This is a genomic window from Bradyrhizobium sediminis (assembly GCF_018736085.1).
Lineage (GTDB): Bacteria > Pseudomonadota > Alphaproteobacteria > Rhizobiales > Xanthobacteraceae > Bradyrhizobium > Bradyrhizobium sediminis.
Genome location: NZ_CP076134.1, coordinates 1 through 57,271 on the forward strand (window position 1 = coordinate 1; position 57,271 = coordinate 57,271).

The 57,271-nt window shown below is 64.9% G+C and carries 51 protein-coding genes and 2 pseudogenes (1 of these 53 cut by a window edge); 43 read left to right on the forward strand and 10 right to left on the reverse strand.

The features are described from left to right. The 10 genes and pseudogenes from dnaA (at window position 1) to KMZ29_RS00050 (ending at window position 12,103) form a co-directional block, all read left to right on the forward strand. On the forward strand, window positions 1-1,434 hold the full coding sequence (dnaA, locus tag KMZ29_RS00005; RefSeq protein WP_215621929.1) for a chromosomal replication initiator protein DnaA: 1,434 nt from the start codon (window positions 1-3) through the stop codon (window positions 1,432-1,434). 324 nt (window positions 1,435-1,758) lie between these two features. Continuing rightward, window positions 1,759-2,877 (forward strand): DNA polymerase III subunit beta, encoded by a 1,119-nt coding sequence (gene dnaN / locus KMZ29_RS00010; protein ID WP_215621930.1) that lies wholly within the window; start codon window positions 1,759-1,761, stop codon window positions 2,875-2,877. 59 nt (window positions 2,878-2,936) lie between these two features. Further along, on the forward strand, window positions 2,937-3,224 hold the full coding sequence (locus KMZ29_RS00015) for a GIY-YIG nuclease family protein (protein ID WP_215621931.1): 288 nt from the start codon (window positions 2,937-2,939) through the stop codon (window positions 3,222-3,224). Between the two features lie 46 nt (window positions 3,225-3,270). After that, a complete protein-coding gene (gene recF, locus KMZ29_RS00020) occupies window positions 3,271-4,410 on the forward strand; it encodes a DNA replication/repair protein RecF (RefSeq protein ID WP_215621932.1) in 1,140 nt (379 codons plus the stop codon). Window positions 4,411-4,669: 259 nt separating this feature from the next. Continuing rightward, on the forward strand, window positions 4,670-7,111 hold the full coding sequence (gene gyrB, locus KMZ29_RS00025) for a DNA topoisomerase (ATP-hydrolyzing) subunit B (protein ID WP_215621933.1): 2,442 nt from the start codon (window positions 4,670-4,672) through the stop codon (window positions 7,109-7,111). 11 nt (window positions 7,112-7,122) lie between these two features. Beyond that, a complete protein-coding gene (gene murA / locus KMZ29_RS00030) occupies window positions 7,123-8,424 on the forward strand; it encodes a UDP-N-acetylglucosamine 1-carboxyvinyltransferase (RefSeq protein ID WP_215621934.1) in 1,302 nt (433 codons plus the stop codon). A 59-nt stretch (window positions 8,425-8,483) separates the two neighbouring features. Then, entirely contained in the window at window positions 8,484-9,905 is a 1,422-nt protein-coding gene (locus KMZ29_RS00035) for an MATE family efflux transporter (RefSeq protein WP_215621935.1), read from the forward strand. A 21-nt stretch (window positions 9,906-9,926) separates the two neighbouring features. Continuing rightward, a complete protein-coding gene (locus KMZ29_RS00040; protein WP_215621936.1) occupies window positions 9,927-10,400 on the forward strand; it encodes a DUF2867 domain-containing protein in 474 nt (157 codons plus the stop codon). A gap of 81 nt (window positions 10,401-10,481) precedes the next feature. Then, window positions 10,482-10,658, forward strand: a pseudogene (locus tag KMZ29_RS00045) (2-hydroxychromene-2-carboxylate isomerase); the annotation flags it as partial. Window positions 10,659-10,732: 74 nt separating this feature from the next. Further along, a complete protein-coding gene (locus KMZ29_RS00050; protein ID WP_215621937.1) occupies window positions 10,733-12,103 on the forward strand; it encodes an MmgE/PrpD family protein in 1,371 nt (456 codons plus the stop codon). Between the two features lie 10 nt (window positions 12,104-12,113). Here KMZ29_RS00050 and KMZ29_RS00055 read toward each other — a convergent pair whose 3' ends face one another. After that, window positions 12,114-12,677 carry a GNAT family N-acetyltransferase gene (locus KMZ29_RS00055; protein WP_215621938.1) on the reverse strand — a complete coding sequence of 188 codons (564 nt, stop codon included), beginning with the start codon at window positions 12,675-12,677 and terminating at the stop codon, window positions 12,114-12,116. After that, window positions 12,674-13,740 (reverse strand): IS630 family transposase gene (locus KMZ29_RS00060; RefSeq protein ID WP_215620268.1). Its coding sequence is split into 2 segments (ribosomal slippage): window positions 12,674-13,251 and window positions 13,251-13,740, totalling 1,068 coding nucleotides; the frame shifts between segments, so codons are not numbered across the junction. The genes KMZ29_RS00055 and KMZ29_RS00060 overlap by 4 nt, the downstream gene beginning before the upstream one ends. Before the next feature lie 266 nt (window positions 13,741-14,006). On the opposite strand from KMZ29_RS00060, the gene KMZ29_RS00065 reads away from it, so the two are divergent. The 4 genes from KMZ29_RS00065 to KMZ29_RS00080 all read left to right on the forward strand — a co-directional run bounded on the left by KMZ29_RS00065 (window position 14,007) and on the right by KMZ29_RS00080 (window position 17,807). Further along, window positions 14,007-14,924 (forward strand): pirin family protein, encoded by a 918-nt coding sequence (locus KMZ29_RS00065; protein WP_215621939.1) that lies wholly within the window; start codon window positions 14,007-14,009, stop codon window positions 14,922-14,924. Between the two features lie 65 nt (window positions 14,925-14,989). Next, window positions 14,990-15,907: a phosphoribosylaminoimidazolesuccinocarboxamide synthase gene (locus tag KMZ29_RS00070; RefSeq protein ID WP_215621940.1), complete on the forward strand. Its 918-nt coding sequence runs from the start codon at window positions 14,990-14,992 to the stop codon at window positions 15,905-15,907. Window positions 15,908-15,960: 53 nt separating this feature from the next. Continuing rightward, window positions 15,961-16,764, forward strand: a complete 804-nt coding sequence (locus KMZ29_RS00075; protein WP_215621941.1) for a crotonase/enoyl-CoA hydratase family protein — start codon at window positions 15,961-15,963, stop codon at window positions 16,762-16,764. Between the two features lie 2 nt (window positions 16,765-16,766). Further along, complete coding sequence (locus KMZ29_RS00080; RefSeq protein WP_215621942.1) at window positions 16,767-17,807, forward strand: alpha/beta fold hydrolase; 1,041 nt, start codon at window positions 16,767-16,769, stop codon at window positions 17,805-17,807. Between the two features lie 170 nt (window positions 17,808-17,977). Here KMZ29_RS00080 and KMZ29_RS00085 read toward each other — a convergent pair whose 3' ends face one another. Together KMZ29_RS00085 and KMZ29_RS00090 are read right to left on the reverse strand one after the other, a co-directional pair. Continuing rightward, window positions 17,978-19,471, reverse strand: coding sequence for an NAD-dependent succinate-semialdehyde dehydrogenase (locus tag KMZ29_RS00085; RefSeq protein WP_215621943.1), 1,494 nt, complete (start codon window positions 19,469-19,471; stop codon window positions 17,978-17,980). Window positions 19,472-19,650: 179 nt separating this feature from the next. After that, window positions 19,651-19,971 (reverse strand): hypothetical protein, encoded by a 321-nt coding sequence (locus tag KMZ29_RS00090; protein ID WP_215621944.1) that lies wholly within the window; start codon window positions 19,969-19,971, stop codon window positions 19,651-19,653. A 315-nt stretch (window positions 19,972-20,286) separates the two neighbouring features. On the opposite strand from KMZ29_RS00090, the gene KMZ29_RS00095 reads away from it, so the two are divergent. After that, on the forward strand, window positions 20,287-21,981 hold the full coding sequence (locus KMZ29_RS00095) for an AMP-binding protein (RefSeq protein ID WP_215621945.1): 1,695 nt from the start codon (window positions 20,287-20,289) through the stop codon (window positions 21,979-21,981). Between the two features lie 374 nt (window positions 21,982-22,355). On the opposite strand, the gene KMZ29_RS00100 is transcribed toward KMZ29_RS00095, so the two are convergent. Next, a complete protein-coding gene (locus KMZ29_RS00100; protein ID WP_215621946.1) occupies window positions 22,356-23,357 on the reverse strand; it encodes an adenosine kinase in 1,002 nt (333 codons plus the stop codon). A gap of 172 nt (window positions 23,358-23,529) precedes the next feature. Between KMZ29_RS00100 and murJ the strand changes: the two genes are divergently transcribed. The 16 genes from murJ to trmB all read left to right on the forward strand — a co-directional run bounded on the left by murJ (window position 23,530) and on the right by trmB (window position 38,967). After that, entirely contained in the window at window positions 23,530-25,047 is a 1,518-nt protein-coding gene (gene murJ / locus KMZ29_RS00105; protein WP_215621947.1) for a murein biosynthesis integral membrane protein MurJ, read from the forward strand. Between the two features lie 122 nt (window positions 25,048-25,169). Further along, window positions 25,170-26,243 (forward strand): tryptophan--tRNA ligase, encoded by a 1,074-nt coding sequence (gene trpS, locus KMZ29_RS00110; RefSeq protein ID WP_215621948.1) that lies wholly within the window; start codon window positions 25,170-25,172, stop codon window positions 26,241-26,243. A gap of 91 nt (window positions 26,244-26,334) precedes the next feature. Further along, window positions 26,335-26,829: a universal stress protein gene (locus tag KMZ29_RS00115; protein ID WP_215604157.1), complete on the forward strand. Its 495-nt coding sequence runs from the start codon at window positions 26,335-26,337 to the stop codon at window positions 26,827-26,829. Window positions 26,830-27,069: 240 nt separating this feature from the next. Then, a complete protein-coding gene (locus tag KMZ29_RS00120) occupies window positions 27,070-27,639 on the forward strand; it encodes a NifU family protein (protein ID WP_215621949.1) in 570 nt (189 codons plus the stop codon). A gap of 115 nt (window positions 27,640-27,754) precedes the next feature. After that, the gene (tsaB, locus tag KMZ29_RS00125) at window positions 27,755-28,453 is read left to right on the forward strand and encodes a tRNA (adenosine(37)-N6)-threonylcarbamoyltransferase complex dimerization subunit type 1 TsaB (RefSeq protein ID WP_215621950.1); all 699 of its coding nucleotides are present in this window, start codon (window positions 27,755-27,757) and stop codon (window positions 28,451-28,453) included. An 8-nt stretch (window positions 28,454-28,461) separates the two neighbouring features. After that, on the forward strand, window positions 28,462-28,947 hold the full coding sequence (gene rimI, locus KMZ29_RS00130; protein ID WP_215624073.1) for a ribosomal protein S18-alanine N-acetyltransferase: 486 nt from the start codon (window positions 28,462-28,464) through the stop codon (window positions 28,945-28,947). Window positions 28,948-29,076: 129 nt separating this feature from the next. Then, on the forward strand, window positions 29,077-29,526 hold the full coding sequence (locus tag KMZ29_RS00135; protein WP_215604160.1) for a Fur family transcriptional regulator: 450 nt from the start codon (window positions 29,077-29,079) through the stop codon (window positions 29,524-29,526). Between the two features lie 54 nt (window positions 29,527-29,580). Continuing rightward, window positions 29,581-30,285 (forward strand): HAD family hydrolase, encoded by a 705-nt coding sequence (locus KMZ29_RS00140; RefSeq protein WP_215621951.1) that lies wholly within the window; start codon window positions 29,581-29,583, stop codon window positions 30,283-30,285. 197 nt (window positions 30,286-30,482) lie between these two features. Beyond that, window positions 30,483-31,898 (forward strand): tRNA (N6-isopentenyl adenosine(37)-C2)-methylthiotransferase MiaB, encoded by a 1,416-nt coding sequence (miaB, locus tag KMZ29_RS00145; protein ID WP_215621952.1) that lies wholly within the window; start codon window positions 30,483-30,485, stop codon window positions 31,896-31,898. A gap of 4 nt (window positions 31,899-31,902) precedes the next feature. Next, window positions 31,903-32,958, forward strand: a complete 1,056-nt coding sequence (locus KMZ29_RS00150; RefSeq protein ID WP_215621953.1) for a PhoH family protein — start codon at window positions 31,903-31,905, stop codon at window positions 32,956-32,958. 65 nt (window positions 32,959-33,023) lie between these two features. After that, window positions 33,024-33,551 (forward strand): rRNA maturation RNase YbeY, encoded by a 528-nt coding sequence (gene ybeY, locus KMZ29_RS00155; RefSeq protein WP_215624074.1) that lies wholly within the window; start codon window positions 33,024-33,026, stop codon window positions 33,549-33,551. 1 nt (window position 33,552) lies between these two features. Then, entirely contained in the window at window positions 33,553-34,668 is a 1,116-nt protein-coding gene (locus KMZ29_RS00160; protein WP_249779798.1) for a hemolysin family protein, read from the forward strand. Next, complete coding sequence (gene lnt, locus KMZ29_RS00165) at window positions 34,665-36,278, forward strand: apolipoprotein N-acyltransferase (protein ID WP_215621955.1); 1,614 nt, start codon at window positions 34,665-34,667, stop codon at window positions 36,276-36,278. The genes KMZ29_RS00160 and lnt overlap by 4 nt, the downstream gene beginning before the upstream one ends. 245 nt (window positions 36,279-36,523) lie before the next feature. Then, window positions 36,524-36,940 carry a helix-turn-helix domain-containing protein gene (locus tag KMZ29_RS00170; RefSeq protein ID WP_215613949.1) on the forward strand — a complete coding sequence of 139 codons (417 nt, stop codon included), beginning with the start codon at window positions 36,524-36,526 and terminating at the stop codon, window positions 36,938-36,940. Between the two features lie 156 nt (window positions 36,941-37,096). Continuing rightward, entirely contained in the window at window positions 37,097-38,227 is a 1,131-nt protein-coding gene (locus KMZ29_RS00175) for a M20 family metallopeptidase (protein ID WP_215621956.1), read from the forward strand. Further along, the gene (trmB, locus tag KMZ29_RS00180; RefSeq protein WP_215621957.1) at window positions 38,224-38,967 is read left to right on the forward strand and encodes a tRNA (guanosine(46)-N7)-methyltransferase TrmB; all 744 of its coding nucleotides are present in this window, start codon (window positions 38,224-38,226) and stop codon (window positions 38,965-38,967) included. The genes KMZ29_RS00175 and trmB overlap by 4 nt, the downstream gene beginning before the upstream one ends. A 136-nt stretch (window positions 38,968-39,103) precedes the next feature. On the opposite strand, the gene KMZ29_RS00185 is transcribed toward trmB, so the two are convergent. Then, entirely contained in the window at window positions 39,104-39,952 is an 849-nt protein-coding gene (locus KMZ29_RS00185; RefSeq protein WP_215621958.1) for a phytanoyl-CoA dioxygenase family protein, read from the reverse strand. A gap of 184 nt (window positions 39,953-40,136) precedes the next feature. Then, window positions 40,137-41,219, reverse strand: coding sequence for a DUF2336 domain-containing protein (locus tag KMZ29_RS00190; protein ID WP_215621959.1), 1,083 nt, complete (start codon window positions 41,217-41,219; stop codon window positions 40,137-40,139). Between the two features lie 341 nt (window positions 41,220-41,560). Here KMZ29_RS00190 and rimP point away from each other — a divergent pair, with 341 nt between their 5' ends. From rimP to KMZ29_RS00245, 11 genes and pseudogenes are all read left to right on the forward strand, one after another. Further along, a complete protein-coding gene (gene rimP / locus KMZ29_RS00195) occupies window positions 41,561-42,322 on the forward strand; it encodes a ribosome maturation factor RimP (protein ID WP_215621960.1) in 762 nt (253 codons plus the stop codon). 3 nt (window positions 42,323-42,325) lie between these two features. After that, window positions 42,326-43,939: a transcription termination factor NusA gene (gene nusA, locus KMZ29_RS00200; RefSeq protein ID WP_215621961.1), complete on the forward strand. Its 1,614-nt coding sequence runs from the start codon at window positions 42,326-42,328 to the stop codon at window positions 43,937-43,939. Window positions 43,940-44,014: 75 nt separating this feature from the next. Then, the gene (locus KMZ29_RS00205) at window positions 44,015-44,740 is read left to right on the forward strand and encodes an RNA-binding protein (protein WP_215624075.1); all 726 of its coding nucleotides are present in this window, start codon (window positions 44,015-44,017) and stop codon (window positions 44,738-44,740) included. Window positions 44,741-44,758: 18 nt separating this feature from the next. Next, a complete protein-coding gene (infB, locus tag KMZ29_RS00210; protein ID WP_215621962.1) occupies window positions 44,759-47,362 on the forward strand; it encodes a translation initiation factor IF-2 in 2,604 nt (867 codons plus the stop codon). Window positions 47,363-47,547: 185 nt separating this feature from the next. Next, window positions 47,548-47,970 (forward strand): 30S ribosome-binding factor RbfA, encoded by a 423-nt coding sequence (gene rbfA, locus KMZ29_RS00215; protein ID WP_215624076.1) that lies wholly within the window; start codon window positions 47,548-47,550, stop codon window positions 47,968-47,970. Window positions 47,971-47,974: 4 nt separating this feature from the next. Beyond that, complete coding sequence (gene truB / locus KMZ29_RS00220) at window positions 47,975-49,066, forward strand: tRNA pseudouridine(55) synthase TruB (protein WP_215621963.1); 1,092 nt, start codon at window positions 47,975-47,977, stop codon at window positions 49,064-49,066. 2 nt (window positions 49,067-49,068) lie between these two features. Further along, window positions 49,069-49,338, forward strand: a complete 270-nt coding sequence (gene rpsO, locus KMZ29_RS00225; protein WP_079540211.1) for a 30S ribosomal protein S15 — start codon at window positions 49,069-49,071, stop codon at window positions 49,336-49,338. A gap of 322 nt (window positions 49,339-49,660) precedes the next feature. Continuing rightward, window positions 49,661-51,805, forward strand: coding sequence for a polyribonucleotide nucleotidyltransferase (gene pnp, locus KMZ29_RS00230; RefSeq protein WP_215621964.1), 2,145 nt, complete (start codon window positions 49,661-49,663; stop codon window positions 51,803-51,805). Window positions 51,806-52,023: 218 nt separating this feature from the next. Next, window positions 52,024-52,758, forward strand: a complete 735-nt coding sequence (locus KMZ29_RS00235; RefSeq protein WP_215621965.1) for a superoxide dismutase — start codon at window positions 52,024-52,026, stop codon at window positions 52,756-52,758. 104 nt (window positions 52,759-52,862) lie between these two features. Further along, window positions 52,863-53,325 (forward strand): annotated as a pseudogene (locus KMZ29_RS00240) (GNAT family N-acetyltransferase). Continuing rightward, window positions 53,322-53,918, forward strand: coding sequence for a glutathione S-transferase family protein (locus KMZ29_RS00245; RefSeq protein WP_215621966.1), 597 nt, complete (start codon window positions 53,322-53,324; stop codon window positions 53,916-53,918). Before KMZ29_RS00240 ends, KMZ29_RS00245 begins: the two are co-directional and overlap by 4 nt. Window positions 53,919-53,923: 5 nt before the next feature. Here KMZ29_RS00245 and fabI read toward each other — a convergent pair whose 3' ends face one another. The 3 genes from fabI to fabA all read right to left on the reverse strand — a co-directional run bounded on the left by fabI (window position 53,924) and on the right by fabA (window position 56,681). Further along, complete coding sequence (fabI, locus tag KMZ29_RS00250; protein ID WP_215621967.1) at window positions 53,924-54,724, reverse strand: enoyl-ACP reductase FabI; 801 nt, start codon at window positions 54,722-54,724, stop codon at window positions 53,924-53,926. A gap of 132 nt (window positions 54,725-54,856) precedes the next feature. Then, the gene (gene fabB, locus KMZ29_RS00255) at window positions 54,857-56,080 is read right to left on the reverse strand and encodes a beta-ketoacyl-ACP synthase I (RefSeq protein ID WP_215621968.1); all 1,224 of its coding nucleotides are present in this window, start codon (window positions 56,078-56,080) and stop codon (window positions 54,857-54,859) included. A 73-nt stretch (window positions 56,081-56,153) separates the two neighbouring features. Then, window positions 56,154-56,681 carry a bifunctional 3-hydroxydecanoyl-ACP dehydratase/trans-2-decenoyl-ACP isomerase gene (fabA, locus tag KMZ29_RS00260; protein ID WP_215621969.1) on the reverse strand — a complete coding sequence of 176 codons (528 nt, stop codon included), beginning with the start codon at window positions 56,679-56,681 and terminating at the stop codon, window positions 56,154-56,156. 351 nt (window positions 56,682-57,032) lie between these two features. On the opposite strand from fabA, the gene irrA reads away from it, so the two are divergent. Next, on the forward strand, window positions 57,033-57,271 hold the 5' portion of the coding sequence (gene irrA, locus KMZ29_RS00265; protein WP_305854509.1) for an iron response transcriptional regulator IrrA. 253 nt of this gene lie beyond the right edge of the window; 239 of the gene's 492 nt are visible here — the first part of the coding sequence; its start codon is at window positions 57,033-57,035; its stop codon lies beyond the right edge, outside the window.

Sequence of the window (57,271 nt, forward strand, 5' to 3'; positions counted from 1 at the left end):
ATGACAAATACGGAACAGGATCGCTGGTCACGCGTGAAGGGTCGGCTGCGCTCGAGCGTGGGAGAAGACGTCTACACAAGCTGGTTTGCGCGCATGGACCTGGAAGGCGTGCAGGATGAAAGCGTCCGGCTTTCGGTGCCGACGCGGTTTCTCAAGAGCTGGATCCAGGCCCATTACGCCGAACGCGTCCTCACCTGCTGGCAGGCCGAGATGCCGGAGGTGCACCGGATCGATCTCACGGTGCGCACCGCGATGCGCTGCGTGGCGCCCGCCAAGGAGGCCGCTTCCGCCCCGCTCGACGCGCGCCGTTCCGAGCGGTCCGACGGCCGTCCCGCGCCCGAATTGCGCGCCACCGCGACCGCGCCGGTCTCCGCCAGCCATGACGCCCTCGGCGGCTCGCCGCTTGATCCTCGCCTGACCTTCGGAAGCTTTGTCGTCGGCCGCTCCAACACGCTGGCGCATGCGGCGGCGCGTCAGGTTGCGGAGGGACGGCGCGGCGACAGCGTGATGTTCAACCCGCTCTACATCCATGCCGGCGTCGGGCTCGGCAAGACCCATCTGCTGCAGGCGGTGACATGGGCCGGCAATTCCGGCAGCGAACGCAAGGTGCTCTATCTCACCGCGGAGAAGTTCATGTACGGCTTCGTCGCGGCGCTGAAAACGCAGACTGCGCTGGCGTTCAAGGAGGCCCTGCGCGGCATCGACGTGCTGGTGATCGACGATCTGCAGTTCCTGCAGGGCAAATCGACCCAGGCCGAATTCTGTCACACCCTGAACGCGCTGATCGACGCCGGTCGCCAGGTCGTGATCGCGGCGGACCGTCCGCCGTCGGATCTCGAGAGCCTCGACGACCGCGTGCGCTCGCGCCTGGCCGGCGGTCTCGTCGTCGAGATGGGATCGCTCGGCGAGGAACTGCGGCTCGGAATCCTCAAATCGCGTGTCGCCGCCGCCCGCGCGCATCATGCGACCTTCGACGTGCCGGCGCCGGTGCTGGACTATCTTGCGCGCACCATCACCCACAATGGCCGCGACCTCGAGGGCGCCATCAATCGCCTGCTCGCGCACAGCAAACTCAACGCCCAGCCGGTGACGCTGGAGATGGCCGAGCGCGAGGTGCGCGACCTGATCCGTCCGCAGGAACCCAAGCGCATCAAGATCGAGGACATCCAGCGGGTGGTGGCCCGGCAATACAATGTCAGCCGCTCCGACCTGTTGTCTTCGCGGCGTACCGCGAATGTGGTCCGCCCGCGCCAGGTCGCGATGTATCTGGCGAAAACCCTGACGCTACGCTCGCTGCCCGAAATCGGCCGCCGCTTCGGCGGGCGCGACCACACCACGGTGCTGCATGCCGTTCGCAAGATCGAGGCCCTGGTCTCCAAGGACATTGCCCTCTCCGAGGAGGTGGAATCGCTGAAGCGTCAATTGCAGGAGTAGGATTTTCTCCGTCCCGTGACGGAGCCGCTTCAAATCGTCGTCCCTCCGCACGCCGGGACCCGGGCGCGCCTTTGCGATACAGCGGTCGATGGCTTCTGCATCGACAAGCGCCGGTGGCCATGAGCCCCGGCGCGCGGATTTCCCGGCAAAACGTGGGGAACGGCCCCGCCTTTCTCTTGCGCTCAAGGGCCATCCGCGCCACCTTGCGGTCCCCCCGCGGGTTTGGTCAAATCCAGCTCCGATCAGGCCTTTCGGGTTTCAAATGCCGCGGCGCGCCTTTTGGGCCGCCCGGCTTTTCCATCTTAGGATCAGGCGGGTATTGCAATGAAGGTTACCGTCGAGCGCGCGCAACTCCTGAAATCGCTGGGCCACGTCCATCGCGTGGTCGAGCGCCGCAACACCATTCCGATCCTGGGCAACGTGCTGGTCCGCGCTGAAAGCGCGCGGCTGTCGCTGAAGGCCACCGACCTCGACCTCGAGGTCACCGAGACGCTTCCGGCGGAGACCGCGACCGGCGGCTCGACCACGGTGCCGGCGCACATGTTCTACGACATCGTGCGCAAATTGCCCGACGGCGCCCAGATCGTGCTGGAGGGCGACGGCGACCGTTCGGTGCTGGCGATCCGCGCCGGCCGCTCGCGCTTCACGCTGCAGACTCTGCCCGAAAACGATTTTCCGGATCTCGCCGCCGGCGAGATGACGCATTCGTTCACGCTGGCCGCCGCCGACGTGAAGCGGCTGATCGACCGCACGCAATTTGCGATCTCGACCGAGGAGACCCGCTACTACCTCAACGGCATCTATCTGCACACCGCCGGCAGCGCCAAGGCAGCGACCTTGCGCGCGGTCGCGACCGACGGGCATCGGCTGGCGCAGATCGATCTGCCGCTGCCCAAGGGGGCGGACGGCATGCCCGGCGTAATCATACCGCGCAAGACCGTGGGCGAGGTGCAGCGGCTGATCGAGGACAACGAGGCCGAGGTCGGGATCGAGCTGTCGCAGGGCAAGATCCGCTTCACCATCGGCAATGTGGTGCTGACCTCGAAACTGATCGACGGCACCTTTCCGGACTACGGCCGCGTCATTCCGCAGAACAACGACAAGGAACTGATCGTCGACAAGAAGGATTTCGAGGCCGCGGTCGATCGCGTCTCGACGATTTCGAGCGAGCGCGGCCGCGCGGTGAAACTGGCGCTGTCCGCGGGCAAGCTGGTGCTGTCGGTGACCAACCCGGATTCCGGAAGTGCGACCGAAGAGCTCGAGGTCGAATACGCCTCCGACGCGCTCGATATCGGTTTCAATTCGCGCTATCTCCTGGATATCGCCGCCCAGATCGAGGGCGAGGTCGCGGTGCTGAAACTGGCCGATCCCGGTTCGCCGACGCTGGTGCAGGACAAGGATTCCAAGGGCGCGCTCTACGTGCTGATGCCGATGCGGGTGTAGGGAACCACAGCTAATACGTCATTGCCGGGCTCGACCCGGCAATCCATCAACTTCGAAAAATGACCTATTGGGTATACATCCTCGCCAGTAAACCCGGAGGAACGCTGTACATCGGCGTGACGAACAATCTGGTGCGGCGAGTCTACGAGCATCGTGAGGGCTTGGCCGAGAGTTTCACCAAGCGGTACGGCATCAAGACGTTAGTGTACTTTGAATCGCACGAAAGCATAGCTGCAGCGCTTCAACGTGAAAAGAACATCAAGCATTGGTCGCGCGAGTGGAAAATCGATCTGATCGCCGCGAGCAATCCGGATTGGCGAGATCTATACGAAGAAATTGTCCGCTAACGCGGACGATGGATTGCCGGGTCAAGCCCGGCAATGACGACAAACCATGACCGCCTCCCGCATCCGCCGCCTCAGCCTGACGCATTTTCGCAATTATCGCGCGGCGAGCCTTGCGACGCGCGGCGACATGGTGGTGCTGGTCGGTCCCAACGGCGCCGGAAAGACCAACTGCATCGAGGCGATCTCGTTTCTGTCGCCCGGACGCGGCCTGCGCCGCGCCACGCTCGACGATGTCGCCGACATCCAGGGCGACGGCTCCTGGGCGGTGTCCGCCGAGGTCGAGGGCGCGCTCGGGCTGGCGACGCTCGGCACCGGCATCGACCCGCCCGGCAGCGAGGGTGCTGCCACCAGCCGCCGCTGCCGGATCGACCGCGAGCCGGTCGGTTCGGCCACCGCCTTCGGCGACCATCTGCGCATGGTGTGGCTGACGCCCTCGATGGACGGATTGTTTCTGGGTGCAGCCTCGGAGCGGCGGCGGTTCTTCGACCGCCTGGTGCTGGCGATCGACTCTGAGCATTCCAGCCGGGTGTCGGCGCTCGACCGTTCCTTGCGCTCGCGCAACCGGCTGCTGGAGGTGCGCAATTACGACGACCACTGGTGCGACGCGATCGAACGCGAAACCGCGGAACTCGCCGTCGCGGTAGCGGCGATGCGCGGCCAGACCGTGACGCGGCTGGCCGCAATGCTGCGCGCTCGCGGCGAGGCGTCGGCATTCCCGTCCGCGCAGATCATGCTCGACGGCTGGATGGAAAACGCGCTGGTCAGCGAGCCCGCGACCTCCGTGGAGGACCGCTACCGCGAGATCCTGCGCGCCAGCCGCGCCCGCGACGCCGCCGCCGGCCGCACCCTCGACGGGCCGCACCTCACCGATCTGCAGGTGATCTACGCGCCGAAGAACATGCCGGCGCGCGACGCCTCCACCGGCGAGCAGAAGGCGCTCCTGATCGGGCTGGTGCTGGCGCATGCCAGTCTGGTCGCCGAGATGACCGGCATCACGCCGCTATTGCTGCTCGACGAGGTCGTGGCGCATCTCGATCCCGGCAGGCGCAAGTCGCTGTTCGACGAACTGGCAAAACTCGGCGCGCAGGTCTGGATGACCGGCGCCGACCCCGCGGCCTTCGCCGACATCGGTCCGTCCGGCGAGATTTTCGACGTCGATTCCGGCCGGATCGCGCGCCGGGCCTGACGATGCAGGCGGCCATCCCGCCGGCTCGACGGCCAGAAAAATCCCGGGATTCGGGACCGGGAATCGCCTTCCGAATCGCGCTTTTTGCGACACCCGGAATCGGCGTTCGGACGCCTTGAAAAACCCTCAAAAAATCCCATTTATTCAACAGCTTGCTGATAGAGACTTTGCGCTAGGCGCATGGCGCCTTTCATGGCACAAATAGGCCGATCAGCGCCTATTTTGCGCCGCTGATTCGGGACATCCTCGAAGGCCTCACATGACAGAACCTGCCCGGCAATCGATCGCCGACACTGAGCATTCCGTTCCCATCGAATACGGTGCGGAATCGATCCGGGTATTGAAGGGCCTTGACGCCGTGCGCAAGCGGCCGGGCATGTATATCGGCGACACCGATGACGGTTCCGGCCTGCACCACATGGTCTACGAAGTCGTCGACAACGCCATCGACGAAGCGCTCGCCGGCCATGCCACCGCGGTGGAAGTCGTGCTCAACGCCGACGGCTCCGTCACCGTGCGCGACGACGGCCGCGGCATTCCCGTCGATATCCACAAGGGCGAAGGCATTTCCGCGGCCGAGGTCATCATGACCCAGCTGCATGCCGGCGGAAAATTCGACCAGAATTCCTACAAGGTTTCCGGCGGTCTGCACGGCGTCGGCGTCTCCGTCGTCAACGCGCTGTCGGAGAAGCTGCAGCTGCGGGTCTGGCGCGACGGCAAGGAGCACTTCATCGAGTTCGCCCATGGCGACGCGGTGGCGCCGCTGAAAGTGGTCGGCGACGCCCACGGCAAGCGCGGCACCGAGGTGACCTTCCTCGCCTCCAAGGAGACCTTCACCAACGTCGAATACGACTTCGCGACGCTGGAGCATCGGCTGCGCGAACTCGCGTTCCTGAATTCCGGCGTCAACATCGTGCTGTCCGACATGCGCCACGCGGTCGAGAAGCGCGAGGAGATGCGCTACGACGGCGGCGTCATCGAGTTCGTGAAGTATCTCGACCGCAACAAGAAGCCGATGGTGCCCGCGCCGATCATGATCAACGCCGAAATGAACGGCATCGGCGTCGAGGCGGCGCTGTGGTGGAACGACAGCTATCATGAGAACGTGCTGTGCTTCACCAACAACATCCCGCAGCGCGACGGCGGCACCCATCTGGCGGGCTTCCGCGGCGCGCTGACGCGCCAGGTCAACGGCTATGCCGACGCCATCGCCAAGCGCGAAAAGATCGCGCTGACCGGCGACGACTGCCGCGAGGGCCTGACCGCGGTGCTCTCGGTGAAGGTGCCAGATCCGAAATTCTCCTCGCAGACCAAGGACAAGCTGGTTTCCTCGGAAGTGCGGCCCGTGGTCGAAAACGTGCTCAACGAGGCCCTCGCCGCCTGGTTCGAGGAACATCCCGCGGAAGCCAAGACCATCGTCGGCAAGGTGGTGGAAGCCGCCGCCGCCCGCGAGGCCGCGCGCAAGGCCCGTGAACTGACCCGGCGCAAGGGCGCGCTCGATGTCGCCTCGCTGCCCGGCAAGCTCGCCGACTGCCAGGAAAAAGACCCCGCCAAATCGGAACTGTTCATCGTCGAGGGTGACTCGGCCGGCGGCAGCGCCAAGATGGGCCGCAACCGCGAATTCCAGGCGGTGCTGCCGCTGCGCGGCAAGATCCTCAACGTCGAGCGCGCGCGCTTCGACAAGATGCTCGGCTCCGAGCAGATCGGCACGCTGATCACCGCACTCGGCACCGGCATCGGCCGCGACGATTTCGACCTCTCCAAGCTGCGCTATCACAAGATCATCCTGATGACCGACGCCGACGTCGACGGCGCGCACATCCGGACCCTGCTGCTGACCTTCTTCTTCCGACAGATGCCGGCGCTGATCGAGGGCGGCTATCTCTATATCGCGCAGCCGCCGCTCTACAAGGTGACGCGCGGCAAGTCCGAGCAGTACCTGAAGGACGAGCGCGCGCTGGAAGATTACCTGATCGAGACCGGCCTTGACGACTGCGTCTTCAAGCTGGCGTCGGGCGAGGACCGCAAGGGCCGCGACCTGTTGGCGCTGGTGGAGGATGCCCGGGTCATCCGCGCCACGCTGCACAATCTGCACAGCCGCTATAACCGCAAGGTGATCGAGCAGGCGGCGATCGCCGGGGTGCTGAGCCCGAAGGTCACCGGCGACGTCGCCACCGCCAACGCCGCTGCGGACTATATCGCGCGCCGGCTCGATGCGCTGGCCGACGAGGTCGAGCGCGGCTGGACCGGGCGCTTCATCGAAGGCCAGGGTTTCCAGTTCGAGCGCACCGTGCGCGGCGTCAAGGACGTCGCCATGATCGACGACGCGCTGCTCGGCTCGGCTGACGCGCGCAAGCTCGACGACTACGCCGCCAAGCTGCAGGAAGCCTATCCGAAGCCGGGCCTGCTGCGCCGCAAGGACACCGAAACCGCGATCCACGGGCCGGTCAGCCTGTTCGAGGCAGTGACCGACGCCGGCCGCAAGGGCGTGGCGCTGCAGCGCTACAAAGGCCTCGGCGAGATGAACCCGAGCCAGCTCTGGGAAACCACGCTCGACACCAACGAACGCTCGCTGCTGCAGGTCAAGATCAAGGAGGTCGACGAGGCCGACGACATCTTCACCAAGCTGATGGGCGACGTGGTCGAGCCGCGGCGCGAATTCATCCAGGATAATTCGCTCAGCGCCAATGTGGACGTGTGAGCGGCCATCAGGTGCCACCCCTTCAATACATCGTTGAAGGCGGCCACCGGCTGGCGGGCACCATTGCGCCCGCCGGCAACAAGAATGCCGCGTTGCCGATCATCGCTGCGGCATTGCTGACCGAGCACCCGGTCACGCTCGAGAACGTCCCCCGCATTCGCGACACCGAGACGCTGGTGGAGCTGATCCGCTCGGTCGGCGCGTCCGCCGAATGGCGAGAGCGCAATACGCTGGCAATCCATGCCAGGAGCATTCGCGCGGCCGACCTCGATCCGGAACTATGTGCACGAATCCGTGCCTCGATCCTGCTGGCGGGGCCGCTGCTGGCCCGCTGCGGCGAGGTGATGCTGCCGCCGCCCGGCGGCGACGTCATCGGCCGGCGGCGTCTCGATACGCATCTGCTGGCCTTCGAGCAGCTCGGCGCCACCGTCACCGCCACCCACCGGCTGGAATTTCGCGCCACGCGGCTGAAGGGCGCGGACGTCTTTCTCGACGAGCCCAGCGTGACGGCCACCGAGAACGCGCTGATCGCCGCTGTCGGCGCTCATGGCGCCACCTACCTGCGCAACGCCGCCTCCGAGCCGCATGTGCAGGACCTCGCGCATTTCCTGGTCGCGCTCGGCGCGCGCATCGAAGGCATCGGCACCAACACCATCATCGTCCATGGACCGGCGACGCTCGGCGGCGCCACCTATTCGATCCAGCCTGATCACATCGAGGTCGGCTCGCTGATCGGACTGGCCGCTGTGACCCGCTCGCCGCTGCGCATCGCGCGGGCCGGCGTCGAGCACCTGCGCTCGATCCGGATGGGCTTCGAGCGGCTTGGCATCGTCTGCGGCGTCGAGGGCGACGATCTCGTGGTGCCGTCCGGACAGACCATGAAGATCCACGATGATTTCGGCGGCCACGTTCCGAAGCTCGAGGATCAGCCGTGGCCGGCCTTCCCGGCGGACCTGATGTCGATCGCCATCGTGACCGCCACCCAGTGCGACGGCGTGATCCTGATGTTCGAGAAGATGTTCGAATCGCGGATGTTCTTCGTCGACAAGCTGATTGCGATGGGCGGGCGCATCGTGCTGTGCGACCCGCACCGGGCGATCGTGGCGGGGCCGAGCCGGCTGCGCGGCGCGCTGATGACCTCGCCCGACATCCGCGCCGGCATGGCGATGCTGCTGGCCGCGGTCTGCGCCGAGGGCGTCAGCACCATCAACAACGCCGACCAGATCGAGCGCGGCTATGAACGCATCGACGAACGCCTCAACGCGCTCGGCGCCAGGATCACGCGGGTGCCGGAGCGGACCCGCGACACCTGATCAAAACATTGGGACCGCGCCGCCACGCTTTCGTCCAGCGGTAATGCTAATGTCGCGCCATGACATCCCTTGATGAAATCCGGCGAGCGCCGGTCGCTACGGCAGCCTCCGGCCATCACCTCGCCGTCGAACTGACCGAGACGCTGAAGCTGGCGGTTCCGATCGCGCTGACCCAGCTCGGGCAGATCGCGATGATGACGACCGATCTGGCCCTGATCGGACGCCTCGGCGACGAGGCCGTCGCCGCCGCGGCGCTGGCGAGTTCGGTGTTCTTCATCACCTTCACCTTCGGCATGGGGCTGGTATCCGCCGTGGCGCCGCTGGCCGCGCAGGCGTTCGGCGCCCGCAATCCGCGGATGGTGCGGCGTTCGCTTCGCGTCGGGCTTTGGGCGGCGCTGCTGATTTCCCTGCCGTTGATGGCTCTGCCGCTCTACGGCGAGCAGATCCTGTTGACCCTGGGTCAGGCGCCGGCGACCGCGCGACGCGCGCAGGAATATCTGCTGGGCCTCGCCTGGGGCATTGCGCCGGCGCTGTGGTTCCTGGCGATCCGCGGCTTCATGGGCGCGGTCAACCGTCCGGAGCCGGGCCTGTGGATCACGCTGGCGGCGATCCCCGCCAATGCCGTGCTGGTCTATCTCCTGATCCATGGCGAATGGGGACTGCCGCGGCTGGAATTGTTCGGCGCCGGGCTTGCCACCACGATGATCAATTTCGGCATGTTCCTGGCCGGCCTCTGGTTCGCGCATGGCCGCCGGCCGTTCAAGAAATACCACGTGCTGGGCCGGATATGGCGCGTCGACTGGCTGCTGATGCGGCAACTGGTGGTGATCGGCGCGCCGATCTCGATCTCATTCCTGCTGGAGTACGGCCTGTTCGCCGCCGCAGCGCTGCTGATGGGCCTGATCAGCACCACCGCGCTGGCGGCGCATCAGATCGCGCTGCAGGTCACCGCCATCCTGTTCATGGTGCCGTTCGGCATCGGAATAGCGGCGACCGTGCGGGTCGGGCATGCCGTCGGCCGCAACGATGCGCCGGCGGTCAAGCGGGCGGGCCTGGTCGCGACCACGCTCGGCATTGTCCTGGTGTCCAGCCTGACGCTGGCCGTGATCCTCGCCCGGTTTGCGATCGCGCGATTCTTTCTCGGCGAGGGGGTGGAAAGCGGAGGCGTCGTCATCGAGCTCACCGCGACGCTGCTGATGGTCGGCGCGACATTCTTCGTCGCCGACGGCATCCAGACCGTCGCGGCAGGCGCGCTGCGCGGCATGAACGACACGCGGATCCCGCTGTTGTTTGCCGCGATCAGCTACTGGCTGATCGGATTCAGCGCCGCCTACGGGCTTGCCTTCTGGACCGGGCTCGGCGCGGTCGGCGTCTGGATCGGGCTGTCCTGCGGCACCGCGCTCTATGCCCTGCTTCTGGTCTTGCGTTTCCGGCGGCTTGCGGGGCATCTGGAACGCGCAAGAATGGTTGCCGTGAATTGAAGCGAACCGCAGAGGCTGGACATGAAGGTCCGCGAGGTCGATCCCGACGTTGACCCCGGCGCGTTGCTGCCGGGCGCGCAGTTCATCGACGCCTACCGCATCGCGGTTGAGGATGCCGCCCTCGACGCGCGGCAAGCGGCGGAAAGAATGCTGGCGCGTGGGCCGCCCTGGATCGATGCCCTGCTGAGCCTGCGCAATCTCATCGTGGCGCCGCTCGGCCTGAAGACCTCCGCGCCGAACCAGAGCGGCACCGCCGACATCATCGGGCTGTTTCCGGTTCTGAGCCAGACGCCGGATCGCCTGGTCGCGGGCTTCGACGACAAGCACCTGGATTTCCGCGTCGTGGTCGATGTCGCAGGCTCCGGCGGCAGCCGGAATGTCACGGCAACCACATTGGTCCTGACGCACAACCTGCTCGGCCGGGTCTATCTCGCGACCATCCTGCCGTTTCACCGGCTCGTCGTCCGCGCCATGCTGCGGCAGGTTGCAGCCTGAGCCCGGCACTTCGCGCGATCGCATGGACGCGCTGCCCGGTGCGTGCTTTGTTCCCGCCAGCCAATCACGCTGACCGGGTCATCGGCCGATCCCGACCGCCATGAGCAGGTGATATCGGGCAATGAACAGGCCCACGCCGCCTCCGGCCACTGGGGCGTGCCGACTTTCGCGTTCGAGAACGAGCCGTTCTTCGGACAGGACCGCATCGATCTCCTGATCTGGCGCATGGAAAGCAAGGGTCTGACCCGCCGCAGCTGATGTTGACGGCACGCCACGGCAGCCGTACCAAAAGTCCGCATACAGGAACGCGCAAGAACAAACGAGGCAACGCCATGGCCCATGAAACCGCGACGCTGGCCGCTTATGTCGCCAACCTGAAATTCGCCGATATCCCGCAGGAGGTGCTGGCGCGCGCCAAGGTGCTGACGCTGGACTTCCTCGGCAGCGCCATCCGGGCGCGGCGCGACGCGGAATCGACGCCTTCGCTCGTGAAAATGCTCGAAGCGCTGGCGCTCGACGGCAAGGGCGAATCCACCGTGTTCGGAGATGCCAAGACCTGGACGCCGGCGGTGGCGGCGCTGCTCAACGGCGCGCTCGGCCATTCGCTCGATTTCGACGACACCCATGCGGATTCCTCGCTGCATCCGAGCGCGCCGGTGGTGCCGGCCGCGTTCGCGGTCGGCGAACTCGTCGGCGCTTCCGGCCGCGACGTGCTCACCGCCATCGTCGCCGGCTATGAGGTGTGCTGCCGGCTCGGCAACGCGCTCGATCCGACCTCGCATTACGCGCGCGGCTTTCACCCCACAGCGACGGCGGGAACCTATGGCGCTGCAGCGGCGGCGGCAAAACTGTTTGGATTGTCGAAAGAGCAAATCGTCTCCGCATTCGGCGTCTCCGGCAGCCAGGCCGCCGGCTCGCTGCAGTTCCTGGTCAATGGCGCCTGGAACAAGCGTTATCAGGTCGGCGCCGCGGCGATGAACGGCGTGATCGCGGCCACATTGGCGCGCAACGATTTCATCGGCTCCTCCGAATCGATCGAAGGCAAGCATGGTCTTTTGGTCGGCTACAGCGACAATCCCCATCCCGACAAGGCGGTCGCCGACCTCGGCAAGACTTATGAGACCATGAAGATCGGCGTAAAACCCTATCCGAGCTGCCGCTACACCCACGCAGCCCTCGATGCGCTGATCGCGATGCGCCGCGAGCACAATCTGACGCCGGACCAGATCAAGCGCGTCGAGATCGGCTTGCATCGCAACGGCATCACGCTGACCGGCGACGCCGCCACCAAGCGGCATCCGACCTCGATCGTCGGCGGACAGTTCTCGATGTTCTTCACCGGCGCCGTGGCGCTCGACCAGGGCCGCTTCGGCTGGGACGATTACGATAAGCTCGGCGACAAGGCCGTGGGTGCGCTGGCCGACAAGTTCGACGTGGTGCAGGACGATCGCCTCGAGGCCGGCCGTACTCATCCGTTCGGCGCCCGCGTCTCGATCACCACCGACGACGGCGTGCACGAGCGGCTCTATGCCGATCCTTCCGGCGAGCCCAATTCGTTCCCGGACGCACAGGCGATGCAGCAGAAGTTTCTCACCCTCGCCCGTCCGGTGCTGAACGGCCGCGCCGACCAGCTTGCGGATGCAATCCTGTCGCTGGAACGGTTCGATCGCGTCGAGAAGGCCACGCAGCTCGGCCGGCAATAGGCCGCCGCCGTCAACCCGCCCACGTCTCGCGCCGGGTGACCCATACATCCGCGGTGTGGCCGAACAGTTCGATCTCGCGCTCCGGCGCCGCGCCGAGCCGGCGCGCCACGCCCTGCGATGCGACGTTCTCGCGGTCGATGCAGTGGATGATCCGGTCGAGTTCGAACGTGGCAAATGCCCAGTCGATCGAGGCCCGCGCCGCTTCGGCGGCATAGCCCTTGCCGCGAAATTCGCTGGCAATGCCCCAGCCGACTTCAAAGCCCGGCCAGGCCGGCGGAAACCACGGCCCGACGCGGCCGGCGAATTTGCCTGAGGATTTTTCCTCGACCGCGAACATGCCGGCGCCGTGCAACGTCCAGTGCCCGGCCATCACGACAGTGTGACGCCAGCCGGTCATTTCATCCAGCACCGGCTTGCCATCGACGGTGATGAACCGCGCGGTCGGGGGATCGGCCAGCATTGCCGTGTAGGGCGCGATATCGGCGCTGCGCCATTGCCGCAGTATCAGCCGCGGCGTTTCGATGACGGGACCGTCCGATGGGGCGGGCGTTGCGCCTAATACCAACGGCCTCAAGGAATGACCGTCGCCCAGGTTCTGGATGTGATTGAGGCAACGCGCTCGGGGTCGTCGGCGAAGAAGCGCCAAGCAGCGCAGGATTTGTCGACAATGTCGTCGTAGCTTTCGAACACGGTGATGGCGAGTTTGTTGCCGCGCAGATATTCCCAGACATTCTCGACCGGGTTCAGCTCTGGAGCGTAGGGCGGCAGGCGGACGAGCGTGATGTTGCTTGGAACGGAGAGACGCGCCGCGACGTGATAGCCTGCGCCATCAATGACGAGCGCAGCATGTGCTCCCGGCGCAACACGGCGGCCGATTTCGGCCAGATGCATGGACATGGCATCGGTATCGGCGGCGGGCAGGACGAGCGCCGCCGTAGCTCGGCGTTGCGGACAGACGGCGCCAAAAATGTAAGCCCACTCGTAGCGTTGGTCGCGTGGCGCACGAGGCCGTGTTCCTCGCTTGGCCCAGACGCGGGTCAGCGTCCCTTGCTGGCCGATGCGGGCTTCGTCCTGGAACCAGATTTCGATGGGTTTGTCTTTCGCGCGGTCGGGGAGTTGCGCCGCGACCGTTGCGGCAAAGTTTTTTTAAAGGCCTCCTGGGCTTCTTCGTCGGCCTGCGGATGGCGCGGACGCACCGAGAGCCGGCGGTAGCCGAGCTTCGCCAGCACCTTGCCGACCGAGCGTTCATGCAATGCGACGCCAAAGCGCCGTTGCAACTCGTCGCGCAAATCCACGCGCCGCCAGCGCACTACCCCATGGCGAGCCGGATCGGGCCCGGCCTCAACCAGCTTGGCCAGTTCGGCTTGCTGCTCCGCTGTGAGTTTTGGCGTGGGACCTGGCGTCTTCAAATCGTGCAGGCCGTCCAAGCCCTCAGCGTTGTAGCGATGCACCCAATCCCGCAGGGTCTGGCGATCCATGCCGCAGCTCTCCGCCGCCGACTTGCGATCCATCCCATCGAGCACCATCGCAAGAGCCAACATCCGCCGTGCTGCTGAACCATCCTTCTCCCGGCCCGCCGCCGCACGAAGGTCCTTTGCCGTCAAATCAAGCCGTAGGATCCTAACCGCTCCACCCATCGATGCTGCTCCTCTCAAAAGCAAACATCGAGTCAGAGTTTCTCTGATTTGGGAATCCCAAAATGAGTCAAAAGCCGCGGCCGTTGGTATAACTTGGTAGAAACGAGCATCGGTTCCCCCCAATTTTATCGAAGGCTCGTCGCGGCGAAGCCCTTGTGAGATGCTTACCGCCGTCATTGCGAGGAGCGCAAGCGACGAGGCAATCCCGCGCTTGGACTACTCCGGAGATTTCCTGCTATGATCGCCGCAAAGATCACGGAGTTCCCATGAGCTGGCTCCCCTCCAACGATCCCGTGCTCGGCGATCCCCTGTCCTGCGACGCACTCGAACTGGTCATCGTGCCGCGCACCCGCGATCTCGGCGACGGATTCGAGGTGCGCCGGGCGCTGCCGCACGGCAAGCGCCAGATGGTCGGGCCCTTCATCTTCTTCGATCATTTCGGACCGGTGCAGTTCATGTCCGGCAAGGGCATGGACGTTCGCCCGCATCCGCATATCGGTCTCGCCACCGTCACCTACCTGTTCGACGGCTCGATCATGCACCGCGACAGCGAGGGCAACATCCAGGAAATCCAGCCCGGCGCGATGAACCTGATGACGGCCGGCCGCGGCATCGCCCATTCCGAGCGGACGCCGGACGTGCAGCGCGCCAGCGGCCAGAAAATGCTGGGCCTGCAGAGCTGGATCGCCTTGCCGGCGGCTTCCGAGGAGATCGCGCCGTCGTTCCAGCATTACGCCGCCGCCGACCTGCCGAAGGTAAGGGATCGCGGCTTCACCGCGCGCGTTATTGCGGGCCAGGCGTTCGGCGCGACATCGCCGGTCAGCATGGTGTCGCCGTGGTTCTATACCGAGGTAACCGCGGAACAAGGCACGACCCTGCCGCTCGATCCCGACCACGAGGAACGCGCGATCTACCTGGTCGACGGCGAGATCGAAATCGCCGGCGATCGCTATCAGGGACCGCGGCTGCTGATCTTCCGGCCCGGCGACCGCATCACCGTCAAGACCGTCGGGCCGACCCGGATGACGTTCCTCGGCGGCGACGCGCTGGAAGGGCCGCGCCATATCTGGTGGAATTTCGTCTCCTCCTCCAGGGAGCGGATCGAACAGGCCAAACAGGACTGGAAAACCGGCCGTTTCGCTCACGTTCCCGACGAACACGAGTTCATTCCGCTGCCGGAGTGAGCTATCCCCTATGCTCGCTTCCCTCGCGCGCCCGCCGGGATCGTTCCACCTTTGAAAGTACGCCGATGACCACCATGCTCGCCAGCGACCTGCCCCTTCCCCGGATCGGGCGCGGCAAGGTCCGCGATATCTACGCCGTCGGCGACGACCGCGTGCTGCTGCTCACCACCGACCGCATCAGCGCGTTCGATGTCGTCATGGCCGAGACCATTCCGATGAAGGGCGCGGTGCTGACGCAGATCAGCGCCTGGTGGTTCGAGCTGCTCGAAGGCGTGGTGCATCATCACATGATCAGCGCCGACGCCGACACCATCATGTCAGAGGTACCGGCGCTGCAGGGCCATCGCGCCTCGCTCGCCGGCCGGGCGATGCTATGCAAGCGCACGGAAGTGTTTCCGATCGAATGCGTGGTCCGCGGCTATCTCTCGGGCTCGGCCTGGAAGGAATACGCAGCCCAGGGCACGCTGGCAGGCGAGAAGCTGCCGCCGGGCCTGCTGGAAAGCGCCAAACTGGAGCCTGCGATCTTCAGCCCGGCGACCAAGGCCGAGACCGGCCACGACGAGAACATCACGATCGCGCGGATGCGCGAGGTGCTCGGCGACGAGGTGGCCTACGAGCTGGAGAGCATGAGCCGCGCCGTCTACACGCTCGGCGAAAAAATCGCCCGCGAGCAGGGCATCATCATTGCCGACACCAAATTCGAATTCGGCCGCGACAAGAACGGCCACATCATCCTGATCGACGAGGTGATGACCCCCGACAGTTCGCGGTTCTGGGCGGCGGATGCCTACAAGCCCGGCCAGCCGCAGCCGAGCTTCGACAAGCAGCCGTTGCGCGATTATCTCGACGCCGAGCGCCGCGCCGGCCGCTGGAACGGCGACGCCCCACCGCCGCCGCTGCCGGCCAGCGTGGTCGACGCCACCAGCAAGCGCTATCTCGAAGCCTATCGCCGGATTACCGGAAGCGAACTCAGGATTGCTTAAGTCGGACCTCTAATGCCAAGCTCCCCGGCAGAAAAAATGACAGGGAGCGCCGCATGACCGAGACCGACACAGTTCTGGTCGAACGCGATGGACCGGTGACCATCGTCTCCATCAACCGCCCGCATTGCCGCAACGCCGTCGACGGCGCGACTGCGCGCAAGCTGTTCGATACGTTCAGGGCTTTCGATGCCGATGCCGAGGCGTCGGTCGCGGTGTTTACCGGCACCGGCGGCCATTTCTGCGCCGGCGCCGACCTCAAGGCGGTGGCATCGGGCGATCCCAACAAGAAGCGCGAGATCGGCGGCCACGATTCGATCGCGCCGATGGGACCGAGCCGGCTGCGGCTGTCGAAGCCGGTGATTGCGGCGGTCGAAGGCTATGCCGTGGCCGGCGGCATGGAACTGGCGCTGTGGGCCGACATACGCGTGGTCGCCGAGGACGCCACCTTCGGCATCTTCTGCCGCCGCTTCGGCGTGCCTCTGATCGATCTCGGCACCATCCGGCTGCCGCGGCTGATCGGGCATTCGCAGGCGATCGATCTCATTCTGACCGGACGCCCCGTCGGCGGCCCGGAGGCGCTGCGCATGGGGCTTGCCAACCGCCTGGTGCCCAGGGGCGAAACCCGCGCGCAGGCGATTGCGCTGGCAAAACAGATCGCGGCCTTCCCGCAAACCTGCATGCGCGCCGACCGGTTGTCGGCGCTGCGGCAGTGGGACCTCGAAGAGGAAGACGCCATCGCCAACGAAATGCGCGGCGGGCTTGAAGTCATTGCCTCAGGCGAGACGCTGTCCGGCGCGGCGCGCTTTGCGTCCGGCATCGGACGTCACGGCGCGTTCGGCGGAGATGGCAGGAAGTGACGATGCTGCAGCCTCCCTCCACTGACGTGAAAACCTTCGTCACCGGCGATTTCCGCCTGCAAAGCGGCATCGTCATGCCGACCGTGACCATCGCCTACCGGACGCTGGGGGTCCTTGCGCCCGACCGCGACAATGTCGTGCTGGTCACCCATGGCAACACCAGCGGTCCGCAGATGATCGATCCCTTGGGATCGACCGGCGAGGGAAGCTGGAACGAGATCGTCGGCCCCGGCAAGGCGGTCGACACCAACCGTTTCTTTGCGATCTGTCCCAACATGCTGGGGTCGTCCTACGGATCGACCAATGCGGCGAGCATCGATCCCGCGACCGGCAAGCCCTACGGGCCGCGGTTTCCCGACATCACCGTGAGCGACATCGTCGCCACCCAGCGCGCGCTGCTCGATCATCTCGGCATCGGAAGGCTGGTTGCGATCGTCGGCCCGTCCTATGGCGGCTTCCAGGCCTTCCAGTGGGCGGTGAACTATCCCGGCATGATGAAGGGGATTGCCGCCATCGTCACGTCTCCTGTGGTGCCGCGCGAGCGGTCGGAAGGAAATGTGGCGCGCCTGCTCGCCACCCTATCGCAGGACCCGAACTGGAACGGCGGCGACTATTACGATCGCGGCGGCGTGCTGGAGACCATGACCCAGATCCGCATCGCCACGCTGAAAAACTACGGCATCGAGACCCGCCTGCGCGATACGATGTCCGATCCGCAAGCGATCGAGGCGGCGATCCGCGACGAGTCGGCGCGATGGGCAACGGGGTTCGATGCCAATTCGCTGATCATCCTGGCGAAGGCGCTGAGGGGTTTTGATGTGACCGCGCAATTCGGCAGCATCAAAGCGAAGATGCTTTATGTATTGTCCCGCACCGACAAACTGTTTCCGCCGGAGCTTGCGCCCGGCGTGATGCAGGCGCTCAAGGCCGCCGGCGTCGACGCCGATTATTTCCTGCTCGACAGCGAATACGGCCATTCGGCATCCGGCCTCGACGCGCATAAATGGGCGCCGCGGCTGCGGGAGTTTATGGACGGGCTGTGACATCGCTTGAATAGAGCAAACTTCATCCGCCGTCGTCCCGGCGAACGCCGGGACCCATACGCCGTGCCGTTGACGGTTACGGGAAGTGCAAGCGGCCTTGTTGAAGCCCCCCGCTCCTGCAATAGACGACCGGGATTACGGGCCCCGGCGTTCGCCGGGGCGACGGCAGGTTAAATCCCCGCCATCATCACGTATTTGATCTCGACATATTCTTCGATGCCGTGATGCGAGCCTTCGCGCCCCAAGCCCGATTCCTTGACGCCGCCGAACGGGGCGACCTCGGTGGTGATCAGGCCAGTGTTGACGCCGACCATGCCGGACTCCAGCGCTTCGGCGACCCGCCAGACCCGGCCGAGATCGCGCGAATAGAAATACGACGCCAGACCGAACGGCGAGTTGTTGCACATCGCGATCACATCGGCCTCGTCCTTGAACCGGAACACCGGCGCCATGGGGCCGAAGGTTTCTTCCTGCGACACCAGCGCATCGGGTGCGACGTTCGCCAGCACCGTCGGCTCGAAGAAAGTGCCGCCGAGCGCATGGCGCTTGCCGCCGGTGACGATCTTGGCGCCGCCCTTGACCGCATTCGCGATGTGCCTCTCGACCTTGTCGATCGCATCCATGTTGATCAGCGGGCCCTGCGTCACGCCTTGCTCGGTGCCGTCGCCGACCTTCATCGCGGCGGCCTTCTTCGACAGCTTCTCGACGAACTGGTCGTAGATGCCGTCCTGGGCATAGAGGCGATTGGCGCAGACGCAGGTCTGGCCCATGTTGCGGTATTTCGAGACCATGGCGCCTTCGACAGCGGCATCGATATCGGCGTCGTCGAACACCACGAACGGCGCGTTGCCGCCGAGTTCGAGCCCGAGTTTCTTCACCCCGACAGAAGCCTGCCGGTACAGGATTTTCCCGACCTCGGTCGAACCGGTGAAGCCGACGAAGCGCACCGCGGGATGTTCGCACAAGACCTTGCCGATCGGCGGCGCATCGCCGGTGATGATGTTGAACACGCCCTTGGGCACGCCGGCCTTCTCGGCCAGCACTGCGAGCGCCAATGCGCTGAGCGGCGTTTCGTTGGCGGGTTTGAGCACCACGGTGCAGCCGGCGGCCAGCGCCGGCGATACCTTGCGGGTGATCATCGAAGACGGGAAATTCCACGGCGTGATCGCGCCGCAGACGCCGATCGGCTGCTTGATCGCCAAGAGCCGCGCATCCGGCCGCTGCGCCGGAATGGTTTCGCCATAGACGCGACGGGCCTCCTCGGCGAAAAATTCAACATAAGCGCCGCCGATATCGACCTCGCCGAGCGCTTCGGCGAGCGGCTTGCCCTGCTCGGAGGTCAGGATCAGCGCCAGGTCTTCGCGGTTGGCGATGATCAGCTCGAACCATTTGCGCAGGATATTGGAGCGCTGTTTGGCGGTGAATTTCGCCCAGGCCGGAAATGCGCGCTGGGCGGCTTCGACCGCGTGCGTGGCATCCGCGGCGGTCATCTGCGGCACTTTCGCAAGCGCTGCGCCGGTGGCCGGGTTGTTCACGGGATAGACCGGCGCGCCGACCCAGGCGCCGTCGATATAGCAGTGCTCGCGCAGCAGCGACGGATCCTTCAGGCGGTCGCGCAGCGATGGCGCGGAGGCTTGCGGTGTACGTGCGGCAGCGGTCGTCATGGCGTCACTCCCCGGGATGTTTCTTGGCCTTGGAGCCGAATATAGGCGCAAACGAGTCGGGATGCATCGACTCGTCGGCCAACCCTACCCGTCATTCCGGGATGGTCCGAAGGACCAGACCCGGAATCTCGAGATTCCAGGTTCGATGCTTCGCATCACCCCGGAATGACGGGCTCAAATCAGGCCGCGCCGCTCATATAGGTTTCGCGGCGGCCGATCATGCGCTCCGCGGCGGCCTTGGCGGCGGCCTTGGAGGACGTCGCACAGGTACGGTATTCGAGGTCGGGCGTGACTTCGGGCTCGCGCCGTCCGAACCAGGACTTGGACCCGACCGGCAACAGCGCCAATGCCTGCGCCACATTGTCGACCGCACCGAACGAGTGCAGCGCACCGGTGCCGGCAATGCGGACTTCATAGATGCCCGGGGTGATCGGCGCCTCGATATTTTCGCCGCGCCCGGCCCGGGGATATCTTTTCCATTCGCTCCAGGTCGAGATCATCTTCGTCCCCCCGCAACCCAAAAGTCACTACCATTTTCACTAAAACGTGCAGTCCGGCGACGTCAAATTGTGCCGTATTTCAAACGCTTTACTGCCAAAACGGTTCCCCGGCGCGGGATCGATTTTGCGAACATATCGCGGATATCCGGGGCGGTCATGGGAATTGCAATCCATCCACCGCAAAATCTGGCCGGGTGTTGCACTTCAGTCGCGCTGTCATGTGCCCCATCCCGCCGGCAGCCACCAGCGCGGGCGGCTCTCGCTTGCGAGACGCGGCCCCGAGGTGGAAGATCGCCGACGCATGGAGGGACGAACATGTCAGAATCAGCGGACAGCTATGTTTGCGGCGTCGCGGATGCGCCGCTGCTGGGCGAAACCATCGGGCACAGCCTCGACAAGGCCGTGCGGCGCTGGGCCGACCGCGAGGCGCTGGTTTCGCCGAGCCATGACGTCAGGTGGACGTGGCGGGAACTGGCGCAGCGCGTCGATGCGCTGGCGGCGGGCTTTCTCGCGCTTGGGCTGGAGCGCGGCGCGCGGATCGGCGTCTGGTCGCTGAACCGGCCGGAATGGACGCTGACGCAGTTTGCCGCCGCCAAGGCCGGGCTCATCCTGGTCACCATCAATCCCGCCTACCGTCTCAGCGAACTCGAATTCGCGCTGGCCAAGGTCGGCTGCGCCGCGATCGTGACGGCGACCGCGTTCAAGACCTCTGACTACATGGAGATGCTGAACACGCTGATGCCCGAACTGGCAACGGCCCGGCCGGGCGAATTGCATGCGGCGCGGCTGCCGCAACTGCGCATGGTGATCCAGGTCGGCGGCCCGGTATGTCCCGGCACGATTCCGTTCGAGCAAGTCGCCGGCATGGGCGGCGCGCGTCACCGCGACGCGCTCGCGGCCCTGGCCAAGACCCTGCAGTTCGACGATGCCGTCAACATCCAGTTCACCAGCGGCACCACCGGATCGCCGAAGGGCGTCACGCTGACGCATCACAACATCCTCAACAACGGCTATTTCGTCGGCCGCGCGATGCGCCTCACGGAGCAAGACCGCATCTGCATTCCGGTGCCGCTCTATCACTGCTTCGGCATGGTGATGGGCAACCTCGCCTCCGTCACCTCGGGCGCCGCCATGGTCTATCCCGGCGAGGGATTCGATCCGCTGGTGACGCTGCAGACCATCGAGCGGGAAAAATGCACGACGCTCTACGGCGTCCCCACCATGTTCATCGCCGAACTCGACCATCCCGACTTCGCCAAATTCAACCTGTCGTCGCTGCGCACCGGCATCATGGCCGGCGCGCCCTGCCCGATCGAGGTGATGCGGCGCGTCAACGAAGAGATGAACATGCGCGAAGTCACCATCGCCTACGGCATGACCGAAACCAGCCCGGTCAGTTTCCAGAGCGCCACCGATGACCCGCTGGAGCGACGCGTTTCCACCGTCGGGCGGATTCATCCGCATGTCGAGGTCAAGGTCGTCGATCAGGAAGGGCGCATCGTGCCGCGCGGCGAACGCGGCGAACTCTGCACCCGCGGCTACAGCGTGATGCTGGGCTATTGGGACGAGCCCGAAAAGACCGCCGACGTGCTCGACGCCTCGGGCTGGATGCACACCGGCGATCTCGCCGTGATCGATCAGGAGGGTTACTGCAACATCGTCGGCCGCATCAAGGACATGGTGATCCGCGGCGGCGAGAACCTCTATCCGCGCGAGATCGAGGAGTTCCTCTATCGCCACCCCAAGATCCAGGACGTGCAGATCTTCGGCGTCGCCGACGATCGCTACGGCGAGGAGCTGTGCGCCTGGATCCGGGTGCGGTCCGGCGAGGCGCTGACCGCCGACGAGGTGCGCGCCTTCTGCCAGGGCCAGATCGCCCACAACAAGATTCCGCGCTACGTCGAATTCGTCGACGAATTTCCGATGACCGTCACCGGCAAGATCCAGAAATTCCTGATGCGCGACGCGGTCGAGGCCAAGCTCGGGCTGAAGGCGGCGAAGACGGCGTGAGGGGCTAGCGACCGTCATTGCGAGGAGCACTTGCGACGAAGCAATCCATCTCGCCGCGCAATGAAAGAATGGATTGCTTCGCTGCGCTCGCAATGACGAGGCTCCATTCAAACGCACCTTCGCGTTCTCGCGGCGCGATTCGCCCGAGGTTTGCCAAGAATCTTCGCGCCTTGAAATCAGGGCGCAGGGAATGGTCTTAGGGCTTATGCCGCACCCTCCCCGGCGACTTGCCGAAGGCGGCTTCGCAGACTGAACTCGCTGCGGCTCCCCCTCACCCGAAATTCGCTCTCGCGAATTTCGACCTCTCCCCGCATCCGCCTTCGCCCGAAGGCGGGCTTCGGCGGACAAGAGCGGGGAGAGGTAAAGAAAACGCGCTAAACCGGCAGCCCATTCTGCTGCGCCAGTTCCTTCAGCGAGGCCTGCGGCCGCGCGCCGATGTGCTGGATGATTTCGGCTGCGGCGAGCGCGCCGAGGCGGCCGGCGTTCTCGTATCCGGCGCCGCGCGCAAGGCCGAACAGGAAACCGGCGGCGAACAGGTCGCCGGCGCCTGTGGTGTCCACCATCCGGTCGATCGGGAATGCGGGCACTGCCGTCACGCCGTTCTTTGAGACCACCACGCAGCCTTTCTCGCTGCGGGTGACGATTCCGAGTTTCGTGTCGCTGCGCAGCTGCGTCAGCGCGGTGTCGAAATCCGAGGTCTGGTACAGCGAATGCAGTTCGGCCTCGTTGGCGAAAATCAGGTCGACCGTGCCTTTACGCATCAGATCGAGAAATTCGTCGCGATAGCGATCGACGCAGAACGAATCCGACAGCGTCAGCGCGACCTGGCGGCCGGCGTCATGGGCGATGGTCGAGGCCTTGACGAAGGCTTCCTTGGCGTTCTTCGGATCCCAGAGATAGCCTTCGAGGTAGATGACACCGGATGCCGCGATCTGCGCGGCGTCGATATCGCCCGATGTCAGTTCCTGCGCGGCGCCGAGATAGGTGTTCATGGTGCGCTCGCCGTCCGGCGTCACCAGGATATAGGAGCAGCCCGTGGCGGGGCCGTCGGCCGCCGGCCGGGTCTCGAACGCCACCCCGGCGGCGCGGATGTCGTGGGTATAAAGACGGCCGATCTGGTCGTCCTTGACCTTGCCGACATAGGCCGCCCGGGCGCCGAGATTGGCGAGGCCGACAATGGTGTTCGCCGCTGAGCCGCCGGACATTTCGGTGGCCGGGCCCATGTCGCGGTAGATCGATGCGGCACGGGCCTCGTCGATCAGCGCCATGCCGCCCTTGGTCATGCCGTGATGGCCAAGAAATCCCTCGTCGGTCTGCACCAGGATGTCGAAAATCGCATTGCCGATCCCGAGAACGTCGTATTTCGCTGTGGTCATCGATCAGTCCTGTTGCGGCAATTGCGAATGGCGCGGCCTATCACGATCGACCCTGCACCAGCAAGCGACGAGCTGTTTGTTTGAGCATGATCTCCGCGCAGACGCGTTCCGCGTTTGTCGCGAGGGAAAACCGGTGCCCACTTTTCCGGATCATGCTCTATAGAAGCCCTGCATGATCCGCTCCTTCCTCACGGTATCCTCGGGAACGCTGGCCTCGCGGCTGCTCGGATTCGCGCGCGATTCGATGATTGCGGCGCTGCTCGGCGCCGGCCCCGTTGCGGACGCCTTCCTGGTGGCGTTCCAGGGGGTCAATGTCGTGAGACGGCTGCTGACCGAGGGGGCATTGAACGCAGCATTGGTGCCGGCCTGGCTGCGCGTCCGCGAGGCCGAGGGCGCGAAAGCGGCCGCCGCCTTCGCAGGCCGCGTGCTCGGCACCGTCAGTGCTGCATTGGTGGCGGCGACGGCGCTGCTCGGCCTGTTGATGCCGCTGGTGATGACCGCGCTGGCGCCGGGCTTTACCGGGACCGCGACGCTGCAACTCGCCGTCGACGACGCCCGCCTGATGCTGCCTTATCTCGCCTTCGCGGGACCGGTCACGGTCATGATGGCGCTGTTGAATGCGCAAGGCCGCTTCGCGCTGACGGCGTTTTCGCCTGTCTTGTTCAACATCGCGCTGATCGCGATCATGGCGGCGCTGCTCGGCCGGCGGCAGGATGCCGTCGATGCCGCGCTGATCGTGGCCTCCACGGTCGGCATCGCCGGGCTGCTGCAATTGCTGATCCTGCTGCTGCGCCGGGGCGGCGGCGTCGCAACGCCGCTGCGGATCGCGTTCGACCCGCAGATGCGCGGGTTTCTCGGCAAGGCGATCCCGGGCATGATCGCCAGCGCTTCGCCGCAATTGCTGGTCGTCGCCGGCGCGGTGGTCGCGTCGTCGTCGCCGTCTTCGGTGTCGTGGCTCTATTTCGCCAACCGTTTGATCGAGCTGCCGCTCGGGCTTGTCGGCGTCGCCATGGGCACCGTGCTGATCCCCGAGCTGACGCGCGGCATGCAAGGGGAGAAAAGCAGCGCCATCGCGCACGCCGAATCGCGCGGGCTCGAACTATCGGTCGGGCTGGCCCTGCCGGCGATGCTGGGATTGATCGCGCTCGGCGAACCGATCGTGCGGATGCTGTTCCAGCACGGCGCCTTCACGCCAGCCGATACCGCTTCTACCGCGCAGGCGCTGATGTGGCTGGCGCTCGGCCTGCCGGCGCACGTGCTGGTGAAGGCGCTGTCGCCGGCGTTCTTCGCACGCGAGGATACGCTTTCGCCGCTTTTCGCAGCGCTCAAGGGGATGGCGGTCGCGATCGTGCTGGCCGTGGTGCTCGGCCGGATATTCGGCGCCGGCGGCATCGCGGCCAGCATCGCGCTGGGGGCCTGGAGCAGCGCGTTCAGCCTGATCCGGCGCGGGGCCGCGACATTCGGATTCTCGATCGATGCCGCAGCGCGCCGGCGGCTGCCGCGCATCGTGGCGGCGGCTTTTGCGATGGGCGGGCTGTTGTGGCTGACGGCGACGCAGGCGTTGCCGCTGGCCGCGAACGCGCATGGACTTGCGCAGGCCGCGCTGCTGGGCGGGCTGATAGCCGGCGGAATCGCGATTTACGGCCTGCTTCTGGCCCTGTTCGGCGTCACCAGTTGGGCCGTGCGGTGACCGCGATCCGGCAAACCAGGGCTCCCGGCTTGCGCGACTGAGGCCCGCATGGCAAACGACGGCGCGTCGCGCCTATTGGCAAACGACGGCGCGAAACGAATGACATCCGCGGGAAGCTGACAATGGCGATGGTTGAACGGGTATTTTCGGGCGTCCAGCCGACGGGCAATCTGCATCTCGGCAATTACCTCGGCGCGATCGTCAATTTCGTGAAGCTGCAGGAAACCCACAACTGCCTGTATTGCGTGGTCGATCTGCACGCCATCACGCAGCCGGTGGAGGTGTGGGGCGGCCCGGCCGAGCTCGCGCGCAACACCCGCGAGGTGACCGCGGCCTTCATCGCCTCCGGGATCGACCCGAACAAGCACATCGTCTTCAACCAGAGCCAGGTCTACGAACACGCGGAACTGGCCTGGATCTTCAATTGCGTGGCGCGAGTCGGCTGGCTCAACCGCATGACGCAGTTCAAGGACAAGGCCGGCAAGGATCGCGAGGCCGCGTCCGTCGGACTTTACGATTATCCGGTGCTGATGGCGGCCGACATCCTGGTGTATCGCGCCACCCACGTGCCGGTCGGCGAGGACCAGAAGCAGCACCTCGAACTGTCCCGCGACATCGCGCAGAAATTCAACAATGATTTCGGCGAATCGATACGCCGCCATGGGTTCAACGACGGCCTGTTCTTTCCGCAGCCGGAACCGCTGATCACCGGGCCGGCGACACGGGTGATGAGCTTGCGCGACGGCACCAAGAAGATGTCGAAATCGGATGCGTCCGACAATTCGCGGATCAATCTCACCGACGACGCCGACACCATCGCGCAGAAGATCCGCAAGGCGAAGACCGATCCGGAGCCGTTGCCGTCGGAGGAAAAAGGCCTTGAGGCGCGTCCCGAAGCCGACAATTTGGTCGGCATCTATGCCGCCCTTTCGGGCCGCAGCAAAGCCGACGTGCTCCGCGACTTCGGCGGCGGGCAGTTCTCGAGCTTCAAGAATTCGCTGGTGGAACTCTGCGTATCCAGGCTGTCGCCGATCGCCTCCGAGATGAAGCGGCTGGTGGCGGACCCCGGCCATGTCGATTCGATCCTGGTCGACGGTGCCGACCGCGCCCGCGCCATCGCCGCCGAGACCATGCAGGCGACGAAAGATATCGTGGGTTTCGTCAGCCGGCGCTCGGTTTCCACGCCCTTGCCCTAATTGACGCAGCGCACAGCTTTCCCGCAGCGGCTTGTGGAGCATGGCTGCGCCGTGGCAGCATGCGCCGGTTTGGCGCAGCATCGGGACATGCATGACCACCCAGCGACGAAGCTACGAGACGGGTCACAAGCCGAAATGTCTGGTTATCGTTGACGACACCGCGGAATGGGACCGCGCGGTCTACTATGCCAGCCGCTGGGCGATACGCGTCGGCGGCGGCGTGGTGATGCTGCGCGTGATCGAGACCGAGGACCAGAACCAGCAATGGCTGGGGGTCGCCGATATCATGCGCGCCGAGGCCCAGGACGACGCCAATGCCGCGCTCGATCGCGCCGCCGGACGCGCCAATGGCATCGCCGCGATCACGCCCGAGCGCGTGATCCGCGAGGGCGACCCGACCGACCAGATCCTCGACGTGATCGACAAGGACGTCGATATCTCGATGCTGGTGCTGGCCGCCAATCCCGGCCCGGAAGGCCCCGGCCCGATCATCACCACGATGGCCAAGACGGTCGGCTCGTTCCCGATTCCCGTCGTGATCGTGCCCGGCGACCTCAGCGACGCGGACATCGACGGGCTGTCGTAGCGATTGTCGTCCCCGCGAACGCGGGGACCCATACGCCGTACCCCCTCACTGGCCGACAGCGGCAGACAAGGCTTTGTCCGGCCTACGGAGAACAAAATGTTCCCTCCGGGATTATGGGTCCCCGCGTTCGCGGGGACGACGGGCATGGGTGCTATCCCGCCCCTTGACCGTGCGTTTGCGGGGGCCATCTGCTAAGGAAGCTTACGCGCCGGCCTTGAACCGGCGACGCCGGAGAAAACCATGTTCATTCAGACCGAAGCCACGCCCAATCCCGCCACCCTGAAATTCATTCCCGGCCGCGCCGTGCTCGATGGCGGCACCATGGAATTCACCAACCGCGACGCCGCCGCGCGCTCGCCGCTCGCCGAAAGGCTGTTCGGCGTCCCCGGCGTTACCAGCGTGTTCTACGGCTCCGACTTCGTCACCGTGACCAAGGCGGACGGCGACTGGCAGCACCTCAAGCCAGCGATCCTGGGCGCCATCATGGAGCACTACATGTCCGGCGCGCCGCTGCTGGCCGACGGCAGTGCAGGGAGCGACGAGGCCGCCGACGAGGAGGATGAGTTCTTCAACGAGGCCGACGCCGAGACGGTTGCGACCATCAAGGACCTGATCGAGACCCGGGTGCGCCCCGCGGTCGCCAATGACGGCGGCGACATCACCTTCCGCGGCTTCAGGGACGGCATCGTCTATCTCAACATGAAGGGCGCTTGCGCGGGCTGCCCGTCATCCACCGCGACGCTGCAGCACGGCATCCAGAACCTCCTGAAGCATTTCGTGCCCGACGTGGTCGAAGTCCGGCCGATGTGATCGGGACGCGAATGGCGAGTAGCGAATGGCGAGTAGCAACAGGCTGCCGGGCGAAGGACACAACTCCCGCTGACCTTTCATTCGCCATTCGTCACTCGCCATTCGCCCCCTTCCCATGCTGATCCTTGCCATCGACACCGCGCTGGACGCCTGCGCCGCCGGCGTGCTGGACACCGACGCCGGCAGGCTGATTGCGCAGGAATCGCAGGCGATGAAGCGCGGCCATGCCGAAGCCCTGATGCCGCTGATCGGGCGCGTCATGACGGCATCCGGCATCGGCTTTGCGGCGCTCGACCGGATCGCGGCAACCACCGGTCCGGGCAGCTTTACCGGCTTGCGGGTCGGGCTGTCCGCCGCGCGCGGCATTGCGCTCGCCGCCAACAAGCCGGTGGTCGGGCTGACCACGCTGACGGCCTATGCCGCGCCCGTGGTTGCCCAGAACGGCGAGCATCCGGTGATCTCGGCGATCGATGCGCGGCACGACCACGTGTATTTTCAGGTCGTGAGCGGCGACGGCAGCTCGTTGATCCGGCCGCAGGTCGCCCCGATCGAGCAGGCGCTCAACGCGGCGCGATTCGGCGCGCCGCATCTGGTCGGCAATGCCGCCAAAATCCTCGCCGATCGCTGGCCGGCAGATGCACCGCCGCCTTTCAGGGTCGATGCGCAACCGGCGCCTGATATCGCCTGGGTGGCGTGGCTGGCGGCCGCCGTCAGTCCGGATACCGCACCGGCGCGGCCTTATTATCTGCGCGCGCCGGACGCCAAGCCTTCGACGAACCTGCTGCAGCGAGCCTCGCAGCCGCCGGCGTCATGATGAGTCAAATAAGCTCCTGGCTGTCCGATTGGTGGAGCGGCGGCACCGCGGTGGTCGAACCTGCGACCCAGCGCGACGCGGCCCGTCTGGCGCAATTGCACGGCGCTTCGTTTCACCGCGGCTGGGGCGAAGGTGAGTTCGAGGCGATGCTGACCGAGCGCAACACGCTGGTGCATCGCCTGAGACTCGGTCGCAAGATCATCGGCTTCGCGGTATCACGCCTGGCGGCGGACGAGGCCGAAATCCTGTCGATCGCCGTTGCCGCCGATCATCGCGGCCGCGGCCTGTCCCGGAACCTGCTGCTGACCCATCTCGGCCATCTCGCCGGCCGCGGCGTGCGCACGGTATTCCTCGAAGTTGAGGAAAATAATCAGCCGGCGCGGCGGCTCTACGAACGGGCCGGATTTGCCGTCGTGGGACGCCGGGAACGCTATTACCGGGAGGCCAACGGGCAACAATTGAACGCCCTTCTGATGCGCCGCGACTTGTCGTAACCCGCGCGGAGTGGCAGAAGGGGCCCATAAAGGGCGCATGATCTGATTGCCACCCGCTTGCACCCTCGGGGCAGGTCCGAGGGCATGGCTTATGGCGAATCATGCGGCTTTGCCGAAGGCAGGCTAGTCATGACCGCACTGAAACCCACCTCTGTACTCAAGGCCACCGGTATCGAAGCCCGCTGCGCCGCCACCGGAATGCGCATGACCGAACAGCGCCGCGTCATCGCGCGCGTGCTGGCGGAGGCTGCCGATCATCCCGATGTCGAGGAACTGTACCGCCGCTGCGTCGCAGTCGACGACAAGATCTCGATCTCGACGGTGTATCGCACCGTCAAGCTGTTCGAGGACGCGGGCATCATCGAGCGGCACGATTTCCGCGAGGGCCGCGCCCGCTACGAGCAGATGCGCGACAGCCATCACGACCACCTGATCAATCTGCGCGACGGCAAGGTGATCGAATTCACCTCCGAGGAGATCGAGAAGCTGCAGGCCGAAATCGCCCGCAAGCTCGGCTACAAGCTGGTCGATCACCGCCTTGAATTATATTGCGTCCCGCTGGACGACGAAAAATCCTGATCGCGTGGAAATCCTGAGCCATAGCGTTTTCAAGCGAAGTGGATACCGGTTCGCGTGAAGAAAACGCGTCACGACAAAGACCCGCTCGATCTCGTCATCTTCGACTGCGACGGCGTGCTGGTCGACAGCGAAGTCATTTCATGCCGCGCGCACGCGGAAAACTTGACGCGCCACGGTTATCCGATCACGGCAGAACAGGTGCTCGATCGTTTCCTCGGCCGCTCGATGCGTCAGGCAACTCTCGAAGTCGAAGCTGAGATGGGCCGCAGCCTGCCAGACGACTTCCACGCCCAAGTATATGCCGAGATTTTCCGACTGTTTGCGGCTTCGCTAGAAGCCACACCCCATATCGACGAGGCGCTGGCCGCGATTGCGCTACCCGTCTGTGTCGCATCGAGCGGCCCGCCGGAGAAAATCAGCGCCAGTCTTAACCGCGTCGGATTGTACAACCGGTTCGCACCGCACATTTTCTCCGCCGTGCAGGTACCCAATGGCAAGCCGGCGCCGGACCTGTTTCTGTTCGCGGCCGAACAGATGCAAACCACGCCGGCGCGATGCCTGGTGATCGAGGACAGCCTTCCCGGCATCGCTGGCGCGGTCGCCGCCGGGATGACCGTGCTGGGTTTCCACGGCGGCAGCCATTGCCGGCCCGGTTACGGTGACACGCTGCGCGCGGCCGGGGCCGTCACGACCTTTGACGATATGCGGCAATTGCCGGGGCTAATCGGGCAAATCGGAGCCCAGGTCGCCGTCATCTAAGTGCCGGATCCTGTCATTCCGGGATGGTGCGTTAGCACCAGACCTCAGGTGCGCAATTGCGCGCCGGGGAATCTCGAGATTCCGGGTTCGCGCTCCGCGCGCCCCGGAATGACGGTAAAAGCTGGATTTCCAGCGCTTTAGCCTATATCTGAGCCCTGCGCCGCAATGGCGCCACCTCAGCACATCAGTCAGGTTCCATGGGTCCGCCGCGCAAGCTGCATATCAAGTCATACGGTTGTCAGATGAACGTCTACGATGCGCAACGCATGGTGGATACGCTGGCGCCGGAAGGCTTTGTCGAGACCGCTGACGTGGATGACGCCGATCTGGTGATTCTCAACACCTGCCACATCCGCGAAAAGGCCTCCGAGAAGGTCTACTCCGAGCTCGGACGGCTGCGCGTCGTCAAGGATGAAGCCGCGCGCAATGGCCGCCAGATGAGCATCGCGGTGGCCGGCTGCGTCGCGCAGGCCGAGGGCGACGAGATCATTCGCCGCGCGCCTGCCGTCGATGTCGTGGTCGGCCCGCAGAGCTATCATCATCTGCCGCAGCTGCTGGCGCGGGCGAAGAGCCACGGCCGCGCGCTGGAAACCGAATTCCCGGTCGAGGACAAGTTCGGCTTTCTGCCGCCGCCGAAGCCCGATGCGATCCGCTCGCGCGGCATCTCGGCCTTCGTCACGGTGCAGGAAGGCTGCGACAAGTTCTGCACGTTTTGCGTCGTGCCCTATACGCGCGGCGCGGAAGTCTCGCGCCCGGTCGCCAGAATCGTCGATGACGTGCTCAGACTCGCCGACAATGGCGTGCGCGAAATCACCTTGATCGGCCAGAACGTCAATGCCTATCACGGCGAAGGGCCGGACGGCCGGACCTGGCCGCTCGGCGCGCTGCTGCGTCGCCTGGCTGAGATCCCGGGCATTGCGCGCCTGCGCTACTCCACCAGCCATCCCCGCGACGTCGACGACACCCTGATCGCGGCGCATCGCGATCTGCCCGGGCTGATGCCGTTCGTGCACCTTCCGGTCCAGTCCGGCTCCGACCGGATTCTGGCGGCCATGAACCGCAAGCACACCGCCGACGAGTACCGGGCCGTCATCGACCGGTTCCGCGCGATCCGGCAAGATATTGCATTTTCGTCGGATTTTATCGTGGGTTTCCCCACCGAGACTGAGGAAGATTTTTCGGCGACCCTCGCGCTGGTCCGGCAAATCGGATACGCTGGCGCTTATTCGTTCAAATATTCGCCGCGGCCCGGAACGCCGGCGGCGGACATGCGGGAGACGGTGTCAGCGGCAGAAATGGACCAGCGATTGGTGCGGCTCCAGGATTTGATCGACAGCCAGCAATCGGCCTTCAATGCGGCTGCGATTGGCAACACCGTCGATGTGCTGTTCGAACGCGCCGCCCGCAACCCCGGCCAGATCGTCGGCCGTACCGCCTATTTGCAGCCGGCGCATGTGATGGCGTCCCCCGACATCATCGGACAGGTGCTGCCGGTGACCATCGCCAGCCTCGAGCGCTACAGCCTGCTCGGCGAGCTCGCGGCCCCTGCTTCTTCTCGAACGGCCGATTTTTCTCGAATGACCGATTCTTCTCAACCGACAATGGGAGCCTGAACCCTTGCCAAAAAGCGCATCGGATTCGCCTTCACTCGCTCCCAGCCGCAAATTTGACCGCGACATGCAAATCCCGCCCGAGACGCAAGTCGTCATCGATTTCGACGACAACCGCGCGGCCTCCGCCCTGGTCGGGCCCTACGGACAGAACCTGGCGCTGGTCGAGCGGCGGCTCGGCGTCGTGGTCGATTCGCGTGGCAATCACATCACCATCGCCGGATCGCGCGACGGCTGCGACGCCGCGCGGCGCGTGCTGGAGACGCTGTATGCGCAGGCCACCCAAGGCCACGATCTGGCGCAGGGCGACGTCGAGGGCGCGATCCGCGCCGTGATCGCGCAGGGTTCGCTGTTCGAATTCGACGCCAAGACGGCAAAATCGGCGTTCGAGACCATCAACCTGCGCAAGCGTCCGGTGCGGGCGCGCACCGCCGCCCAGGATTCCTATATCCGCGCGCTCAAGCGCCACGAACTGGTGTTCGGCATCGGTCCCGCCGGCACCGGCAAGACCTGGCTCGCGGTGGCGCACGCTGCGCAATTGTTCGAGCGCAAGGAAGTCGATCGCATCATCCTGTCGCGCCCAGCGGTCGAGGCCGGCGAGCGGCTCGGCTTTCTGCCCGGCGACCTCCGGGAGAAGGTCGATCCCTACCTGCGGCCGATCTACGACGCGCTGTACGACCTGATGGATTCGCGGATCGTCGAGCGCGCGCTGCAGGCCGGCGAAATCGAGATCGCGCCGCTCGCCTTCATGCGCGGCCGCACGCTGACCAACGCCGCCATCATTCTCGACGAAGCCCAGAACACCACCTCGATGCAGATGAAGATGTTCCTGACGCGGCTCGGCGAAAACAGTCGCATGATCATCACCGGCGATCCCTCCCAGGTCGATCTGCCGAACGGCCAGACCTCGGGACTTGCGGAAGCCGCGAGACTGCTGGACGGCGTCGAGGGCATCGCGCAGGTGAAATTCACCGCCGAAGACGTGATCCGCCACGAACTGGTGGCGCGGATCGTCGCCGCCTATGAAGGATTGCCGCAGCGGCCGGCAGCCAGCAAGCAGTGATGCGAGAATTGACCGAGGACCGCGCGCCGGAAGCCAATTCCGGCCGCAACAGAAATTCCGGACCGATGCCGCCCATTGCGCTACCCATGACCGAGGTTCTCGTCGTCGCCGATTGCTGGCAGGCCGAGCCCGACGCCGAAGCCGTCGTCCATCGCGCCATCGCGGCGGCGGCCGAGACCGTCGATGCCGATACCGGCGACGCCGAACTCGCGGTCATGCTGACCGACGACGCCGGCATCCGCACGCTGAACAGCAACTGGCGCGGCATCGACAAGCCGACCAACGTGCTGTCGTTTCCGGCGCTGCAGCCGACCGGCGCAGGCGGCCCCGACGATGCGCCGCGCATGCTCGGCGACATCGCCATCGCCTACGAGACGACGCGCAAGGAAGCCGATGACGAACAAAAGCCGTTCGATCATCACCTCAGCCATCTGGCGGTCCATGGCTTCCTGCACCTGATCGGCTACGATCACGAGAAAGACGTCGACGCCGAGGCCATGGAAACGCTCGAGCAGCAGATCCTGGCGCAACTCGGCATTCCCAATCCGTATGCGGATCGCGATCCGGATGCGGACCGGGAGCGGATGGACTGAGATGCCGGACTCCGAACCGACCCAGGACAATACCAGAGACAATCCGCGCGACACGCGCAACTTGCCGGCGGTGGTGCAGGACGGCGAGGTGCTGCGTCCCGTTGCCGACAACTGGCTGATGCGGGCGATCCGCACGCTGTTCGGCTGGAAGCCGGGATCGGTCCGCGCCGACCTGCAGGTCGTGCTCGATGCAAGCACCCCGGACGAGGTGGGGTTTTCCGCCATCGAGCGCACCATGCTGCGCAACATCCTCGGCCTGCATGAGCGGCGCATCGCCGACGTGATGGTTCCTCGCGCCGACATCGTCGCGGTCAAGCGCGACATTCCGCTCGGCGAATTGATGGGCCTGTTCGAAAGCGCGGCGCATTCGCGGCTGGTGGTCTTCAACGAAACCCTCGACGATCCCGAAGGCATCGTTCACATCCGCGACCTCCTGGCGTACATGACCGCGAAAGCGCGGGTGCCCGACACCAGCAAGGCCAAGCGGAAGAAGCCGCCGCCGGCGGGGCTCGACCTGCGCGCGATCGATCTCGCGATGCCGCTGGCGGACGCCGGCATCATCCGCAAATTGCTGTTCGTGCCGCCGTCGATGCGGGCGATCGATCTGTTGGCGCAGATGCAGGCTTCGCGGATTCACCTGGCGCTGGTGGTGGACGAATATGGCGGAACCGACGGACTGGTCTCGATCGAGGATATCGTCGAGCAGATCGTCGGCGAGATCGACGACGAGCATGACAGCGACGAGCCGCCGGCCATCGTGCGGCAGGCGGACAATTCCTTCATCGCGGATGCGCGCGCCAGCCTCGACGATGTCCGCACCGTGATCGGCGAGGAATTCGTCACCGGCGAGGCCGGCGAGGAAGTCGAAACTCTGGGCGGCTATCTGGTGACCCATGTCGGCCGCCTGCCGGTGCGCGGCGAGGTGATTTCGGGCCCCGGCAATTTCGAAATCGAGGTGCTCGACGCCGATCCGAGGCGCGTCAAGCGGCTGCGCATTGCCACCCGCAAGGAACGTCCCGCGGCGCGCGCGACGCGCGAAAGCCGCCGCCGCGACGCGACGCCGGAGGCAGGTTCACCGCAGGCAAACGACAACGGCGATGGAGCCGGCTCGCAGTGAAGCCGACAGAAAAACTCCGCGCCGCCGGTCTTGCGATCATCCTGTCATGGGGCTGGAAGCGCGCCGCCATTGCGCTGGCCGCGGGCGCATTGTCGGCCCTGGCGATGGCGCCGTTCAATGCCTGGCCGGTGCTGTTCGTGACTTTTCCGGCCATGGTCTGGCTGATCGATGGCGCGGGCGCCGGACGCTGGCGCGGCGTGCCGGCGGCGGCCGTGGCCGGCTGGTGGTTCGGCCTCGGCTATTTCGTGCCGGGCCTGTACTGGATCGGCTATGCGTTCCTGGTCGATGCCCCCACCTTCGCCTGGCTGTTGCCCTTTGCCGTCCTCGGCCTGCCCGCTTATCTGGCGCTGTTCACCGCGCTGGGCTTCGCGCTGGCGCGCCTGATCTGGACCGCCGACGCTTCACGCGTGATCGCGCTCGCGGCAAGCCTGACGGCGAGCGAATGGCTGCGCGGCCATGCGCTGTCCGGCTTTCCGTGGAATGCGTTCGGCTATGCGCTGACCGAGCCGCTGGCGCTGGCGCAGACGGCCTCGCTGATCGGGCTATGGGGCCTGACGTTCCTGAGCGTTGCGATCTTCGCAAGCCCCGCCGTTCTGATCGATGGAGCTTCGGCCGGCCGGCGGCCGTGGATCGCGCCTGCGCTGGCGCTGTTGCTGCTGGTCGCAATGGGAATTTTCGGCGTCGCGCGCTTGTCGCTGCAGCCGACGGCTTTCGTCGCCAAGGTAAAGCTGCGAATCATGCAGCCCAACCTGCAGCAGGACGTCAAATTCAATTACGCCGCCAAGGCGGAGGTGATGCAGAAATACCTGGCGCTGTCCGACCGCGCCTCGGGGCCGCAATCCACCGGCGTGCGCGACGCCAGCATCCTGATCTGGCCGGAATCGGCGTTTCCGTTTTTCCTGACCCGCGAAGCCGATGCGATGGCGCAGATCGCCGGGCTCTTGCCCAAGGGCACGATCCTGATCACCGGTTCGGTGCGGGCGCCCGATTTGCCGCCCGGCGTCAGGATCACGCGGGCCTATAATTCGATCTACACCATCGATCACGACGGCAGCGTGCTGTCGGTCTACGACAAGCTGCATCTGGTGCCGTTCGGCGAATATCTGCCGTTCCAGGACTGGATGGAAAGACTCGGCTTCGTACAGCTCACCAGGGTTCAGGGCGGGTTCATTGCGGGCACGCGACGCCGTCCGATGGAGATACCGAACGCGCCGCGCATGCTACCTTTGATTTGCTATGAAGCTATATTTCCCGAAGACGTTGCGTCGCGCGAAGACCGTCCCGGCTGGATGGTCAACCTGACCAATGACGGCTGGTTCGGAATCTCGACCGGCCCCTATCAGCACCTGCAACAGGCTCGCATTCGCGCGATCGAACAGGGCTTGCCGATGGTACGTGCGGCAAACACCGGGATCTCGGCCGTCATCGATCCGTCGGGACGGGTCGTCGCACGGCTCGGTCTCGGCGTCGAAGGCGTGCTGGATTCCGCCCTGCCCGCCGCCATTGCGCCGACGATTTACGCGCGCATCGGCGATATTCCTGCCGCGATCCTGGTCGCCGCCGCCTTGCTTGTGGTGCTTCGGCGGCGCGTCGCCAAGCGAGCGTCCTGACGCCTGCATAACTTTGGTTGATTCGGTTGCCGGCAGATTGGTCAGGCGCTCGGAAATCCACAGTTGACAGATCGACTATGCAATTCGCATTCTGCGCCCGCCAATCGAGCCCGGACCCGATCAGTTCAATGCTCAAATTGTCTGCATTCGCGCCGACGCAGCTCGAGCAGGATTTGACCGTACTGTCGCCTGAGGCATAATTCGTTTGCCTCATCCTGCAGGCGCAATCCCAAGGAGTGTTGGACATGTCGACCAAAGCGCCCAACCCTGTTGACAAATATGTCGGCAGTCGTGTGCGCATGCGCCGTATCATGCTCGGCATGAGCCAAGAAAAGCTCGGCGAAGCATTGGGCCTGACGTTCCAGCAGGTTCAGAAATACGAGAAAGGCACCAACCGGGTCGGGGCCAGCCGCATTCAGCAGATCTCCGAGATCCTTCAGGTGCCGGTCTCGTTCCTGTTCGAGGGAGGCCCGAGCGGCATCGCGAGCGCCGGAGGTTTCGGAGAGGGCACCTCGCCGGCCTACATTTCCGATTTCCTGGCGACCTCGGAAGGCTTGGCACTGACCCGTGCGTTCACGCGGATCACCGATGCCAAGCTTCGGCGCAGCATCGTCGAACTGGTCGAACAGATCGCCACGCGCGAAGCACCCGACAAGCGCTGAGGCACGTCGTCATTCCGGGGCGCTCGTGAAGCGAGCGAACCCGGAATCCAGAGATGATGCGGCGCAGAGATTCCCCGATGTGCAATTGCACATCTGAGGTTCGCGCTAGCGCGCGCCCCGGAATGACGATAGTTGAATCCCTCCAAAGGGAACAAAATGCCGACCTCCGCCAATCCTTTCAATTCCAAAGCCATCCTCGACGGCATCCGCCGCTGGGTCGAAATCGAGACGCCGACGGAAGCACCCGAACAGGTGAACAAGCTCGCGACGCTGGTCGCAGAGGGCTATCGCGATTTGCCCGCCACCATCGAGCGCATCGCCGGACATTCCGGCTGCGGCGATCATGTCGTTGCGCGCTCGTCATGGGGCCAGGACGCGCCGGGAATCCTGGTGCTGAGCCATCTCGACACGGTCCATCCGATGGGATTCATCGAACGCCTGCCGTTCAGGATCGAGGGCGACAGCGCCTTCGGTCCCGGCATCTACGACATGAAGGGCGGCGCCTATCTGGCCTATCACGCGTTCAGGCAGCTTGCGGTGAGTGGCGAGCGTTCGCCGCTCGGCGTGACCCAGCTCTATGTCTCCGACGAAGAGATCGGCAGCCCGACTTCGCGCGCGCTGATCGAGGCCGAGGGACGCAAGGCAAAATACGTGCTGGTGACCGAGCCTGCCCGCGACGGCGGCAAGATCGTCACCGGGCGCAAGGGCGTCGGACGCTTCGATGTCTTCGTCAAGGGCGTCCCGGCCCATGCCGGCACACGGCCCGAGGACGGCCGCAGCGCGATCCGCGAACTCGCCAACGTCATTCAGACGCTGGAAGCCTTGAACGACTTGAAGCGCGGCGTGACCGTCAATGTCGGCGTCATCAGAGGCGGCACCAAGCCCAACGTCGTTGCGGAAGAGGCCTATGCCGAGGTTGACCTGCGCGTTCCCACCATGGCGGATGCCGACGATCTCGTTGCCAAGATCCTCAACCTGACATCGCGGACCGAAGGGGTGAGCGTCAAGGTGTCAGGCGAACTGAACCGTCCGCCCTACGAGAAGGGCAATGCCGGCGCCGCGCTCTACGAACATGCCAGGGAGCTCGCCGCGGAAATCGGCTTCGACCTGGTCGACACATTCACCGGCGGCGGCTCCGACGGCAATTTCACCGCGCCCCATACCGCGACGCTCGACGGCCTCGGCGTCGATGGCCAGGGCGCGCATACCCATTACGAGCAGATGTACATTTCATCGATCGAGCCACGAACCCGGTTGCTGCATCGGCTGTACCAGACGCTGCGATGAGTATCGCCCCCCGGGATCCGGTCGACCACGATCCGTCGCCCGACGATGGCGCCGACGCCCATTCGCCCCGATCGTTTTTCGGACGGCGCAAGGGTCACAAGCTCCGCATCCATCAGGCCGATCTGATCGAGCACTTGCTGCCGCGCCTTGCGCTCGACATCGCCGGTCCGAGCCCGCTTGGCCTCGCCGGGCTGTTCGATCCGCCGGCCGACGAGGTCAGGCTCGAAATCGGTTTCGGCGGCGGCGAGCATCTGATCGCGGAAGCCCGCGCCTTTCCTGGTACCGGCTTCATCGGCTGCGAGCCCTACGTCAACGGCATGGCAAAGATCCTGACGCAGATCGAGGCGCATAATGTCAGCAACATCCGGCTGTTCGCCGGCGATGCCGCCGAACTGGTGGCCTGGGCGCCACCGCGCTCGCTCGATCGAATCGATCTGATCCATCCCGATCCCTGGCCGAAGCGGCGGCACTGGAAGCGGCGCTTCGTGCAGGACGCAACCGTCGCCGCCATGGCGCGCGTGCTGAAGCCGGGCGGCGAATTCCGCTTTGTCAGCGATATTGCGGATTACTGCGCCTGGACGCTGGCACACCTTGCGCGCTCGACCGATTTCATCTGGACCGCGGGGAAGGCCTCCGACTGGCGGCTGCCGTGGCCCGGTTACACCATGACGCGCTACGGCGTTAAGGCCGAGCGCGAAGGCCGCCAGGCAGCGTATTTGAGATTTCGAAGGATCGGCTGACTAACCAAGGTCATTCCGGGGCGCGCGTTAGCGCGAACCTCAGATGTGCAATTGCACATCGGGGAATCTCGAGATGATTTGGGGAACGAGATTCCGGGTTCGATGCTCCGCATCGCCCCGGAATGACGGGAAGAAACTACTGCTTCATCGCTTCGGCCATCCGCGCCTTGCGCACATCGGTTGCTTCCCACACCATGCGCTTGCCGCGCTCGCGGCCCAGCAGCTCGATCGGGTCGTGATTGTCGATGTGTCCGAACTGCCCCTTGTAGACGCTGTAGCCGCACAGTTCCTGCAAACGCCGCGGAAACCGCCGCGCGGTCTCATGGGGAATGCCGAGCTGGAGGTTTTCCTGCTGCCGCATCCAGCCCCAGCAATAGGCGCAGGAAAACGCAAAGCGCCTGCCATCGCTGGTGTTGGCGCCGCCGCCGTGCCAGAGCGCGCTGTCGAACAGCATCACGCTGCCGGCCGGCATGGTCGCGGTGACGGCGTCGTAGTCCTTGCCGTATTCCGGCGAGGAAGGAAATTTGTGGCTGCCGGGGATGATCCGCGTGGCGCCGTTGTTGCCGGTAAAGTCCGACAGCGCCCAGATCGCATTGAGCGTGATCGGGATGTGCGGCCGCGGCAGCGGAATCAACTGCGTGTCCTCGTGGATCGGCTGCGCCTCCTGACCGGGACCGAGCACCAGCGAGCAGAACGACGACAGCAGGCATTCCTTGTCGAGCACCCGTTCGACCACCGGCAGCACATTCTCGTGCAGCGGCACTTCCCAGAAGATGTCGTCATAGGTCAGCAGATTATTGATGCGGACGGTCTTGAATCCCTCGAACGACGTCTTGGCGGGGCCGAGATTGTGCTCGCGCTCGATGCGCTCCAGCGCCTGCTTCAGCCCCTCGACCAGCGAGGGAGCGGCGGCGCCTTCGATCACGGTGTATCCGTCGTCGCGGATCCTGTCGGCATGCAATTGAATGTCGGCTTCGGTCAGCATTTCGTTTTCCCCCGATGGCGCTGTGCCGCGCCTGTAACGGCAGCATAGCGCCCTGCTTTCGCGATTGGGAGGGGGTTGAAGCTCCTCCGTCATTGCGAGCGAAGCGAAGCAATCCACCGCCACACCAAGAATGAAGCTGGATTGCTTCGTCGCTTCGCTCCTCGCAATGACGAAGGTTAGACCATCACGCCGATTGGCGGGTCTGCCAGAACCTCACCACCCCTTCGGCGGTCGACGGCATCAGCCGCGCGAAATTCACGCGCGCGCCCTCGATGTCCGCCGGCGAGGCTACCCGGTTTTTGCCCAGCCGAAGCAGGATCAGGGCGCGCACGGTGGCCCATTCAAGACCGATGGTCTTGCCGACGATCAGGATCGGATCGTAGCGGTCGCCCGAAATCAGGCGGTCGAGGGTTGCGATCTTCACCGCCGCCATCGCCGACAGCGCGGCAACCGATTCCTCGTATTTGTGGTCCTTGGCAAAGCCGAGCAGCGCGGCTTCGTTCAGCTCGCCGGCGCCATGCAGCGCAAGGATTGTGCGCTGCGCCGGCGCGAAGTCGCGGTGGCTCTCGACCCGCTCGGTCATGCCGGAGATATCGCTCATCGCCTGCTTGATTTCGGCCCGGCGGTCGGGCCTCGCCACTTCGAGCAGGCGGCGGCGGATGACGTCGATCGACCCTGCCAGCAGATCCTTCAACTGCGGTTCCGAAAGGTCGGCGCGCTGGCCGACCGCGAGCGTCAGCACCGCGTCCTGGCCGGCGCGCTTGATCAGGCTGGAATATCCGTCATGCGAAAACAGCGCCCCGGCATTGCCGGCGGCGCGCCTGACGACCTCGCGATCGCCGCGCTGCACGATGACATCGGTGAGATCGGTCGAAAGCATCCGCCGCTCCGACATCGCCAGCAGATGGCCCTGGCCCTTGATGCGTGCGATTTCAACCAGCGCCTGCTCGTCGATGACCGGCGACCGGCGCAACAGCGGACCTGCGATCGAGATCTCGTCGTCGCGCGCGAGTTGTCCGACCAGCCCGCGTGGCGCATTGGCGAGAATCGACAGCCGTTCGGCCAGATCGACACGCACCGCGAGCCCGGTGTGCGGAACGAGACCGGTGAGGACGCCATCGAACAGCTCGACGTGGTCGGGCCGGAATTTCGCCGCCCCCTCCAGGAACAGATCCGCGATCCGCCGCGCGGCGTCGGCGCGGCGTTTGGGATCGCCATGTCTGACGATCTGATCAAGCCCGGGGATCAGCGATGTGGCGGCGTTCATCGAAAACACACTCAAAACCCGCCGGATTGGCGGGTTTTTCGGAGCCTAGGTGGGGTTCATGAAGGAAGGGTTAGATTCCGGACCCGGGCGAAAACGGGCTAGAATCGCTGGCTTCCCGGCCTCGCGGGCCTTGTGGGATCGCGGAAAAACCGCTATATCAGCCGCAACTTATGGTTCTCATACGATCGCGTATTGAGAGTGGGCCCCTTCCGGACCCGCTCTTTTTTATTACCTGAAGAAGCCTGACGCGGATGCCGCCGCCGGGCTCCCCTCGGGTAGCACCGCCGGACCGCTTGAATACCGGCTAACTCACTGCAAGTAAACAGATTTTGACCTTGGACATGACCGATCCGACTGCTGGTTCCGTGGATGCCGATCTGCTTGCCGAGCCGCGCCTCGTGGTCGAGCCGGGCGCGGCGGCACGGGTGTCGGCGGTGGCCGGCCCGGTGTTGCAGGGGATGGGCTACCGGCTGGTGCGGATCAAGATATCAGGGGAATCCGGCTGTACGGTCCAGATCATGGCGGAACGGCCCGACGGAACCATGCTGATCGAGGATTGCGAGGCGATTTCGCGGGCGCTGTCCCCGGTGCTGGATGTCGCCGACCCGATCGACCGGGCCTACCGGCTGGAGATTTCGTCGCCCGGCATCGACCGGCCGCTGGTGCGCCGCTCCGACTTCGAGCGCTATGCCGGTCATCTCGTCAAGATCGAGATGGCGGTCGCGCATGCCGGCCGCAAGCGGTTTCGCGGCACGCTCGAGGGCGTCGAGGGCGATGCGGTGCGGCTACATCGCGATGACATACGTGCGGACGAAGATGCCGAGATCTTGCTGGTCATGGAAGACATCGCCGACGCGCGGCTGGTGCTGACCGACGAACTGATCGCGGAATCGATGCGGCGCGGCAAGGCCGCGGAACGCGAGCTCAAGCAGAATCTCGGACTGGCGCCACCGCCGCCGCCGCACGCGAAGAAAAGCGACCCTGCGAAAAGCAACAAGCCGAAGCCGAAACCGAAGAAGCCCGTTCCGACGAATACCAAGAAACACCGCCTCGCCGCGCAAGGATTGCCCGGCGGCGAAATCGATCCCACTGAAGGAGACTGAGCCATGGCAGCTGTCAGCGCCAACAAACTCGAACTGCTGCAGATCGCAGACGCGGTTGCCCGCGAAAAGTCGATCGACCGCGGCATCGTGATCGCGGCGATGGAAGACGCCATCGCCAAGGCGGCGCGGGCCCGCTACGGCAGCGAGACCGACGTCCACGCCGAGATCGACGCCAAGAAGGGCGAGTTGCGGCTGTCGCGCCATATGCTGGTGGTCGACCAGGTCGAGAATTCGGCGAACCAGATCTCGCTGATAGACGCACAACGCGCCAATCCGGGCGCGCAGGTCGGCGACACCATCGCCGACACCCTGCCGCCGCTGGAATATGGCCGCATCGCCGCACAATCCGCCAAGCAGGTGATCGTGCAGAAGGTGCGCGAGGCCGAGCGCGACCGGCAGTATCAGGAATTCAAGGATCGCATCGGCGATATCGTCAACGGCATCGTCAAGCGCGTCGAATATGGCAGCGTCATCGTCGATCTCGGCCGCGGCGAAGCCATCATCCGCCGCGACGAAATGCTGCCGCGCGAGGTATTCCGCAACGGCGACCGCGTCCGCGCCTATATTTTCGACGTCCGCCGCGAAACCCGCGGACCGCAGATCTTCCTCTCCCGCACCCACCCGCAGTTCATGGCGAAGCTGTTCGCGCAGGAAGTGCCGGAAATCTATGACGGCATCGTCGAGATCAAGGCGGTGGCCCGCGATCCCGGCTCGCGCGCGAAAATCGGGGTGATTTCGCGGGATTCCTCCGTCGATCCGGTCGGCGCCTGCGTCGGCATGCGCGGCTCGCGCGTGCAGGCCGTGGTCAATGAACTGCAGGGCGAAAAGATCGACATCATCCCGTGGTCGCCCGACATCGCGACCTTCGTCGTCAACGCGCTGGCGCCCGCCGAAGTCGCCAAGGTCGTGATCGACGAGGACCGCGAGCGGATCGAGGTCGTGGTGCCCGACACCAATAACCAGCTGTCGCTGGCGATCGGCCGGCGCGGACAGAACGTGCGTCTGGCCTCGCAGCTGACCGGCTGGGACATCGACATCCTGACCGAACAGGAAGAATCCGAGCGCCGCCAGGCCGATTTCGAGAACTCCACGCGCGTCTTCATGGAAGCCCTGAACGTCGACGAAGTGGTCGGCCAATTGCTGGCGTCCGAAGGTTTCACCTCGGTGGAGGAACTGGCGCTGGTCGACGTCAAGGAACTGGCCGGCATCGAAGGCTTCGACGACGAAACCGCCAACGAGCTGCAGAGCCGGGCCCGCGAATATCTGGAACAGCTCGAAGGCGAGCTCGAAAACAAACGTAAGGAACTTGGTGTGGAAGACGCTCTGAAGACGGTGCCCGGCGTGACATCGAAGATGCTGGTGAAGTTCGGCGAGAACGACATCAAGACCGTCGAGGACCTCGCCGGTTGCGCCACCGACGATCTGGTGGGCTGGACCGAACGCAAGGAAGGCGGCGAGCCGACCAAGCATCCGGGCATTCTCGATGCCAACGAAATCTCGCGCGACGATGCGGAGAACATGATCATGCAGGCGCGCGTCATCGCCGGCTGGATCACCGAGGCCGATCTCGCCAAGAAGACCGACGAGACCGAAGCCACCGCAGACCAGCCGGTTTGACGCGCGTGTTCCGCAACAATGGACACCGGTTTTGCGCACCGAACACGCGCAGATGAACGGAGAGATGTCGCTCGCATGCTTGCTGTCGCTGACCCCGATCTCGACGACGGACCGCGGACCAACAGGTCCGCGACGACGCGGATGTGCGCGGTCAGCCGCGAGGTGCGGCCGATCGACGAACTGATCCGGTTCGTCGTCTCCCCCGAGGGCTGGGTGGTCCCGGATCTGAAGCGCAAGCTCCCCGGCCGGGGGCTTTGGGTTTCGGCTTCGCGTCAGACGGTTGCGGAAGCCGTCCGGCGTAACCATTTCAGCAAGGGCTTCAAGCGCGACGTCCGCGTTGCCCCGGCGCTCGCGGCCGATACCGAGGCCCTGCTGGTGCGCGGCGTGATCGAAGCGCTCGCCATGGCTGCCAAGGCCGGCCAGGTCGTTTCCGGCTTCGGCAAGGTTGAGGACGCCCTCAAATCGCGGCAGGCCACGGATTCGGTCAAAGCCCTGATCCATGCTTCGGACGGCGCGGCCGACGGAATCCGCAAATTGGACGCCGTCGCCAGGCAAAATGCCGGGATTAACGATGAATCGCACGAATTCCCGGTTGTCGCAGCGCTGACCTCCGAACAATTGGATTTGGCACTGGGCCGGTCAAATGTGATACATGCTGCGCTGCTCGCGGGCCCGGCGAGCAACACGTTCCTGTCGCGCAGCCAGACCCTGGTCCGATACCGGATGGCTGATGACGACAAGACAGCCGGCAATGCGGCCAAGAATTCGCCGAAACAGACCGTGCGGACACGCACGACTTAACAAGATTAGGACTGCTGAATGGTTGATACGAAAACGCCTGGCGACAAGACACTGAGTGTCCCGACCAAGACCTTGACGCTCAAGCCGCGCGTCGAGACGGGCACCGTGCGCCAGAGCTTCAGCCATGGCCGGACCAAACAGGTGGTGGTCGAGAAGCGCGGCAAGCGCCGGGTCGGTGGCGAAGCGACCGAAGCGCCGCATGCGCCGGAGCCGGCCGTGGCCAAGGCGGCGCCCGCCAAGCCCGCGCCGCTCGCCCGTCCCGCCGCCCCGCCGGCTCCGCCGCGCGGCGGTGGCGTGGTGCTGCGCACCCTGACCGAGGACGAGCGTTCCGCGCGCGCCAGCGCGCTGGCCGACGCCAAAGTCCGTGACATGGAAGAGCGGCGGCTGGCGGAAGAGGAAGCCAAGCGCCGTAACAGCAAGGAAGGCATCGAGCAGGCCGAGCGCGAAGCCGCCGAGGCCCGCCGCAAGGCCGAGGAAGAGCGTCACCGCCAGGAAGAAGAAGCCAAGCGCAAGGCCGAACTCGAGGCCAAGCGCCGCTTTGGCGAAGCCGAGGCCAAGACCGCGGCTGCCGCGGCCAAGACCGCCGCAGTGCCGCCCGCGCGCGCCCCCGGTGTCGCCGCCGACGCCACCGACGAGGATGAAGGTCCGCGCCAGATCCGTCGCGGCCCCGGCGGCGCCGTCCGCCCCGCCGCTGCGCCCAAGACCACCGCCAAGCCGGCGCCGCAGAAGCAGCGCGGCCGCCTGACGCTGGTCACCGCACTCAATGCCGACGACGTGCGCGAGCGTTCGATCGCCTCGTTCCGCCGCCGCACCCAGCGCCTGAAGGGCCATGCCTCGAACGAGCCGAAGGAAAAGCTCGTCCGCGAAGTGGTCATTCCGGAAGCCATCAACATCCAGGAACTCGCCAACCGCATGTCCGAACGCGCGGTCGACGTGATCCGGCTTCTGATGAAGCAGGGCGCGATGCACAAGATCACCGACGTGATCGACGCCGACACCGCGCAGCTGATCGCCGAGGAACTCGGCCACACCGTCAAGCGCGTGGCCGCCTCCGACGTCGAGGAAGGCCTGTTCGACATCGTCGACGATTCGACCGACACTGAGCCGCGTTCGCCTGTGGTGACCGTGATGGGCCACGTCGACCACGGCAAGACCTCGCTGCTCGACGCGCTTCGCCATGCCAATGTGGTTTCGGGCGAAGCCGGCGGCATCACCCAGCATATCGGCGCCTACCAGGTGACCTCGCCGGAAAGCGGCAAGAAGATCACCTTCATCGACACCCCGGGCCACGCCGCATTCACCGCGATGCGTGCGCGCGGCGCCAAGGTCACCGATATCGTGGTGCTGGTGGTCGCGGCCGACGACGGCGTCATGCCGCAGACCGTCGAGGCGATCAATCACGCCAAGGCGGCCAAGGTTCCGATGATCGTGGCGATCAACAAGATCGACAAGCCCGACGCCAAGCCGGAACGCGTCCGCACCGAGCTGCTGCAGCACGAGGTTCAGGTCGAATCGCTCGGCGGCGAAGTCGTCGATGTCGAGGTCTCCGCCAAGAACAAGACCAACCTCGACAAGCTCTTGGAAATGATCGCGCTGCAGGCCGAATTGCTCGACCTCAAGACCAATGCCGCGCGTCCCGCCGAAGGCACCGTGATCGAAGCCAAGCTCGACCGCGGCCGCGGTCCGGTCGCGACCGTGCTGGTGCAGCGCGGAACCCTGCGCGTGGGCGACATCATCGTCGCCGGCGCCGAGATGGGCCGCGTCCGCGCGCTGATCAACGATCAGGGCGACACTGTCGAGGAGGCAGGTCCGTCGGTGCCGGTCGAAGTGCTGGGCTTCAACGGGCCGCCGGAAGCGGGCGACCGCCTCGCCGTCGTCGAGAACGAAGCCCGCGCCCGTCAGATCACGAGCTACCGCGCGCATCAGAAGCGCGAGAACGCGGCTGCCTCGATTTCCGGCATGCGCGGCTCGCTCGAACAGATGATGTCGCAGCTCAAGACTTCGGGCCGCAAGGATTTTCCGCTCATCATCAAGGCCGACGTGCAGGGCTCGCTGGAAGCGATCCTCGGCTCGCTGGAGAAACTCGGCACCGATGAAGTCGCCGCCCGCATCCTGCATGCCGGCGTCGGCGGCATCTCGGAATCCGACGTGACGCTGGCGGAAGGCTTCAATGCCGCCATCATCGGCTTCAGCGTTCGCGCCAACAAGGAAGCGGCCGCCGCCGCCAAGCGCAACGGCATCGAGATCCGCTACTACAACATCATCTACGACCTCGTGGATGACGTGAAGAAGGCGATGTCCGGCCTGCTGGCGCCGACGCTGCGCGAAACCATGCTCGGCAATGCCCAGATCCTGGAAGTGTTCAACATCTCCAAGGTCGGCAAGGTCGCAGGTTGCCGCGTCACCGACGGCACCGTGGAACGCGGCGCCAATGTCCGCCTGATTCGCGACAACGTCGTCGTGCATGAAGGCAAGCTGTCGACCTTGAAGCGCTTCAAGGATGAAGTGAAGGAAGTGCAGTCCGGCCAGGAATGCGGCATGGCATTCGAGAATTACGGCGACATGCGTGTCGGCGACGTCATCGAGTGTTACCGCGTGGAAACCATCCAGCGCAGCCTGTAAGTCTGAACCTTACGGCTTCGTCAGAAGGATCATGAAGTAGTTCGACGTCCTGCCCGGCCAAAAGTGCGAAGCGCGTCTTCGCACTGGATGTGCCGGGCATCCACGTCTTCAGGAATTCAGCCGCAATAAGGACGTCAATGGCCGGGACAATCCCGGCCATGGCGAATCGTTTTCGAGAGACCGCAATGCCTCGTCACCGCCAGAAGAAAAGCTCCGCCTCCGGCGGCTCGCAGCGTCAGTTGCGCGTCGGCGAAGTGGTGCGTCACGCCGTTGCGGACATTCTTTCGCAGGGCAGCGTGCATGATCCGGACCTCGAAGGCCACATCGTCACCGTGCCCGAGGTGCGGATGTCGCCGGACCTCAAGCTCGCGACCATCTACGTGATGCCGCTCGGCGGACGCGACACCGAAATCGTGATCGCGGCGCTGGAGCGCAACAAGAAGTTCCTGCGCGGCGAGATCGCGCACCGCGTTAACTTAAAATTTGCGCCTGATCTTCGCTTCCGCGTTGACGAACGATTCGACGAAGCGGAACGAATAGAGAAATTACTGCGAACACCTGCGGTGCAAAGAGACCTCGCAGCCGATTCGCAAGACACGGAAGAGTGAGCTGATGATCGAGACCTCCGCCAACAGCGTGATCGAGCCGGGAATCGGCGATTCGGACGCGCCGGAAAAAAATATTTCTCCGGCTCCGCAGCGCGACGAGAATCGCCCGCGCTCGGGCAAACAGCCGCGCCAGAACAACCGGCGCGACAAGCGCGACGTCCACGGCTGGGTGGTGCTCGACAAGCCGATCGGCATGACCTCGACGCAAGCGGTCGCGGTGGTAAAGCGGCTGTTCCAGGCCAAGCGCGCCGGCCACGCCGGCACGCTCGATCCGCTCGCCTCCGGCGGCCTGCCGATCGCGCTCGGGGAAGCCACCAAGACGGTTCCGTTCGTGATGGACGGCCGCAAGCGCTATCGATTTACCGTCGCCTGGGGCGAGGAACGCGACACCGACGATACCGAGGGCCGGGTGACCCAGACCAGCGATCTCAGGCCCTCCGCCGCGGCGATTCAGGACCTGCTGCCGCAGTTTACCGGCCTGATCGAGCAGATCCCGCCGCAATACTCCGCCATCAAGGTCCAGGGCGAGCGCGCCTATGACCTCGCCCGCGACGGCGAGACCGTCGAACTGAAGTCGCGGCCGGTCGAGATTCACCATTTAACCCTTGTAGAACAACCGGATAGCGCTCATTCGGTATTCGAGGCCGAATGCGGCAAGGGAACCTATGTGCGGGCGCTGGCCCGTGATATCGGCCGGATCCTCGGCTGTTACGGCCATATCTGCGCTCTGCGGCGGACCCTGGTCGGTCCGTTCGGCGAAACGGACATGATTCCGCTGGAACAGTTGGAGGCTTTGTGCGATAGAGCCGCGTCTGGCGAGGGCAGCCTCGCCGACGCGCTTTTGCCCGTTGAGACCGCGCTGGACGACATCCCGGCACTGGCCGTCACACGGGCTGATGCGGCAAGGCTCCACAGGGGCCAGGCCGTTTTGTTGCGCGGACGGGATGCGCCCAATTGTAGCGGCACAGTCTATGTCACGGTGGCAGGCCGGCTTCTGGCCCTCGCCGAAATTGGCAATGGCGAACTCATCCCCAAGCGCGTGTTCAACCTGACCGGACTGACTGCCAGTCCGGCTCGCAGCAATGAGAGAGTTTGACGATGTCGATTACCGCCGAACGCAAAGCGGAAGTCATCAAGACGAATGCCAACAAGGCCGGCGACACCGGCTCGCCCGAGGTTCAGGTCGCGATCCTGTCGGAACGCATCAATAACCTCACCGGGCACTTCAAGACCCACGTGAAGGACAACCATTCGCGGCGCGGCCTCTTGAAGCTCGTGTCGACGCGCCGTTCGCTTCTCGATTACATCAAGAAGAAGGACGAGGCGCGTTACAAGGCGCTGCTCGAAAAGCACAACATTCGCCGCTGAGTACAGTTCACGCGCGCCTCTCGCGCGCGTTTTCACATGGTCCGGAAGAGCGCTGTTCCGGTTTTCCGATCAGATCATGTGCCTAAGCGCGCGGACCTTGAAATGTCCGCGCGGCGTGTCCAGTCGCAATCCGGCAGCTGGGCGATAACGGGTAAGACGCCCGTACCATCGGAAGGATGGACGCCATTCGAAACATGAAGACCATGGCAGGATCGCCGGGCGCTGGGGCCGCGAAGCTTTCGCGATCAGCGTCCCGCAATCTTGCGCATGGTCTTTTCGTTTCGGCGTCCGTGCTTTCGTGAAACCATGAAAGACGAATAAAATGTTCAATATTCATTCAGTCGAAATCGACTGGGGTGGCCGTCCCCTCAGGCTTGAAACCGGCAAGATCGCCCGTCAGGCCGACGGCGCCGTCGTCGCCACCTATGGCGAGACCGTCGTGCTCGCCACCGTCGTCGCTGCGAAGACGGCCCGAGAGGGTGTCGACTTCCTGCCGCTGACCGTCGATTACATCGAGAAGACCTACGCCGCGGGCCGCATTCCCGGCGGCTATTTCAAGCGCGAGGGCCGGCCGACCGAGAAGGAGACGCTGGTCTCCCGCCTGATCGATCGCCCGATCCGTCCTCTGTTCGTCGACGGCTGGCGCAACGAGACCCAGGTCATCGTCACCGTGCTCTCGCATGACATGGAGAACGATCCCGACATTCTGGCGCTGGTTGCCGCCTCCGCGGCGCTGACCATTTCCGGCGCGCCGTTCAAGGGTCCGATCGGCGCCGCCCGGGTCGGCTTCATCAACGACGAATACGTGCTCAACCCGACGCTCGACGAAATGGTCGAAACCCAGCTCGACCTCGTGGTCGCCGGCACCGCCGACGCCGTGCTGATGGTGGAATCGGAAGCCAAGGAACTCAACGAAGATATCATGCTCGGCGCCGTGATGTTTGGACACCGGCATTTCCAGCCGGTGGTCAACGCGATCATCGAGCTCGCCGAGAAGGCCGCCAAGGAGCCGCGCGACGTCAAGATCGTCGACGAGAGCGTGCTGGAGAAGGAAATCCTGGGGCTGATCGAAACCGATCTGCGCGCCGCCTACGCCATTCCGGTCAAGCAGGATCGCTACGCCGCGGTCGGCAAGGCCAAGGAAAAGGTGATGGCCCACTACTTCCCCGAAGGCCAGGAGCCGAAATACGACAAGCTGCGCATCGCCGGCGTGTTCAAGGAGCTCGAGGCCAAGATCGTTCGCTGGAACATCCTCGACACCGGCAAGCGCATCGACGGCCGCGATTCCAAGACCGTGCGCAACATCGTCGCCGAAGTCGGCGTGCTGCCCCGCGCCCACGGTTCGGCGCTGTTCACCCGCGGCGAAACCCAGGCGATGGTGGTGACCACGCTCGGCACCGGCGAGGACGAGCAGTACATCGACTCGTTGTCAGGGACCTACAAGGAGCAGTTCCTGCTGCACTACAACTTCCCTCCCTACTCGGTCGGTGAAACCGGGCGCATGGGCGGCACCAAGCGGCGTGAAATCGGCCACGGCAAGCTTGCCTGGCGCGCGATCCACCCCGTGCTGCCGCCGCATCACGAATTCCCCTACACGGTGCGCGTGGTCTCGGAAATCACCGAGTCGAACGGATCGTCGTCGATGGCGTCGGTCTGCGGCGCCTCGCTGTCGCTGATGGATGCCGGCGTTCCCCTGAAGCGGCCGACGGCGGGCATCGCCATGGGTCTCATTCTGGAAGGCTCGCGCTTCGCCGTGCTGTCCGACATCCTCGGTGACGAGGATCATCTCGGCGACATGGACTTCAAGGTGGCCGGCACCGAAGCGGGCATCACCTCGCTGCAGATGGACATCAAGATCGCCGGCATCACCGAGGAGATCATGAGGGTCGCGCTCGGCCAGGCCAGGGACGGACGCATCCACATCCTCGGCGAAATGTCGAAGGCCCTGACCGCTGCGCGCGCCGAACTCGGCGAGTACGCACCGCGCATCGAGACCTTCAAGATCCCGACCGACAAGATCCGTGAAGTGATCGGCACCGGCGGCAAGGTGATCCGCGAGATCGTCGAGAAGACCGGCGCCAAGGTCAACATCGACGACGACGGCACCGTAAAGGTCGCTTCCGCCGACGGCGAATCGATCAAGGCCGCGATCAAGTGGATCAAGTCGATCGCCTCCGATCCGGAGATCGGCCAGATCTATGACGGCACCGTGGTCAAGGTGATGGAGTTCGGCGCGTTCGTGAACTTCTTCGGCGCCAAGGACGGCCTCGTCCACATCAGCCAGCTCGCAGCCAGCCGCGTGCAGAAGACCTCCGACGTCGTCAAGGAAGGCGACAAGGTCAAGGTCAAGCTGCTCGGCTTCGACGACCGCGGCAAGACGCGTCTGTCGATGAAGGCGGTCGATCAGGTGACCGGCGAGGACCTCGAGGCCAAGCAGAAGGCTGAGGGCGTCAGCGCCGCCGAGTAGGATCGGATCATCCATTGCGAGTAACGAAGGGGCGGCTTTTCAGCCGCCCTTTTTGTTTGCCGCGCGGGATGCGGCCATGCGCGTTTACGCCGCAGCGCCCCGGCCGGCAAAAATGAAACCAGGACCGGTTTGAATTCGCATTTAAGTTTCGGGCCGGTGCCGCTACGATCCATCCGAATCGAAAGATGCAAGGCTCGTCACACGCCAGGGAGGTTTTCATGCCGTCATTATCGCGCCGTCGTTTTTTCAGTGCGGCCGCGGGCGCGGCCGCCGTCGCGGCCATGCCGCGCCTGGTATTCGCGCAAGCCGCAGCACCCGCCGCGGCCGGACCTTTCACGGTTCCGCCGCTCGGCTATGCCTTCAATGCATTCGAACCCCACATCGACGCCAGGACCATGGAAATCCACCATGACCGGCATCATGCCGCCTATGTCGGCAACCTCAACAATCTCGCCAAGGCCAATCCGCAGCTCGGCACCCGCGCCATTACCGACGTGCTCGGCAACCTGAACGCCCTGAACGACGACATCAAATTCGCTGTTCGTAACAACCTCGGCGGCCACGCCAACCACACCATGTTCTGGGAGATCATGGGACCGAATGGCGGCAAGCCGGAGGGCGAGGTGCTGGCCGCGATCGATAAGGACCTCGGCGGCCTGGAAAAATTCCAGAACGACTTCAACGCCGCGGGCGGACGCCAGTTCGGCTCGGGCTGGGTGTTCGTGACCGTCACCAAGGACGGCAAGCTCGCGATCGAGACCCGTCCGAACCAGGACAGCCCGATCATGGACGGCAGGCGCGTCCTGATGGGCAACGACGTCTGGGAGCACGCCTATTATCTCAACTACCAGAACCGCCGCGCCGATTACCTCAAGGCGTGGTGGAACACGGTGAACTGGAGCAAGATCGCCGAGCGCTACGCCGCCGCGAAGGCCGGCACGCTGGGGGTGTGAGTGCCGCCTTCCTGAATGCACCGGGCGCTTCTCCGCCGCAATAACTGTCATCGCCCACGAAAGCGGGCGATCCAGTATTCCAGAGCCCTAGCGGTCCAATCGAAATGCCGACGCCCACCATCCGACCCGCTCGCCCCGACGAATATGACGAGATCGGTCGCGTCTGGATGAACAGCTGGGTCTCGACCGGGCTCGCGGAAGCCAGCAATTTTCTGCTGGCGCAATTGCGCGCGCATCCCGATGGAAATCGAGAAGGGCTGGAGCCTGTTCGTCGTCGACGATGACGGTCATCTTGCGGCCATGCTGGCGCTGCATCTGCCCGACAGGTATCTCGACCAGCTATTCGTGGCGCCGGAATATCAGGGCCGGGGTCTCGGACGGAGGCTGCTCGCATTCACGCGCCAGCATCTGCCGGACGAAATCTGGCTGCGCTGCGTGCGCGAGAATGAAAAGGCGTGGCGCTGGTATGAGCGCGAGGGTTTCGTATTCGAAAAGGAAGCGGTCGAACCGATGACCGGCTTCGTGATGAAGTATTACCGATGGAAGAAAGAGGAAAACGCCAGATGATAAAGCTCTATTGGTCGCCGCGCTCGCGTTCGTTTTCCGGGATATGGCTGCTGGAGGAAAGCGGGCTGCCGTATCAGCGGGTGCTGACCGACATCACGACCGGCGCGCAGAAGTCGCCCGAATTCCTCGCCATCAACCCGATGGGCAAGGTGCCGGCGCTGCAGGACGGCGAGGCCGCGCTCGGGGAAGCCGCGGCGATCTGCGCCTATGTCGCCGACCGCTATCCCGAGACCAGGCTGGCGCCCGGCCCGGCCGATCCGCTGCGTGCGAAATACCTGCAATGGCTGTTCTTTTCGCCTGCTTGCATCGAGCCGGCGCTGATCCAGATCTTCACCAAGATCGACGTGCCGACCAGCACCGCCGCGTGGGGAAGCGCCGCGCAGGTCTTCGACGTCCTCGACGCCGCGCTCGCCAAGGGCCCCTGGATCCTCGGCGAAACCTTCTCGGCCGCGGATATCATGATCGGCTCGGGGCTGAATTTCGCGGTGCGGCTGTTCAAGATGGTGCCGTCGCGGCCGTCGTTCGACGCCTATATCGCGCGGTGCGTGGAGCGCCCGGCGTTCCAGCGTGCCGAGAAGGTCGCGGCGGGGTAAGAGCCCTATTCCGCCTTCAATTCGTCCGGCCGCGGCATCAAGACAATGTTGTAGCCGGAATCGACGTAGTGAATTTCGCCGGTGACGCCACCGGACAGATCCGATAACAAATAGAGCGCCGAGCCGCCAAGCTCATCCAGCGTCACGCCGCGGCCGAGCGGCGAATGCTTTTGCATAAAGCCAAACATCGCGCGCGCCTCGCCAATGCCGGAGCCGGCGAGCGTGCGGATCGGACCGGCGGAAATCGCGTTGACGCGGATGCCGCGTGCGCCGAAGTCGAAAGCGAGATAGCGCACGGAGGATTCCAGCGCGGCTTTCGCCACGCCCATCACGTTGTAGTTCGGCATTGCCCGCATCGAGGCGCCGAAGGTCAGCGTGATCATGCTGCCGCCGGATTCCGGCATCAGCTCGGCGGCGCGCTTGGCAATCTCGGTGAACGAAAAGCAGGAGATCAGCATGGTGCGCGAAAAATTCTCGCGGCTGGTGTCGGCGTAGCGGCCCTTCAGCTCATTCTTGTCCGAGAAGCCGATGGCGTGAACCAGAAAATCCAGCCGTCCCCATTTCGCCCGCAACGCCTCGAAGACCGAATCGACGCTGGCAATGTCCTCGACATCGCTAGGCAGCACGGTGTCGACGCCAAGCGACTGCGCCAGCGGCTTGACGCGCTTGGCTTGCGCCTCGCCCTGAAAGGTAAAGGCAAGCTCGGCGCCCTGCGCCGCCACCGCTTTGGCAATGCCCCAGGCAATCGAATGATCATTGGCGACGCCCATGATCAGCCCGCGCTTGCCCTTCATCAGGTCCTGCATCGTTTAGTGCTCCACTCACCCTCAACCGTCATCACCCGCGAAAGCGGGTGATCCAGTATTCCAGAGGCGTCGGTAGTTGAATTGAGAGGCCGCGGCGTACTGGATGCCCCGCCTGCGCGGGGCATGACAAGATTACGCATCCATCCGCTTGAACACCAGTGTGGCGTTAGTGCCGCCGAAGCCGAAGGAATTCGACAGCACGGTGCCGAGCCTGGCGTTATCGATGCGCTTGCGCACGATCGGCATGTCGGCGAACACGGGATCGAGTTCGGTGATGTTGGCGCTTTCGCAGATGAAGCCGTTTTGCATCATCAGCAGCGAATAGATCGCCTCCTGCACGCCGGTGGCGCCGAGGGAATGCCCGGTCAGCGCCTTGGTCGCCGAAATCGGCGGGCACTTGTCGCCGGTGCCGAACACCTTGCGGATCGCCTCGATCTCCGGCGGATCGCCTGCCGGCGTCGAGGTCGCGTGCGGGTTGATGTAGTCGATCCTGGTGTCGACCGTGGCCATCGCCATTCTCATGCAGCGCTCGGCGCCCTCGCCCGACGGCGCCACCATGTCGTAACCGTCCGAGGTGGCGCCATAGCCGACGATTTCGCCGTAGATTTTCGCGCCGCGCGCCTTGGCATGCTCGAATTCCTCGAGCACGACCACGCCGGCGCCGCCGGCGATCACAAAACCGTCGCGGCTGACGTCATAGGGGCGCGAAGCGGTCGCGGGCGTATCGTTGTATTTCGACGACATCGCGCCCATCGCGTCGAACAGCACCGACAGCGACCAGTCGAGTTCCTCGCAGCCGCCGGCGAAAATAATGTCCTGCTTGCCGATCTGGATGGTTTCGTAGGCGTTGCCGATGCAATGGTTCGACGTCGCGCAGGCCGACGAGATCGAATAGTTCACGCCCTTGATCTTGAACCAGGTGGCGAGCGTCGCCGACGCCGTCGACGACATTGCCTTCGGCACCGCGAACGGCCCGACCCGCTTCGGCCCCTTGGTGCGGGTGATGTCGGCGGCTTCCACGATGGTGCGCGCCGACGGTCCGCCGGAGCCCATGATGATGCCGGTGCGAATGTTGGAAACCTCCGTGGGCTCGAGGCCGGAATCCAGGATCGCCTGCTCCATCGCGACGTGATTCCACGCCGCCCCCTCGCCGAGGAAGCGCATCGCGCGGCGATCGATGACGCCGGCCGGATCGAGCGTGGGCTTACCCTGTATCTGGGAGCGGAAACCGAGCTCGGCATATTTGTCCGCGCGCGTGATTCCGGACTTCGCCTCGTGCAGGCTTGCCAGTACTTCCTGGGTGTTGTTTCCGATGGACGAGACGATGCCCATCCCCGTGATGACAACCCGCCTCATGATCGCCTCGCCTTGTCGTTTCCGTTTTGTGTGATGGCCATCGTCGAACCGAACGCCGCCCGATTCGCCGGACCTACGCTCCCGGCAATGTGGTACCCTGCTTCAAGAGCCCCACCCTCAAATCCTTGGCGCGATAGATAATCTCGCCATCAGCCGAAAGCCAGCCGTCGGCGATGCCCAGCCAGAGCTTTAGGCGCATCACGCGCTTGATGTCGACGTTGTACACAATCTTGCGGACGTTCGGCATCACCTGGCCGGAAAACTTCAGCTCGCTGAGGCCCAATGCCCGGCCCCGCCCCTCGCCGCCGGTCCAGCCGAGATAAAAGCCGACCATCTGCCAGAGGGCGTCTAGGCCCAGGCACCCCGGCATGACGGGGTCGTTCTTGAAATGGCAGGCGAAGAACCAGAGATCCGGGTTCACGTCGAGCTCGGCCCGAACGATGCCCTTGCCGTATTCCCCGCCGGTTTCGGAGATTTCGGTGATCCGATCGAACATCAGCATCGGCGGCAGCGGCAATTGGGCGTTGCCGGGGCCGAACATCTCGCCGCGGCCGCACGCCAGCAGATCCTCGTATTCGTAACTGCCGCGTCGATCCAGCATGCTGCCGAGCCTCTCTCAAAATCCCGATGGAGCGTTTCGAGCGAAATGGACCCGTTTCGCGTAGAAAGCGTGCCAATTATCGCAAATTGGCGCGAATACCGCAGGTCAGGACGGGTCCTGCGGCAACCGGCGCTCGCTTTTGCCGGAATCGCAAAGCTAAGTCCGCGCGCTCTCTATCATAGGCCCCGCTGACGGCAAAGCACCACGGCAGCGTAAATCGCCGCGTCCCCCTATCCGGTTCCCCCTTAACTCTAGGGCCGTTCTAGTTGCGAAATACTTGCATCTGAGGGATTTCCTTCTATATTCAATGACAACAGTGCTGAGATAGCGAGTGCGGTGCCTGACGTGGAAATGAGCCTCGACGCTTCGATTTTGAATGATGACGCCGTCAGTCCCGCGGCCCGCAATGCGGGCCACCAGCCGGCGCTGACCGGCTGCCCCTGGCACGACGTCAATGAAATGCTGCAGGCCGCCGGGCTCCGCCCGACCCGTCAGCGCATGGCGCTGGGCTGGCTGCTGTTCGGCAAGGGCGCGCGCCACCTCACCGCGGAAATGCTTTACGAGGAAGCCACCCTCGCCAAGGTCCCGGT

What these genes read in the sequence shown, in the direction of transcription:
- KMZ29_RS00190 (WP_215621959.1), bottom strand. Translation starts at nt 41,219, where the DNA reads ATGAACGCCGCCACATCGCTGATCCCCGGGCTTGATCAGATCGTCAGA.
- KMZ29_RS00120 (WP_215621949.1), top strand. Translation starts at nt 27,070, where the DNA reads ATGTTCATTCAGACCGAAGCCACGCCCAATCCCGCCACCCTGAAATTC.
- tsaB (WP_215621950.1), top strand. Translation starts at nt 27,755, where the DNA reads ATGCTGATCCTTGCCATCGACACCGCGCTGGACGCCTGCGCCGCCGGC.
- KMZ29_RS00135 (WP_215604160.1), top strand. Translation starts at nt 29,077, where the DNA reads ATGACCGCACTGAAACCCACCTCTGTACTCAAGGCCACCGGTATCGAA.
- KMZ29_RS00080 (WP_215621942.1), top strand. Translation starts at nt 16,767, where the DNA reads ATGCTGCAGCCTCCCTCCACTGACGTGAAAACCTTCGTCACCGGCGAT.
- KMZ29_RS00160 (WP_249779798.1), top strand. Translation starts at nt 33,553, where the DNA reads ATGCCGGACTCCGAACCGACCCAGGACAATACCAGAGACAATCCGCGC.
- KMZ29_RS00095 (WP_215621945.1), top strand. Translation starts at nt 20,287, where the DNA reads ATGTCAGAATCAGCGGACAGCTATGTTTGCGGCGTCGCGGATGCGCCG.
- KMZ29_RS00115 (WP_215604157.1), top strand. Translation starts at nt 26,335, where the DNA reads ATGACCACCCAGCGACGAAGCTACGAGACGGGTCACAAGCCGAAATGT.
- infB (WP_215621962.1), top strand. Translation starts at nt 44,759, where the DNA reads ATGGTTGATACGAAAACGCCTGGCGACAAGACACTGAGTGTCCCGACC.
- KMZ29_RS00100 (WP_215621946.1), bottom strand. Translation starts at nt 23,357, where the DNA reads ATGACCACAGCGAAATACGACGTTCTCGGGATCGGCAATGCGATTTTC.
- KMZ29_RS00075 (WP_215621941.1), top strand. Translation starts at nt 15,961, where the DNA reads ATGACCGAGACCGACACAGTTCTGGTCGAACGCGATGGACCGGTGACC.
- KMZ29_RS00170 (WP_215613949.1), top strand. Translation starts at nt 36,524, where the DNA reads ATGTCGACCAAAGCGCCCAACCCTGTTGACAAATATGTCGGCAGTCGT.
- rimP (WP_215621960.1), top strand. Translation starts at nt 41,561, where the DNA reads ATGACCGATCCGACTGCTGGTTCCGTGGATGCCGATCTGCTTGCCGAG.
- ybeY (WP_215624074.1), top strand. Translation starts at nt 33,024, where the DNA reads ATGCCGCCCATTGCGCTACCCATGACCGAGGTTCTCGTCGTCGCCGAT.
- KMZ29_RS00185 (WP_215621958.1), bottom strand. Translation starts at nt 39,952, where the DNA reads ATGCTGACCGAAGCCGACATTCAATTGCATGCCGACAGGATCCGCGAC.
- dnaA (WP_215621929.1), top strand. Translation starts at nt 1, where the DNA reads ATGACAAATACGGAACAGGATCGCTGGTCACGCGTGAAGGGTCGGCTG.
- fabB (WP_215621968.1), bottom strand. Translation starts at nt 56,080, where the DNA reads ATGAGGCGGGTTGTCATCACGGGGATGGGCATCGTCTCGTCCATCGGA.
- KMZ29_RS00070 (WP_215621940.1), top strand. Translation starts at nt 14,990, where the DNA reads ATGACCACCATGCTCGCCAGCGACCTGCCCCTTCCCCGGATCGGGCGC.
- pnp (WP_215621964.1), top strand. Translation starts at nt 49,661, where the DNA reads ATGTTCAATATTCATTCAGTCGAAATCGACTGGGGTGGCCGTCCCCTC.
- murJ (WP_215621947.1), top strand. Translation starts at nt 23,530, where the DNA reads ATGATCCGCTCCTTCCTCACGGTATCCTCGGGAACGCTGGCCTCGCGG.
- KMZ29_RS00085 (WP_215621943.1), bottom strand. Translation starts at nt 19,471, where the DNA reads ATGACGACCGCTGCCGCACGTACACCGCAAGCCTCCGCGCCATCGCTG.
- KMZ29_RS00205 (WP_215624075.1), top strand. Translation starts at nt 44,015, where the DNA reads ATGCTTGCTGTCGCTGACCCCGATCTCGACGACGGACCGCGGACCAAC.
- KMZ29_RS00245 (WP_215621966.1), top strand. Translation starts at nt 53,322, where the DNA reads ATGATAAAGCTCTATTGGTCGCCGCGCTCGCGTTCGTTTTCCGGGATA.
- fabI (WP_215621967.1), bottom strand. Translation starts at nt 54,724, where the DNA reads ATGCAGGACCTGATGAAGGGCAAGCGCGGGCTGATCATGGGCGTCGCC.
- KMZ29_RS00040 (WP_215621936.1), top strand. Translation starts at nt 9,927, where the DNA reads ATGAAGGTCCGCGAGGTCGATCCCGACGTTGACCCCGGCGCGTTGCTG.
- recF (WP_215621932.1), top strand. Translation starts at nt 3,271, where the DNA reads ATGACCGCCTCCCGCATCCGCCGCCTCAGCCTGACGCATTTTCGCAAT.
- KMZ29_RS00235 (WP_215621965.1), top strand. Translation starts at nt 52,024, where the DNA reads ATGCCGTCATTATCGCGCCGTCGTTTTTTCAGTGCGGCCGCGGGCGCG.
- rpsO (WP_079540211.1), top strand. Translation starts at nt 49,069, where the DNA reads ATGTCGATTACCGCCGAACGCAAAGCGGAAGTCATCAAGACGAATGCC.
- trpS (WP_215621948.1), top strand. Translation starts at nt 25,170, where the DNA reads ATGGCGATGGTTGAACGGGTATTTTCGGGCGTCCAGCCGACGGGCAAT.
- miaB (WP_215621952.1), top strand. Translation starts at nt 30,483, where the DNA reads ATGGGTCCGCCGCGCAAGCTGCATATCAAGTCATACGGTTGTCAGATG.
- KMZ29_RS00090 (WP_215621944.1), bottom strand. Translation starts at nt 19,971, where the DNA reads ATGATCTCGACCTGGAGCGAATGGAAAAGATATCCCCGGGCCGGGCGC.
- gyrB (WP_215621933.1), top strand. Translation starts at nt 4,670, where the DNA reads ATGACAGAACCTGCCCGGCAATCGATCGCCGACACTGAGCATTCCGTT.
- truB (WP_215621963.1), top strand. Translation starts at nt 47,975, where the DNA reads ATGATCGAGACCTCCGCCAACAGCGTGATCGAGCCGGGAATCGGCGAT.
- KMZ29_RS00175 (WP_215621956.1), top strand. Translation starts at nt 37,097, where the DNA reads ATGCCGACCTCCGCCAATCCTTTCAATTCCAAAGCCATCCTCGACGGC.
- trmB (WP_215621957.1), top strand. Translation starts at nt 38,224, where the DNA reads ATGAGTATCGCCCCCCGGGATCCGGTCGACCACGATCCGTCGCCCGAC.
- KMZ29_RS00035 (WP_215621935.1), top strand. Translation starts at nt 8,484, where the DNA reads ATGACATCCCTTGATGAAATCCGGCGAGCGCCGGTCGCTACGGCAGCC.
- rbfA (WP_215624076.1), top strand. Translation starts at nt 47,548, where the DNA reads ATGCCTCGTCACCGCCAGAAGAAAAGCTCCGCCTCCGGCGGCTCGCAG.
- KMZ29_RS00065 (WP_215621939.1), top strand. Translation starts at nt 14,007, where the DNA reads ATGAGCTGGCTCCCCTCCAACGATCCCGTGCTCGGCGATCCCCTGTCC.
- KMZ29_RS00050 (WP_215621937.1), top strand. Translation starts at nt 10,733, where the DNA reads ATGGCCCATGAAACCGCGACGCTGGCCGCTTATGTCGCCAACCTGAAA.
- fabA (WP_215621969.1), bottom strand. Translation starts at nt 56,681, where the DNA reads ATGCTGGATCGACGCGGCAGTTACGAATACGAGGATCTGCTGGCGTGC.
- nusA (WP_215621961.1), top strand. Translation starts at nt 42,326, where the DNA reads ATGGCAGCTGTCAGCGCCAACAAACTCGAACTGCTGCAGATCGCAGAC.
- KMZ29_RS00015 (WP_215621931.1), top strand. Translation starts at nt 2,937, where the DNA reads ATGACCTATTGGGTATACATCCTCGCCAGTAAACCCGGAGGAACGCTG.
- dnaN (WP_215621930.1), top strand. Translation starts at nt 1,759, where the DNA reads ATGAAGGTTACCGTCGAGCGCGCGCAACTCCTGAAATCGCTGGGCCAC.